Below are 57,671 nucleotides of genomic sequence, written 5' to 3' on the forward strand. Positions count from 1 at the left end.
CTCACGGCCCGCTTTCCCAAGCAGATTCACGCCGTGACAGCCGCCGGATTCGCTCTGAAAATTGCCCTCTTCATTTTCGCCCACACCCTCCACCAAGCCGGCTTATAGCCCGCAACTTGGGTTAGATACGAAATTTCCGGGGCGGATAAAGCACAAGGGGAGGCAGCTGAGGTTAATTTACCCCAACTGCCTCCCCTTGTCTCTCAGCGACCTACCGGCTTATTGCCGCGCCGCACTGCCGCCCGTGGTACGCGGTGTGGCTAAACAGTCCGCCCGACCCGGCGTCCTAATAGGAAACGCCCAGGGTGCCGTAGCTGGCATAGTAGTACTGGCTACTGCCGCCCGTGCCGCCACTCCACGTGCTTACATTGTACGTACCCGTCCCGGTGCTGGTGCCCACCACTTTGTACACGCGTACCGCCTGCTTGTTGCGGTACCAGTCCAGCGAAGAACCGCTTACGCACCGCTCGGGGGTGTAGGAGCTGCCATTCTGCTGCAGGAAGAAAGCTGTGCCCGTCCCAAACACCTTGGCCGTGCCGTTGGGCTCCACGCATACAGCCGTTTGCTCGTCTACCCCAATGCCCCGGGGCACCACGCCGTAGTCCTTGCTCATCCGGGCCAGAAAGGCCAGCAGCCGCCCACGCCGGTCGGGGTTGTTGAAGTGGGTGTCGGTGATGGTGTTGGTTAGATTCGGCTGGCTCAAAAAGTCGTTTCGGCCCAGCGTAAGCAGGGAGTTGTATGGATTTGTCAGCGCGGCGGCCGAGGTAATCGTGCCGTTGATGGCGGAGAAGTAGGTAGCCCCCATAATGGCGCAGCCGGCGGAGGTGCCGCCAATGGGCACCTGCTTGGTGTTGCGCAGGTAGTTGAGCGCCTCCTCTACCTTCGTGTCTTTCCAGTAGTTGACGTAGTTGGCCTGGTCGCCGCCGGCAATGAAGACGGCCTCCGCCCCCCGGATCTTGGCTTCCACTTCCGGGTCGTTGGCCAACGTGCGCGAGTTCAATAGCAACGTTTCCACTGAGTTTACCGACCCGAGCCCGTAGAGGTAGCTGTTGTAGGCGTCGGTGCCCGTGGCGCGCAGCACTACTACGTCGCCTCCGCCCGCCTTGGCAAGCATCCAGCGCATGGCCGCATCCACATCGGTGCCCCCACCCATTAGCAAGGTGCCGCCGGTGGTAGTGCGGGTTACGTCAGCAGCGTCGCCCACGAGCCCAAGGGAGCCAGTAGCATCCGCGGAAGCGGTAGCCGCGGTAATGGGCCGGACCAGGTCGGGCGTGTGCTGGCAGGCGGCCAGTCCCGTCGTCAGGGCCGCCAGAAACAGGGTACGCATCATGCTCATCAGCAAAGGGGGTAAGAATAAAAGAAAAAGCCCAGGCGGTTGCCTGGGCCTGTACATGCACTAGTTTAATTCGCGTAGAACTTGCCGCGGTCGACGTAAAAAAACTGGCTGGTGCCGCCGCTTCCGTTTTGCCAGGTGGTGAGGTCGAAGGTACCCGTGCCGGTGGCCGTACCAGGTACCACGTAAGCCTTCACAGCTTGCTTGTTGCGGTACCACTGCAGGCGCGTGCCACTTATGCAGGTTTCGGGAGTGTTGGTGGCGCCGTTTTGCTGCAGAAAGTATGCCTTACCCAAGCCAAACACTTTGGCCGTGCCGTTGGGCTCCACGCAGACGGCCGTCTGCTCGTCTACCCCAATGCCCCGGGCCCCGGAGGTGGCGTTGTCTTTGTTGATACGGGCCAGGAAAGTTACCAGCCGCCCGCGCCGGTCGGGGTTGTTGAAGTGGGTGTCGGTGATGGTGTTGGTCAGCCAGGGGTTGTCCACGAAATCATTGCGGCCCAGGGTGACCTTGCTCACGTAAGGGTTGCGCAGCGCTTCATCGGACGTGACGGTGCCGTTGAGCGCGGCGAAATAGTCGCGGCCCATAATGGCGCAGCCGGCGGAGGTGCCGCCAATGGGTACTTGCTTGGTGTTGCGCAGGTAGTTGAGTGCCTCCTCTACCTTCGTGTCTTTCCAGTAGTTGACGTAGTTGGCCTGGTCGCCCCCGGCAATGAAGACGGCCTCCGCCCCCCGGATCTTGGCTTCCACCTCCGGGTCGTTGGCCAACGTGCGCGAATTCAATAGCAACGTTTCACAGGAGTTGACACCGCCTAGCTCGGCAAACACATACGGATTGTAGGCATCGGTACCGGAAGCCCGGATAACCAGGAAGTCGCCCCCGCCCGCTTTGCTGATCATCCAGCGCATGGCGGCGTCTACCTCCACGCTACCGCCCATCAGCACGGTCCCGCCGGTGGTGGTAGCCGTAACATCGGCCGGGTCGCCGGCCAAGCCGAGGGAGCCGGTAGCGACGTGCGCAACGGGCGGAGCGGTAGGTGCCACCACGGCACTTTCAGTTTGGCAAGCCACCGTTGTAAGCAGCAGTGCGCCGGTTCTCAACAGCAAGGAGGGGAAGTAGATCATGGGCATAATCCTACAGGAAATGATACGAGTCCGTCAACTGCCATCCGCGGCTAGGCTGAGGCCGGCGTAGGGTGAGCGGAAAAGTAGAGAAATTTCTACGGGAAGAAGTATAGTTTTTCGGGCAATTTTTCAATTCCCGGGCAAACCAACGCTACGCTCATGCCGCCGTTTGGAAATTCATCCCAAGAAAATGGCACTTTTGCCGTCTATGGCCTCTACTCCCCGCTACGTCCGCAACGCTGCCCTGCCTACCATTCTGCCCAAGTACCCCGGCAACAAGATGATAGGCCGCCAATACTGCAACGGGGAGGAGCTATACGAGCCGGATTTCGGCACGGTCATTAAATGGCAGCTAAGCAAGAACCCCCAGAAAGAAGAAAAGAAAGCAGACACCTGGGCACCCGCCGTGGTCGACTGCTCGGCGTTTCTGGCCGGTGCGGAGGAAGGCTTGGTGTGGCTGGGCCACGCTTCGTTTCTGCTGCGCGTGGCCGGGCGCACCCTGCTCTTCGACCCGGTGCTGTTTTCCTCCTTCGGCCTGCGCCGCCGCCACCCGCTGCCCTGCCCCCCCGAGGCCCTGACCGGCATCGACTACCTGCTGCTCAGCCACGGCCACCGCGACCACCTGGATGCGCAGTCGGTGAAGCTGGTGGCCCGCCAGAACCCCCAGCTGCTGGCCCTGGGCCCTCTAAGCATGGGCGGACTGCTGCAAGGCATGGCCCCCACGCTGCGGGTACAGGAGGCCGGCTGGTGGCAGCAGTTTGATCTGGGCCCGGAAGCGCCGTTTGAGCTGTTCTACCTGCCCGCTTCGCACTGGCACCGCCGCGGCCTTACGGATATGAACCAGGTGCTTTGGGGCTCCTTCCTGCTGCGCCGGCCCGATGGCCGCACCCTCTACTTTGCCGGCGATACGGCCCTGGGCGGGCACTTCGAGCAGATTGAAAAGCACTTCGGGCCCCTGGATGTGGTGCTGATGCCTATTGGTGCCTACAAGCCCGCCTACATGATGCAGCTCAGCCACGTAAACCCGCACGAGGCCGCCAAGGCCGCCAACATCCTCCGCGCCGGCCACGTGGTGCCCATGCACTACGGCACCTTCGACCTGAGCGACGAACCGGCTTCGGAGCCGCTGCGGGAGCTGGAAATGGTGGACCACGGCGGCATGCTGCGCGGGGAACTGCACGCCCCGGCCGTGGGCGAAGTACTGCCCTGGCAGGACTGGGAGTAGCCGGGCAACAATCCGCTGTAACGTCAACGGGGCACATCTTACCAGATGCGCCCCGTTGACGTTATGGGTGAGTGCCGGCGTTACTCGCGTACTATACGCTGCGTTACGGTGCCTTCGCTCGTACGCAGACGGAGCAGGTATACCCCGCTGGTCAGCGCACTTAGGTTGAGCTCGTGCGTCGCCACCCCCTGCCGGGGTACGAGCTGCATTGTCTGTACCACTTTGCCCAGGCTGTTGATCAGCTCCCCCTGCACGGGTGCGTGTTTGGCCGACCAGGAAGCCAGACTCAGCTGCACCTTACCGCTGGTGGGGTTGGGATAAACCTGCAGGGCGCTGGTTGGCAAAGCGGCCACGCTGGCAGCGGCCGTGACGACAGCAAAGTCTTTGAAGCTGGTTTTCGTTTGGTTGACAAAGCCGCCCTGAGCGTTTTGGTAGATCTTGTACACCGACGCTTTCACGTCGGTGTTGCTGTTGTAGGCAAGGGTGTAGCTGCTGCCGGAAGTCTGCATCCAGGCATTGGCAGTCCACCGCTCATAAGTATTCCCCAGGTAGTTGTTGTATTTGTCGTAGCGCTGGGCGCTGCGCAGGCTATTCTGCCACTGGCTGTCCAGGAAGTTCTCGGTCAGGCGCTCATAGCCCAGGCTGCTCCCGGAGGCGCTGCCAAATACCGTAGTAACGCGGTTGGTGGGCGTCCAGGTGTTGTTCGCCCAGTTGGAGCCAACGGAGGAGGTCATCCGGTTACTGGCATCCCAAACGATGTTATCTATCTTGGAAGCATCAGCGTAGCTGTTTTGATTCCAGACCTGGTACAGCTGCTCGGAGTAGTTTTTGGAGGTAGCATCAGCGTAGGTGTATACGTAGCGGCTGGCCGGCACAGTAGCATCGGCGGCCATGCCGTACTGCCATTCGTCCACCGTTTTTTCCGTGATATTCCCGGCACTGTTGCAGGAATAGGCATTGCGCACGTGGTAATAGGTCTGCCAGGCATTGTTTTCCCATACCTGGTAGTGTTCATTGGTGCTATTGCCGTAGTAATCGTATTGCTGCTTATCCTGGTAGTCATTTTGCCAGGCCCCGTTCGTCCATTTCTGCTGCAGGAAGTCGGTATAGCGGTTTTTGTCGTCGTAGGCTTGCACGTACTGCACGTCGTTCTGCCAGCGGCCATTCACCCACGCTTCCCGTAGATACTTGGTCACGTACCCTTTATTGTTGCGGGTGAACTGGACCCGGGAGATGGACTGGCTCGTGGCCGAATCTACCGTCAGCATCCGGTCCAGGTACCCCTGGCTGTTGTAGGTGATGGTGGATTTGGTGGGCTGGGCAGACCAGGTCCCCGTTGAGGCATCCCAGGCATAAACGATACGGGTACGGGCCACTTGCTTTTCCGTGGCAGACCGGGCAAGCGCGCCAGGGCCGGCCGGTGGTTCCTGCCCAAGCAAATGGGCGGCGGGGCGGGTAGGCTGGGCCCAGGCAACGGCCGGCAGCAACAATACCAGAAGGGAGTAGAGGTGTTTTTTCATATGCTATAGCTGAAGATGAAGCACTACTGTATTGCTACCTTTTTCCTTAACTGAATTTGTAATAGGCGTAAATAGCAATCCAGACTAAAGGTACTCGCATGCACGCATGCTTTTTACCGCTTGATGCATTTTCCTGCAAAGAGCCTACACAATCCTGGTAATGGCATAGTTCACTTGGCTACCGGGAGTACCAGCCATGGAAGAAGTACTGTACTAACCAGACTGGGAGTGAGAAAAAAGCTGTTAGCTATTAGCTGATGGCTGTTAGCTTTGATAGTTGTTGGTGGCTTTATCCAAGCTACTCGGTGCCATCTGGCAGGCTCGAACGAAAAGCCCAATCGCCATCAGCCAAAAGCTAATAGCCCAAACATGTCTCCTACCCTCGTGCTTAGCCTGATTGCGGGCTACTTCGTTGTACTCATCATCATCTCAATTCTGACCTCGCGCAAGGCCACAAGCGAGTCGTTCTTCATTGCCAACCGCAATGCGCCTTGGTACATGGTGGCCTTTGCCATGATTGGCACCTCCCTGTCGGGCGTCACGTTTATTTCTATTCCGGGCATGGTGGCCTCGCAGAGCTGGAGCTACATGGCCGTGGTGCTGGGCTACATTGTGGGCTACCTCGTCATCGGCACCGTGCTCATGCCGCTCTACTACCGGCTGCGGCTGGTGAGCATCTATACCTACCTGGAGCAGCGGTTTGGGTTCTGGAGCTACAAGACCGGGGCGTTCTTCTTCCTGGTTTCGCGGGCCGTGGGCGCGGCCTTTCGGCTGTTTCTGGTGGCGGGTGTGCTGCAGCTGGCCGTGTTCGATGGGCTGGGCGTGCCGTTTGCCGTCACGGTCACCATCAGCATCTTGCTGATTTACCTGTACACGTTCCGCGGGGGACTCAAAACCATCCTCTGGACCGACACTTTCCAGACCATGGCCATGCTGCTGTGCGTGGGCGTGAGCATCTACCTGATGGCCGATGAGCTGAACCTGGGCTTTGCCGGCCTGGTGAAAACGGTGAAGGAAAGCACCATGTCGCAGATTTACTTCTCCGACCCCAAGGACGACAAGTTCTTCTGGAAGCAGTTTGCCTCGGGCGCCTTCATCACCATCGTCATGACGGGCCTCGACCAGGACATGATGCAGAAAAACCTGAGCTGCCGCTCCCTGCCCGACGCCCAGAAAAACATGTTCTGGTTTACGCTGGCCATTGTGGTGGTGAATGTCTTCTTCCTGTCGCTGGGCGTGCTGCTCTACCAGTTTGCCGCCGCCAAAGGCATTCAGCTGCCTACCAACCCCGATACCGGCAAGGTTATCGGCGACAATGTGTTTCCGCTGCTGGCCACCAACCACTTCTCCCTGTTTGCCGGCATCGTGTTCATCCTGGGCATCATTGCCGTCACCTACGCCTCCGCCGACTCGGCCCTTACGGCCCTCACTACCTCGTTTTGCGTGGATATGCTCGACATCCAGCAGTACGACGAGCAGCGGCAGAAGCGGCTGCGCCACCTCACGCACTTCGGCTTCAGCATCGTGCTGATCATCATCATCCTGATTTTTCGGGCCATCAACGACCAGAGCGTTATCACCTCCGTGTTTAAGGCGGCGGGCTACACCTACGGCCCCCTGCTGGGGCTGTTTTCCTTTGGCATCTTCACCCGCCGGGGCCTGCACGACCGGCTGGTGCTGCCCGTGTGCGTAGCGGCTCCGCTCCTGACGTGGTTTATCAACGAGCACTCCGAGGCGTGGTGGGGCTACAAGTTCGGCTTTGAGATTCTGATGCTTAACGGGCTGATTACCTTCCTGGGGCTGCTGGCCATTTCCCGCCCCCGCACGGCCGCCGAATTGAACCCCGCCGGGTAGCCCGCGGTTAGGGTAAGCGGTGTACCTTTGCACTCCTTCTTGCCCTGCCTGTCATGAAACATCTGTTCTTCATCTTGTTGCTCGTAGCTTCGGCCCAGGTGGGCCGGGCCCAGCAAACTACGGTGCTGAAACCCGGCCAGCGGGGCGTGCCGCGCCACTCCTCCGCCAACCGGCCCGATGTATTGCCCAAGTTCCCGGGCGGGGCCGAGGCCCTGGGCGAGTTTCTGCAGATGAACATTCAGTATCCAGAAGCTGCGCGGACCAAGGGAGTTACCGGGCAGGTGCTGCTGGGCTTCCGGGTGGAGGCCGATGGGCGCGTGACGGATCCGCACATCATTCAGGGTCTCACGCCGGAGTGCGACGCCGAGGCGCTGCGCGTGCTGAAGATGATGCCCGCCTGGCTGCCAGCCAAGCGCAAGGGCGAAACCCTGGCTATGCCAGTGCAGCTGCCCTTCACCTTCGGCTCGGCGGCCAACCTGGAAATTGAAAAGGGTAAAGTAAAATTTGAGTAAACGAGTCTTTAGAACCTAGAAGAGAGAAGCTAGAATCTAGATGTGAGACCTTAGAAGTGCGACACCCGAAGTGAGACGCTGGTGCTTAGCGGCAGTGCCCCACTCAAAAATCTCCCTTCTAAGTTCTCTGTTCTAAGTTCTCAGTTCTCCTATCTAAGCTCTAACCCAGTAGAATGGCAGCCAGAAGCGGAATGAATACCAGTGGCCAAACGGGGGCCGATGTCCCCAAGGTCAAGCTTACGAAAGAACATTTTGAGCGAGGCCTGCGGATATTCCGTTTTGTGCTGCCGTACAAGGCTCCCTTTATAGCGGGCCTGCTGCTGCTGCTGCTCAGCAGCGTTTCCACGATGGTGATGCCCAAGATGCTGGGTTACCTCGTCAATATCGCCAACCACCAAACCAGCAAGCTACCGGCCTTCGTGCCTTCCACCATCACCGGCATTGCGGCCGTGCTGTTTGGCGTGGTGCTGCTGCAGGGCATTTTTTCTTTTTTCCGGATTTACTTTTTCTCGCGGGTAAGCGAGTTTACCGTGCGCGACATTCGCCGCACGCTCTATCAGAAGCTCGTCACGCTGCCCATTCCGTTTTTTGAGCAGCGCCGGGTGGGCGAAATCACCTCCCGTCTGACTTCTGACGTGGCCAACATCCAGGACACGTTCACGCTTACCCTGGCGGAGTTTATCCGGCAGATTCTAACCCTGCTGGCCGGTGTGGGGTTCATCATGTGGCAGTCGTGGCGGTTGTCGTTGTTTATGCTGGCCACCTTTCCGCCCCTGGTATTGCTGGCCTTTTTGTTTGGGCGCAGCATCCGCAAGCTCTCCAAGCAAACCCAGGATGAGCTGGCCAAAACCAACGTCATCGTGGAGGAAACGCTGCAGGGAATTAGCTCGGTGAAGGCTTTTACCAGCGAGCTAAACGAGGTTGCCCGCTACGGCACCGGCCTGAGCCGCACCGTGCAGGCCGCCCTAAAATCGAGCTTGTACCGCGGGGGCTTCGTGTCCTTTATCATCGTGGCCATCTTTGGCGGCATCTTTCTGGTGCTCTGGCGGGGCGCTACCTACGTGGAGCTGCCCCTCACCGACCCCCGCCACCTGGATATGGGCGACCTGGTTGCGTTCATTCTCTACACCATGTTCATTGGCGCCTCGGTAGCCGGGCTGGGGGAAATGTACGGCAAGATTCAAAGCAGCCTGGGTGCTTCGGAACGCATTCTGGAAATCCTGGATGAAACCTCCGAGCCCGTGCACCAGCCGCGCTTGGCCGGCACGCCGCCCCTGCGCCTGCACGGCAACATTGCGTACGACCACGTGGAGTTCCGCTACCCCACCCGCCCCGATCTGCCGGTGCTTAAGGACATCAGCTTTAGCATCGAAGCTGGAGAGAAGGTAGCGCTGGTAGGGCCTTCGGGCGCGGGCAAAAGCACCATCGTGCAGCTGCTCATGCACATTTACGAGCTCAGTGGGGGTCGCATCAGCATCGACGGGCACGACATTAACTCCCTGGACCTGACCGAGCTGCGCCAGCACATCGGCATTGTACCCCAGGAAACCATGCTGTTCGGCGGCACCATCCGCGAAAATATTCTCTACGGCCGCCCCGGCGCCCCCGATGCCGACGTCATCGACGCGGCCCAACGGGCCAACGCCTGGCAGTTCATCAGCTCCTTCCCCGAGGGGCTGGATACGGTAGTGGGCGAGCGGGGCGTGAAGCTCTCGGGTGGGCAGCGCCAGCGCGTAGCCATTGCCCGCGCCATCCTGAAAAACCCCGCCATCCTGCTCCTCGACGAGGCCACCTCCGCCCTGGACTCGGAAAGCGAAAAGCTGGTGCAAAGCGCCATGGACGAGCTCATGCAGAATCGTACCAGCATCATCATCGCCCACCGCCTGAGCACCATCCGCAAAGTGGACAAGATCCTGGTCATTGACGGCGGCCGCATCGTGGAGCAAGGCTCCCACGAAGAGCTCAGCGACAACGAAAACGGCCTCTACGCCAACCTGCTCAAGCTCCAGTTTGAGCTGACATAGAGATGAAATCATTAGAGGCACGTATATTTAACCATTTGAAAATTAGCCAGAATGCAGACTAGAATAAGCATCAGCTTCAACACTAATTACCTGAGCGAAGATCAGGTGACTAACATATTCTATGAGTGTATGGATAGTGGGGTTAATATCGAGGATACCACCGGTAACTCTAGAAATGTCGTATCCTTCGTCATCTACGGATTCCATACTCAACTTTCCTTGACGCGCTTACAACTTAGACTTTCGCACATTGATCCGTTCGTTCGGATAAACGTAGGAGGCAAGCCTCTCTGAAGCCATTTTGAACAACGAGTTAGTTACCCTATCCGTTGAGTTTTGGCTACTTTTACCGCACGTATCAACCCCACTTCACCCGTTTCCATGTACGCTATTTCCCGTAACACTTTGCTGGCCGGCACTGCCCTGGCTGGCGCGTTCGTCCTGACTATTTCCTCGGCCCAGGCCCAGCTGAGCACGCCCGCCGCTTCGCCCAAGAGCACCGTGCAGCAGCGCGTAGGCCTCACCGACGTTACCATCACCTACTCCCGCCCCAGCGCCAAGGGCCGCGCCGTCTTCGGGGGGCTGGTGCCTTTCGACAAACGCTGGCGCACCGGCGCCAACGCCACCACCAGCATCAAATTCTCGGATGAGGTAACCATCGAGGGCAAGAAAGTGCCCGCCGGTGAATACGGCATCTACACCATTCCCAAAAAGGGCGAATGGATTGTGGTGCTCAACAAAAGCACCAAGATGGGCGCCGACGTGGATGCCTTCAAGGACGACGAGGACGTGGCCCGCTTCACGGTGAAAACCACCAAGCTGCCCGCCAAAGTTGAAACCTTCACCATCAACTTCACCGACCTCACCCCCGCCACGGCCAACGTGGCCCTGGAATGGGAGCTGACGGGCGCCAAGTTCAAAATCACCTCCGATGTAGAAACCAAGGTGATGGCGCAGATTGACGAGAAAGTAGTGAAGAACGCCTCGCCCAACGCCAATGACCTGGCCGCCGCCGCCGCTTACTACTACGACAACAACAAGGACCTGAAGCAGGCCCTGGCCTGGCTGCAGAAAGCCAACGCCACCGACCCCAAGTTCTGGAACGTGCATACGGAGGCCAAGATCCGCCTGAAAATGAAAGACTACAAAGGCGCCGTAACGGCCGCTGAGCAGTCGAAGAAGCTGGCCCTGGACGCCAAAAACAACGACTACGCCGTGATGAACGACCAGCTCATGGTGCAAGCCAAGAAAGAAGGCAAGCTGTAAGCTAGTCACTCCTTCCTCCACCAAAAAGCCCGCTACCTACTCAGGTAGCGGGCTTTTTCATGTCCAGCGCGGTAGCGGCTTCGTGGCGCCAGCCAAAGAAGCCGCGTAGGCCGGGCGGCTGGCTCCCCCTCTCCACGGGAGAGGGGGCCGGGGGGTGAGGCCATCAGGAACCGGGGGGTGAGGCCCGTTCCAGCACTTCCGCCAGCCCCATCACCAGAAAGCAGCCCAGCACGTTGTACCACAGGTAGGCAATATCCGTCAGCCAGAAGGCCAGCAGCGTGGCCACCTGCGTCATCACCGCCGCCCAGAACACGGCCCGGCCGTGCACGTGCTTCTGAAAAAAGGCCACCGCGAAAATGCCCAGGATGGTGCCGTAGAACAGGGAACCCAGGATGTTGACGGCCTGAATCAGGTTTTCCATGCGGGCCGCGAACAAGGCAAACCCAATGCCCAGCAGCCCCCACCCCACCGTGGCCCCGCGCGACACGCGCACCAGGTGCTTATCGGTACAAAGGGCCAGCGGGCGGCGCGTGAACGGGCGGTACAGGTCGATGACGGTGGTGGAGCCCAGGGAGTTGAGGCCGCTGCTGGCGCTGCCCAGGGCGGCACTCAGCACCACGGCCAGCAGCAGCCCCACCACGCCCTGGGGCAGGTAGCGCAGCACAAAGCTCAGGAACACGTAATCGGTGTCTTTCGCGTCGGCGGTGGGGGCGGTGCGCTGGACCAGGGCTTTCCAGTCGGTGCGGAGGCCGGCGGCAGCGGCCTGGGTGGTTTGCAGGCGCTGCTCGGCTTGGGCTTGCGTAGGCGCATCCTGGGCGTGGCGGGCGGCTACCAACGCTGTGGCGGCTTCCTGCTGGGCCTGCTGTACCTGGGCGTATTCCTTTTCCAGGCGGGCCATTTCGGGAGCCGCCGCGGAGCTCAGGCGCACCTGCTCGTACACCGGCCGGTTGAAGGACATCGGGGCGGGCTGAAACAGGTAGAACACGAACAGCAGCACCCCAATCAGCAGAATTCCGAACTGCATGGGCACTTTCACTAGCCCGTTCAGCAGCAAGCCCAGCCGGCTTTGCGTAACGCTCTGCCCCGACAAATACCGCTGCACCTGACTTTGGTCGGTGCCGAAGTAGGACAGGGCCAGAAACAGGCCGCCCGTCATGCCGGTCCAGAAGTTGTAGCGGTTTTCCCAGTCGAAGTTAAAATCGACGAGGTTGAGCTTGCCCATGCGGCCCGCCACGTGCAGAGCATCGGTGAAGCCCACGCCCGCCGGTAGGTAGTGCACCAGCAGGTAGCCCGCCACCACCATGCCGGTGAAGATAACCGCCATCTGCCCTTGCTGCGTGACCGTGACGGCGCGGGTGCCCCCGCTCACGGTGTAGGTAATCATGACCGCGCCCAGCAAGCACACCGTGAGCGTGGTATTCCAGCCCAGAATGGCCGACAGCACCAGCGCCGGGGCGTACAAGCTCAGGCCGTTGCTGAAGCCCCGCTGCACCAGAAACAGACTTGCCGCCAGCGTACGGGTGCGCCTATCGAAGCGGTTTTGCAGGAACTCGTAGGCGGTATATACGCCTAGCCGGCTGTAGATGGGTACCGCTACCACCGCAATGAGTACCATCGCCAGCGGCAGCCCGAAGTAAAACTGGATAAAGCGCATCCCGTCGGCGTAGGCTTGGCCGGGCAAGCTCAGAAACGTGACGGCCGAGGCCTGGGTAGCCATAATACTCAGCCCCACGCCCCACCACCGCGCCTGCCGCCCGCCCAGCAGATAGCCATCCAGAGAGTTGCCCGCCCGCCGGGTGCGCCAAGTGCCGTAGCCCACAATAAACAGCAGCGTGCCACCCAGCACCAACCAGTCGAGGAAACTCATGGGGCGAAGCTGCGGGTGAGGTACGTGAAAAAGGCCACTTCCACCGCCAGCGCCCCCAGCACCAGCCAGTACCAGGCCCGCCACGAAGGCAGTAGCGGCGGTTTATCGGAAGGTGGCAGCATTGGCGAAACGGGCATGAGTGGAGCTTTGCGGTATTCCCCTCCTTTTTGAAGGAGGGGTGCCCGAAGGGCGGGGTGGTTTGTCCGTTGTTTAGTTGTTGCTGTCGTTTGTCCTTACTAAAGAACGTCATGCTGAGCTTGTCGAAGCATCTCTCCCGCTTCGTTGTAATAGTACCCTAACAAAGCGGGAGAGATGCTTCGACAAGCTCAGCATGACGGTTACTTTGGCAATATCAGCACGCGAGATGCCTCGGCTTCGCTCGGCATGACGACATCAAAAAAACTACTTCTTCCCCAACGACACCATGTTCGTGAGGAGGCGGTAGGCACCGGGCACACCGGCGGGCAGTTCCCGGAAAAAGCTCAGGCCGGTGTAGATGTAGTGGCCCTTGCCGTAGTCGGCGACGAGGATGGCGCTTTCCTTGGCCGGCTCGCCGGGGTCATGGGCGCTGATGACGGTCTGGTACTTGGGGTCCCACTTGCTGGGATAGTAAAGGCCCTGCTCCTGCACCCAGCCCTCAAAGTCCTGGGCGGTAATCTTGTTGGGCGTGTTCAGCAACGGTTGCTTGGGATTGAGGAAGGTCACGGGCGCGTTTTCTACCGTCACCCGGTCGTTGGAGAGCGTGAGCGGGTACGGGCCAATTTCGGGCAGCACGGTGCCGCGGCTCACCACGTACTGCACCACCAGGTTGCCGCCCTGCTCCACGTAGCGCAGCAGCGTGGGCTGCAGGGAACGGAGGCGGTCCACGGTGTTGTAGGCGCGCACGCCCAGCACTACGGCATCGAAGCGGCGCAGGCGCTCCTCCGTCACGTCCTCGGGCTTGAGCAGGGTGACGGTGTAGCCCACCTGGCGTAGGGCGTCGGGCACCTCATCACCGGCGCCCATGAGGTAGCCGATTTCCTGGCCTTTGCGCTGGAGGTTGAGCTTCACGAGCGGGGCCACGGCCTCAGGAAACAGCGTTTGGGTGGGAATGTGGTTATACTGAATGGTCTGGATGCCGCGCGTGTATTGCTGCCCCTCCACGGTAGCCACGGCCCGCAGCTCGGCTTTGCCCTCGGCCGCGCCCGCGCCGGGCTGCACCTGGAAGTACACTGTCTGGTCGGCGTCTTTGGCGGCCAGCTCGAAAGGAATGCTGGCAGGCTCGGCTTTCCAGCCGGCGGGCAGGGTGAGGGCCACGCTGCCCTTCACGCCCGCTTTGCCGGCGCGCAGGGTCACGGGCACCGTTTTGGGCTGGTTATCGGCAAACACGTAGGCCCGCCCGCCGATGTTCACGGCCACCGGCGGCACCACCGTCAGCGGGCGGTACCTCTCCCCTTCTACCGGGTCGGTGCTTTTGTATTGGACTGGAACGGAAATGATCTGATACCCTCCACCTATCAAAACTGCACAGGCAATGTATATAACTGGGCTGTTTTCCGCGCTTCCAACTAACGCATAACTAGTTGGCTTAAATAGATGAAAGCCTAATTCGTATAGGCTATCTGGCACTTGGTACATGCCAACTGTTCCACGTTTGAGCAGCCAGTATGGTTGCGAAATTGGTATCCCTTTAGGAAGCGAAAATGCTATGTCAACTTTTAGCGTATTGCGGGGAGCTAGCGTCTTAGATATCTTTTTGTCGAGTATTTGTGGATACCCTAGAGCAGATATTTCTTCTACTTCAATAGATGTATTTGACCTATTTACTATTTCAACGCTTGCTCGTATTTCTCCTTCGTCAACCACACTTGGATTAACCGCTATTGCCTCCACATATATTCCTGAACAGGCCTGTATCAACTCTTCTACTGCTTCCTGTTTCTTTTTGGTCCAACTATCAGAAGAACGATTAGCTTCATGCTTTAGCTGAAATATCAATTGGTCTTGGATTTTATGCAGCCCCGCCACACTCGCACTCGGGTTGCTTGGGTCGTACTTGCGAATCACCTCATCAATCAGCTTGCCCACGGCCGCGCCGCCGGGCACCCGGTTCCAGGTCATGTCCACGCCCTCGAACAAGTCGGTTTTGGCGGGCTCTCCTTTCAGCAGCTGGAAATACTCCAGCGCCTCGCCCCGCGTGGCGGCCGAGCCGAAGCCCTGGCTTTTGTGCTGAGAGCGGCTGCGGGCCGCAATTTCGCCGTAGCTCTGGCCCAGCAGCGGGTTGTATCCTCCCGCATCGAGCTTGAGGTAACCGTCCATGTTCTCGCCGGGCTTCACGAAAAAGGAGCCCGTGTTCCAGAGCAGGCGCTTGGCCTGCCAGGGCTGCACATATTGCAACTGCTCGGGGAAGCGCTTGGGGTCGGCGGCGGCCGAAAACGCTTCAATGGCCAGCAGGGCCGAGGCCGTGTGGTGGCCGTGCCCGGCGCGGGCGTCGGGCGGAAAGCGGGTAATGAGCACGTCGGGGCGGCGCTGGCGGATAACCCAGACCATATCGGCCAGCACCTGTTCCTTGTCCCAAATGGTGAAGGTTTCCTCTGGGGTTTTGGAGAAGCCGAAGTCGTTGGCGCGGGTAAAAAACTGCCGGCCCCCATCAATGCGGCGGGCCGCCAGCAGCTCCTGGGTGCGGATGACGCCCAGCTGCTCGCGCAGCTCCGGGCCGATGAGGTTCTGGCCCCCGTCGCCGCGGGTGCAGCTCAGGTAGCCGGTTTCCACCAGGCGGCCGTTGGCGAGGTAGGCAATCAGGCGGGTGTTTTCGTCGTCGGGGTGGGCGGCCAGGTACAGGGCCGAGCCCAGCACGTTCAGCTTCTTCAGCCCCAGCAGTATCTCCGACGAGGTCCAGGTTTTGGGCGCCTGGGCCGCGGCGGAGAATGAGTAAGTAATGAAAACCGCCAGCAGGACGGCATGAAGGAAGCAAGTAAAGCGGATGCGCATACGAAAGCGGAGAGGAACGCGGGGGCGTAAAGGTATCGGGTTTCCCCTTCGGCCGTATAGAACCCGCCAAGCCCGCCGAGGTTGCGCGGGCTGCCGCTCGTCGTAGACTTTCATCCTTAAAGCCCACCGGCACTTTGCTCCTACGTTTAACCATGCTGAAGCTGGTTCCGGTAGCGGGTTCGTGGCCCCAGCCAAAGAACCCGCGTAGGCCGGGCGTATGGCTCCCCCTCTCCACGGGAGAGGGGGCCGGGGGGTGAGGCCCGGAACCACTTAGCCGCTTGGCACGGTTTCTACCCAAAGCTGGCAACCCTGCCCGGCATGGTCGCGTCGGTAGTGTCCCGTATCTTCCCGGCCCCGAATTTGCCAGGGGCTGTTTGCCTTATTGATTTCTTCGCATGCGTATTCCCTTTTTCGTTGGCTTGCTGGGCCTCACGTCCCTCCCCTTTCATTCCCAGGCTCAATCGGCGGCCCCGGTAGCCCCGGCACCCGCCGCCGCACAATGGCACTTGCTCGACCCCAAAGCCGATGGCGTGCAGGGCATCAGCGCCCAGCGGGCTTACCGCGAGTTGCTGACTACCCGGGTGGCTAACCCGGTGCTGGTGGCCGTCATTGACGGGGGCATCGACACCACCCACGCCGACCTGAAGCGGGTGCTCTGGCGTAACGCCAAGGAAATTGCCGGCAATGGCAAGGACGATGACCGCAACGGCTACGTGGACGACGTGTACGGCTGGAACTTCCTGGGCGGCAAAGACGGCCGCAACGTGAATGTGGAGTCCTATGAGGATACCCGCCTCTACGCCAAGCTCAAGCCCCTATATGAGGGCAAAGCCCGCACGGCCGTGCCCGAGGCCAAACGCACGGAGTATGACCTGTACCAGCAGGTGAAAAAGTCCTACAAAGAGCACTACGAGCAGGACCATGCCCAGTACGCCCAGATCAAGCCGATTTACGAGCAAACCCAGCAGCTGGCCGAGAAGCTGCGCCGGGAACTGGGCGTAACTCGCTTGGATACGGCCACCCTGCGCAACCCCGTGACCCAGGATGAGCAGCTGCGCGAGGTAGCCCTGATGTACTACCTCAACCTGCGCCAGTACGACCAGCCTGACCTGGAATCGGTGCTAGCGGAAATGAAGGACGCCTATGAGCAAAACAAAAACCTGGTAGAGTTTTCCCTCGACCCGGCCTTCAACCCGCGCAGCATTGTGGGCGACAACCCCGAGGACACCAAGGACCGCAGCTACGGCAACCGCGACGTGATGGGCCCCGACCCCATGCACGGCACCCACGTGGCCGGCATCATTGCCGCCGACCGCCAGAATAACCTGGGCGTGCTGGGCGTGGCCGGTGGGCCGGTGCGCATTATGGCCGTGCGGGCCGTGCCCAACGGGGATGAGCGCGACAAGGACGTGGCCAACGCCATCCGCTACGCCGTGGACAACGGGGCGCAGATCATCAACATGAGCTTTGGCAAGTATTTCTCGCCCCAGCGCCAGGCCGTAGAAGACGCCATCAAGTATGCCGAAAGCAAGGGCGTGCTGCTGGTACACTCCGCCGGCAACGAAGCCAACAACCTCGACCAAGTAGCGCAGTTCCCGGCCGCCCGCACCATTGCCGGTCAGCCTTTCGCCAACCTGCTCACCGTAGGCGCGGCGGCCCGCACCGCCGATGAGCACCTGGTAGCAGACTTTTCTAACTACAGCCCCCAGCAGGTAGATGTGTTTGCCCCGGGCGTGCAGATCTACTCCACCCTGCCGGGCAGCCAGTACGGCAACCTGAGCGGCACCAGCATGGCCGCCCCCGTAGTGGCGGGCATTGCCGCTGTTCTCAAGTCGTATTTCCCCGGCCTCACCGCCCAGGACCTCAAGCGCATTATTATGCAGTCGGCGGTGCCCACCAAGCTGCAGGTACGCCAGCCCGGCACCGATAAGCTGGTTGACTTCGGTACGCTTTCCAGTACCGGCGCCTTGGTAAACCTGTACCAGGCCGTGCTCCTGGCCCAGCAGCAAGACGCCGCCACCCCGAAGAAATAGGCCTAAGCTAGTCCGGACCGGCTATTCCTGCCAAAGCAAAACGTCATGCCTGGGCATGACGTTTTGCTTGTATGCCCGGGCCCGTTACCGGAACACGTACCAATTGAAGACAAAGTAATTAAGCAGGACATCGATGATGGCATAAAGGATACCTGTAACCAACGCGCGCCAGAATGCCCCGGCCCAGCCGAGCCCCAAGCCCTGCCGGCCTACCAGCGTGAGGTACAGCACGGTGATGATGCCCCCCAGCATAGCCATGCTGCTGCCCGGCACTCGCCAGGGCAGGTACGTGAGGACGGGCAAGAGCACTAAAAGCAGCACCTGATACGCGCTGCTGACCACTACCTGCACCAGAAAAGCCTCGGCGTAGTTGAGCCCCCGCCGTCGGTAGACCAGCCACGTGAGGAGCGCGTGCGGGGGAAGCAATGCCAGCCACCACACGTTAAAGTACTTCCCCAAAGCGTGAAAATATGTCTGTACGTGGTGGAGCTGCGCGGCCGACACCCGGCGGCTCATCTGCTGCTGCACGGCGTCGCCCACGGAATCATAGTAGTGCAGCCCATTGGCCAGCAGCGTTACGATACCAACCGTATTCAGCAGGATCTGAAACGGGTTGAAGTACCGCTTGCGCCGGCCCCGCAGGTAGTCGTGCACCAGCTGGCCGGGACGAGTCAGCACCATTCCCGCATAGCCAAAGATGCTTTTGTCGGCGTGGGTGAATACGTGCAGGAGTTCGTGCAGCACATGCCCCACGGAGAGGCGGTGCGGCCGCTGCTGCCCGCAGTGGGCGCAGTAGGGGCCCACTTCCAGGGGCTGGTCGCAGTTCAGGCAGAGTAATTCAGGAGCAGCCATATAGCATGGATAAGCGGCGCAAGTACGCCACTTTTTTCGCGCCCACAACCTGCCCCGGGTGCGGCCACAAGCGCGGGTCTGCTACCTTTACCTTATGGCCGCTCCCCTCCTGCTCTCCGACCTGTACATCTACCCCGTAAAATCCCTGGGCGGCATCCGCGTGGCGGAAGCGGAGATAGAGCCCCGTGGCTTGCGCCACGACCGGCGCTGGCTGATCGTAGACCACCGCAACCAGTTCATGACCCAGCGCCAGCACGCCGACATGGCGTTGCTGCACGTTTCGCCGGCGTACAACGGCTTCCTGCTTACCCACCAGCAGCGGCCGGAGCTGCTGCCCCTCTACGTGCCCTTCGAGGCCACGCCCGAGCGCACCTTGTTCGTGACCATCTGGGACGACATGGTGTTTGCCTGGCGCGGTACCCCTGAGGCCGACGCTTGGCTGAGCGAAGCCCTGGGCCGGGAATGCCGCCTGGTATATATGTCGGATATGGTCGTGCGCAACGTAGAGCCCGAGCTCAACCCCGCCGATGCCGTCGTCAGCTTCGCCGATGGCTATCCTTTCCTGCTGGCCGGCACCGAAGCCCTGGCGGAGCTGAACACCCGCCTGGCCGAGCCCGTGCCCATGAACCGCTTCCGGCCGAACTTGGTGTTCAGCGGCGGCGCAGCCTGGGAAGAAGATGCCTGGCATGAGTTTCAGGTGGGCGGCCTGCCCTTCCGGGCAGTGCGGCCTTGCGGCCGCTGCGTCATGACGACTATCGACCAGCAGACCGCCCAGAAAAGCGCCGAACCTCTGCGCACGCTAGCCACTTACCGCACCCAGGCAGGCAAGGTCATGTTTGGGCAGAATGTAACGGGACCCGGCCGCGGCACCCTGCGCGTGGGCGACCCCATAGCCGTAGTGAGCCGCCGCTAGCCTGGCATCCCGGCGGCCGGGCTAGCGCCGCCACTGAATCGGCCAAATGCTTGTGTAGCAAGTGCTGAAGTGTTACTTTTGAAATGCTATTTCTACGTGCTGGCCCACCAGATTCCCGAGCAGTCAGGACGGTGGGCTGCGCTGCCGGTAGCATCTGCCCTTCCACACCTGTTGCCTCCTTTTCCTGTGTTTTCACTCCCCCCGGGTTTCCGCGCTATGGGTGGCCTTTTCGGCTTTATCCTGCTGCTTTGGTTGCCACTGGCTGCCCTTGCCGGTGCCCCGCCCTCCCATGCGCAATGGAACTCGCTGCTGGCCCGCCACGTGCTGGCCGACGGGCGCGTAGACTACCGCGGCTTCCGGGCCGATGAAGACGAACTGGCCGAATACCTGGAGCTGCTGGACTCCACTGCTCCCGATGCTTCTTGGCAGCCCAACGACGTGAAGGCTTACTGGATCAATGCCTACAACGCCAGCGTAGTGGACCTGGTGCTGCAACACTACCCGCTCAACAGCCTGACCGATACGCGTATCAAATCCAAGTCCACCGGCAGCTTTTCGCCCTGGGAGGCGCCCGTGGTTTTCGTGGGAGGAAATACCTACTCGCTCAACCAGATAGAAAAGCAGTTTCTGCGCGGTTCTACCCCGGATGCGCGCATTCACTTTGCCCTGGTACAGGCCGCCGTATCCTCTCCCTCCCTGCTCAACGAGGCCTACGAAGGCAGCCGCCTGGAGCAGCAGCTGGAGGCGCAGACGCGCCGGTTCCTCAACGACCCGGTGGCCAACCAGCTAATGGGCCCCACCCCGCAGCTGTCGAGCTTGTTTGACTGGTATGCGGCAGATTTTGGCTCTACTCCGGAAGCGCTGCTGGCTTTCGTCAACCGCTATGCCCACGTGCCCCTGCCGGCCGGTACTACGTTCGGTTTCCTGCCGTTCAACTGGCAGCTCAACGACCGGCTGGCCCTGAGCGACTCGCAGGCCCTGACGCGCTAGGCACTTTTTTTGGCGGGCAGCCCAACCCGCCGCCCGCTTCCACAGTTGAAGCAGGCATGAACAATGCCCTTGTCTTGGATTTTCTCGGTCAGCTGCGCGACAACAACCACAAAGCGTGGATGGACGAGCATCGTGCCGATTACCAGCGTGCCCGCGCGGCCTACACCCAACTGGTGGCGGAGCTACTGCGCGGCGCCGCCCGCTTCGAACCCGACCTGAGTACCCTCACGCCCTCGGACGTGATGTTCCGCATCAACAAAAACGACCGTTTCCACCAAAGCGACGAGCCGTACAAGCGGCACATGGGCGCGGGCATCAAGCGGGGAGGCCGGCACAGTGCCTGGGCGGGTTACTTTATTGCCCTGGAGCCCGGCGGCGAAACTTACGTGGGTGCGGGCCGCTGGATGCCGGAACCGGCCCAGCTCGCCCGCATCCGCCAGGAAATTCACTACAACCCCACCGAGTTTCACGCCCTGCGCCAGAGTCCGGAGCTGCTGCGCTTTTTCCCCCAGGGCCTCGATACCTCTCAAACGCTGAAAACGGCCCCCAAAGGCTACGATCGGGAAGACCCCGATATTGAATGGCTGCGGCTGAAAAGCTACTTCGTGTGGCAGGCAATTCCGGATGCCCAGGTGCTTAGCCCCGACTTTCCGCAGCAGGTACTCGGCGCCTGGCAGGCAGCCCAGCCCTTCGTCCGCTTCCTCAACGAGGCTATGCGGGAGGAGTAGACTGTGCTAGGGTAAATGGCTGAATGGGTTTGCTGGTTGACTGGCTTTAAAGTGCACTACTGGCAGCTGTATGACTTGGAAACCAACCAAAGTTTTACAAGTAAAAAGGCCCGGCCGTCTGTAGACGGCCGGGCCTTTTTGGCGGAATGAGAGCTTCGGGTTATTCAGGAATACAGCAGCCATTAAACCCCAGAGCCATTCATCCATAAAGTCCTTCAAAACAGCCCAAAGAGGGTGCTGTTGATTTTATCGACGATGACGCCCAAATCCTCGGGGTTGTTCACGTAGTCGAGCTGGTTGACGTCGACGATGAGCAGCTTGCCGTAGCTGTAGCTGCTGATCCACCGCTCGTAGTGCTCGTTCAGGTTCTTGAGGTACTCGATTTTGATGTTGTTCTCGTAGTCGCGGTTGCGCTTCTCGATCTGCGAAATCAGCTTCGGCAAGTCGGCTTTCAGGTAAAGCAGCAAATCCGGCGGATTCACCATGCTGATCATGGACTGAAACAAATTCAGGTAGTTCTGGTGGTCGCGCTCCGTCATCAGGCCCGACTCGTGCAGGTTGGCCGCGAAGATGTGGGCATCCTCGTAAATGGTGCGGTCCTGAATCACACCCTTGCTGGCTTGCTGCAGCTCTTTAATGCGCTGGGTTTGCCGGAAGCGGCTGTTCAGGAAGTACACCTGCAGATGGAATGCCCACCGGGGCATATCGTCGTAGAAGTCCTTGAGGTACGGATTGTGGTCGACGTCTTCCAGAAACACTTCCCAGTTGAAGTGGTGCGCTAACTTGTTGGCTAGGGTGGTTTTGCCGGCACCAATGTTACCGACGATGGCAATATGCATGAGAAAGGCGGGCGTGAGCGGAACGTGAACCGCAAAAGTAGCAGAAACACGGGCATCATTGGGCACGTAGCTTCGGTAGAAATGCGCCCAGTCTGCATCCAGCGCGTTTATTCTCTGCTACTTCCTACTCCTGCTTTCCATCATCCTACTCCCGGCCCTGCTGCTGCCTTTGGCCCCAGGCAGCAGCACGTATTCTTATCTACTTCAATTGGAATCAAAACCAGAATAAATAGAATCCTACCGCATAAACCCTTATGTTTAATATCACTTGCTCCTAGCTCTCTGCTTTATGCTCCCACACGCTGTGCCCTTCGACGACCTGGGTATTGTGCCCGACCAGTACGGTAGCCCGGTAGCCTCCCTGCGATACTACCCAGACGAACAACTGCTGTATATTCAGTGGCAGGGCAACATCACAGCTGATGCCGTGCTGCGGGTGGCTACGCAGGAGCTGCGCATCCAGGAACAGCTGCAGATTCCCCTGATCCTGAACGACAAAACCGAATCAACGGGTGACTGGTCGGATGCCTTGTCGTGGCTGGAGTTTGAGTGGCTGCCGCAGGCCATGGAAAATGGCCTGCGGGCCTTTGCCTACGTGTTTCTGCCCGATTTACAGAATCAGTACATCAGCGCCGGGTTTATCGAGAAAATTGGGCACCAGCTGCCCGCCCGGCTTTTCTACGACGTAGCTGCGGCCCGGCACTGGCTCCATCAACAGCAGCAAACGGCCTGAAGCAACCGCTATTACTCCTTCTCGCTCAGATATTCTTTGGTAGCGCGGGCGCCTTCCAGCGTGCGAAACTCCCCCTGCAGCGTGCGGATGCGGAGCCGCTCCTCCAGCCCCAGCTGCTGACGCACCTGCTCGTACCGCCCATTGAGGCGTGAGAGGACCTCGCTGGCAGCGGCCCAGTCGCGCTGGGTCCACTGTCGGCGCTGCTCGCGCGTGGTAGCCAGCAGGCGCTCATACAGGTCGGGTAGCTCCGTGGCCCGGGCGCGGTTTATTACCACGTTTTCGTTGAGCAGCCGGTCTTGGGCCTGCTGCGCCGTTTCGGGCTCCCGGGCCTGGGCTTCGAGGCGGCGCTGTTCGGCGGCCCAGGCCTTGTAGCGGGCCTTCTCGGCCGCATACTCCCGCTTCGACTGAACCGATAAACTGTCGGTAGCGCGGTCGAGGCGCTGGCTTTGACGGTCGAAGTCGGCCATCATCTTAGGCCATTCCCGGCGGGCCCCGGCCTCAGCTTTATCCATTTTCTCACTTACCCAGTCGACAAACGTGCGCAAATCGCGCTCTACGGCCGAGGAGGTGGGCGTAGTACTGGAGGTGGACTGCTGCGCAGCAGCAGCTAATGGCGTAAGGCCAAGGGCGGCCAGCACAGCCAAGGAAAGCAGGCAACGTTTCATAGGCAGAAAATCGTGAAGATGAAGTAACGCGCCGGGCGCGGGCTACCGTATGGCAGGGCCCGGCAATTTCCGGCCCAAAACGTGGAATTAGCCTACCAAGGTTCGGTTTTAGCGGAAATAATGCCGTTTTTGCAGCGTATGACGACTTCCGCCGCCGCTGCCATTACCATTCAGCCCGCCACCCTGGCCGATATTCCCACCATCATCAGCCTGGCCGAAGCGACCTGGGAGCCTACCTACCGCTTCATTATTTCGCGGGAGCAGATTGAGTACATGTACCGCGTGATTTATACGCCGGCTTCGCTGCAGCGGCAGATGGCCGACGAAGGGCACACGTTTCTGCTGCTCTTGGCCGATGGGCATCCGGCCGGTTATGCCTCCTTTTCCCGGCTGCCTATTGCCAATGATGCTATCTTTAAGCTGCACAAGCTTTATCTGCTGCCTTCTCACCAGGGGCAAGGCCTCGGCCAGCAGCTGATTGGGGCCGTGGAACAGGCGGCCCGTCAGGCCGGTGGCCGCGCCCTGGAGCTGAACGTAAACCGGCACAACCCGGCCCTGGCCTTCTATGAAAACCGTGGCTTTCAGCGGCACCGTGAGGAAGACATTCCCATCGGACCGTACTGGATGAACGACTACGTGATGCGCAAGGAGCTGCTGGCGCAGTAGCTGAGAGGTAGCTCGTCTCTGTCTTGGTGCTATTTTCCCGAATCACTCACTCTTTTTTTCTTTTTCTGATGGCCACCAAAATCACCGTACTCAGCAATGGCTCCCTCCGGGTAGAGGGCACCGATTTCGAACTCGTCGATGCCCAGGGCACGCCCTACGGCCTGGGCGGCCGGGAGCGGATCAGCATTTGCCGCTGTGGCCTTTCCAAGAACAAGCCTTTCTGCGACGGGTCGCACAAGGGCCATTTCGAGCACAACGCCGAGGCCTTCGACCTACCAGCTCCGAAAGTATAGCCGGTATTTCTGGTTCTTGCCCCACGCAAAGCCCCCACCTTCCGCCTGGAAAGTGGGGGCTTTACGTTAATGGGCTGCGGTGTGAGCAGCCGCTAAAACAAAGAGGCCACGAAGTCGACGTACTCCTGGCGAGCCTCTTCCTGGGATTTGCCCCGCAGGCCGGCCCAGGCATCGTACTTGGCAATGGCCTTGAAGTCGAATCCGCCGGGCCGGTCACCGGAAATATCCCCCTCACTCCCCTGTTTGTAGAGAGCGTAGAGTTTGAGCAAGGTCATATTATCGGGCTTGGCGGGCAGTTCCTTGCTGCGCGCCGCGGCGGCTTCAAATTCTTCGATGGTAGCCATGAAACAGGTAATTAGGGATGATGAGAACAGGTAGGCCCTCGCTCCGCAGAGTATGGGTGGCAAAAGATACGGATTGCCATCAAAATAGGCGGCATGCAGCATTTTAATCCGCTGTATATTGTCGGGCATCCTTCCCCGTTCAACCCCTTTTCCGATGAAATTTGCACGCGTAGTAAGCAGCCTCCTGGTGGGCTATTCCCTGCTGCTGGCCCCGGCCGCCCAGGCTCAGAAAACCTATCTGCACTGCGGAAGGCTGCTGGACATGCGCACCGAGCAGGCCCAGACGGAAATGACCATAGTAACGGAAAACGGGCGAATTGTGGCCGTGGAGCGGGGGTATCGGGCGCCCACCAACGCCGCCGACAAGGTTATCGACCTGAAAAACCGCACCGTGCTGCCCGGCCTCATCGACTGCCACGTGCACCTGGAAAGCGAAACCAGCAAAAACAGCCAAGTACAGACTTTTACCCAGAACCCCGCCGACATTGCCTTCCAGGCCGCCACCTATGCCCACAAAACCCTACTGGCGGGCTTCACGACGGTGCGTGACCTAGGTGGCTCGGGTGTAAACGTGGCCCTGCGCAACGCCATCAACCAGGGTCGCGCCGTGGGGCCGCGCGTGTTTACAGCCGTGCGCGTCATCACGACGACTGGCGGGCACGGCGACCCCACCAACGGCTACCGGCTCAACCTGATGGGCAGCCCCGGCCCCGCTGATGGTTTGCTCAACGGCCCCGCCGAAGCCCGTCAGGCCGTGCGCGAGCAGTACAAACGCGGGGCCGACCTGATTAAGATTGCCAGTACCGGCGGGGTGCTGAGCGTGGCCAAAGACGGAGCGGCTCCCCAGATGACGGAAGAAGAAATTCGGGCGGTAGTGGAAACGGCCCGGGACCTTGGGCTACCCGTGGCCTGCCACGCGCACGGGCCCGAGGGCATCAAGCGGGCCATCCGGGCGGGCGTGACCAGTATTGAGCATGGCTCCCTGCTCGATGACGAAGGCATTAAGCTCATGAAAAAGTACAGCACCTGGTACGTGCCGACCATTACGGCCGGAAAATCGGTGGCTGACTCGGCTAAGATTCCCAACTACTATCCCGCTCTGGTAACGCCCAAAGCCCTAGCCATAGGCCCCAAGCTGCAGGAAACCTTTGGGCGCGCCTACAAGGCCGGCGTCAAAATTGCCTTTGGCACCGACGCAGCTGTGTTCCGGCACGGGGTAAACGCCCTGGAGTTTCAGTACATGGTGGAAGCCGGCATGCCCCCGTTGGCGGCCCTGCGCAGCGCCACGGTAAGTGCCGCCGAGCTGCTTAACCAAACCAGCAACCTGGGTACGCTGGAAGCCGGAAAGCTCGCCGACGTGGTGGCCGTGGAAGGCGACCCACTAACCGATATCAAGGTGATGCAGCGCGTGCGGTTCGTGATGAAGCAGGGCGTGGTATACCGGCAGGAGTAGCCGCTGAGCGCTGGCTGAAACTACCCGGGCCCAATAGCAAGCAACCTCCACCGTTGCAACTTTGCAGGGGCTGCTCGGCGTATGGACGGATGTTACTTCCTGCCCCACCCTGTATGAAAGCTAGTTCTGTTGATGACCTCGTGAAGCTGTTTCTGCAGCACAAACTCACTTTGGCCCTGGCCGAAAGCTGCACCTGTGGCTGGGTGGCGGCCCAGCTGGCCCCGGCTCAGGGGGTAAGCGAGGTTCTGCTGGGCTCAGTCGTAACCTACCATGCCGAAGCCAAGCAACGGCTCCTGGGAGTTAAGAAGAAAACCCTGGACACGTACTCGGCCGAAAGCCAGCAAACTACCAATGAAATGGCCCAGGGGCTGCACCAGCACCTGCCCACGGCCGATGTGTGCGTGGCCATTACCGGACTCTTCGGCCCCGGCGCCTCCGAAACCATCGACAAACCTTCGGGCACTATTTTCGTGACCATGCTGCTGGAAAACCGAGCCTTTGAGTACCGCGAGTTGCTGAAAGGCCCCACCGAAAAGCTGCGCGACCAAGCCGCAGACTTTATTTACGGCAAGCTGGCCGAGCTGCTCCAACGCCGGCAGCAGGCCCCCGCCGGCGAGCTGCACGGCAGCTAGGCTAGCCGCGGGTTCCAGCCAGAGCAGCTGGCTGCGGTTTCTTCTTTAGGCACTCCCTATTTTTTTATTGCCGGAGCCACTCAGCTATTGGGCCATAATCCCATCTTTGTGGCACCTATGAAACTATCGGTTATTCTGACTGCAGCCCTGGCTCTGGCCACGCTGCCTTTCGCGCAGGCACAAACGGAGCTGCAAACGCAACCCAACGTAGCTACCCCCCTGCCCGCTTCCCCCGCCATGCCGACGCAGGCTCCCCTGCTGAGCGAACAGCCGGTCCGCTACCACGCCTCCACGCTGAGCATCGAAGCGGGCTGGGGTGCTCCTTACGGCTGGGGCCTGTCGTACGCCTACTTAGTGGCTCCCAACCTTGATCTGAATGCGGGTCTGGGCATTGGAGTGGGCGGGAAAATTGGGGTAGGGCTACGCTATTACCTGCAGCCGCAACGTGAGTTGTCTCCGTACCTGGGGCTAAACCTGGCCCGCACTGGGCGCCTCGACAACGTGGAAATAGAGCTAAACCAGGAGCGGGCCGTGTACAGCATGGCGCCCAGCGGCGTGCTGCACCTGCGCGGCGGGTTGCGTTGGCAGCCCGGCCGCCTGGGTATGCTGGCTTCTTTTGGATACGGCGTGCGGTTTACCGGCAACCCCATTTCCTACCAGCCGGGGCCTACGCCTTCTCCTGAGCTGCAAAACGTGGTGAAGGCCATCAGCCCGGGCGGCCTGGAAATTTCCCTGGGGCTGGCCATCAACCTGGGCCCGCGCTAGCACCCTTAGCTCCTCCCTCGCCCGGGCGCTGGCGTACCACCATCAGCTTGAGGTGCAGGCGCACAATGTCGCCCATGGAGTCGCACCGGTCGAACCGGGTGGTGTGGTGGTGCTGGTTGAGTTCCTGCCGGAGCAGGGCTACTTTCTCGGGTGGGGCCAGCGTTTCAGCGCGCATGCAATCCAGCAAATCCTTCAGCCGGTAGCGCTCGGCGCGGGCGCGCCGGAGCATGAGGGTGCGCTCCTCGGTTTGGTACTGGCGGATGCTTTCCGGGGCCAGCAGCCGGGCACAGAGTTGAACCAGGGAGCGGTTGTCCTTGAAAAACTGGGGCAGATACATCGTTTTTTTGCCCTCGTAGCTTTGCTGATCGAAGTCAATGGCGCGCAGACGGTACTGCTCATCCTCGAAATCGGCCGTCACATCCACCACGTAGTTGTAGGCGCGCATGTCGCCCAGGAGGCGGGCAAAGCACCGCTCGTTGAACTTCACAAACTCCTTGGCAATGCGCACTTGGTTGAGGTGGGGCCGCTGCAGCCGGTCCCGGATAAAATCGTCGCCCGGAATGCCAGCAATATGCTCCTCAATTAGGGTGGCACCGCTGACCAGGTAGTTAATAGAATTGGGCGCCAGCAGGTGCTCCAGCTCCAGCCCGTACACGCGGGAGGCATCGGCCCGCTTCACATAAAAATAATCGTAGTTATCGTTGAACTGGTTGACAATGCGCACCCGGAACGGGTTACTGTTGCCAAAGCGGCAGTAGTCGATGCGGTCGGCCAGCAAGTGCTCAGAAAAGGAAAGGTCGCCGCCAGTTTTGAGCAGGGCGTATACTTCCGTCAGGCCCACGCTTAGCTCCTGCAGGGTTTGGGGCTCGTAGAACACCGTTTCCCAGAGTGTATCGCGCCCCTGGCGGTCCAGCAGCGGATAAGCACCCCCACTGCGCAGCAGATCGGCGTAGGTGACGGGCAGCGGGGCCTCCCGATCATAGTGCTGCAGGTAGTGGCGCAGCCGCTCACTAATCGGGTAAGAAATTTTCTTCTTGGAGATGGTAGTCACGGCAACAGAAATCAGAAACTGACAGTAACGTTACGGAGGGCCGGGGAAAACCACCGAAGGGCGCGCTTTTTGCTCTCCCGGAAAAATACCGAACTTTGAGACTTGCCCATCCTATCTGGAGTTGCTATGAAGAAAATCTTGCTTACGTTACTGGTGGTCCTGCTTTGCCCCTTGCTCTCGCCGGGCTGGGGTGGGTTTGGGCATAAAGTAATTACGCAGCTGGCGGTGTACTCGCTGCCCGGGGGCATGCAGGGGTTCTACTTTCGCAACCTGAACCAGCTGGTCCAGCTTTCCAATGCTGCCGATCAGCGCGCCGAAACTGACTCCATGGAGGCCAGCCGGCACTTCATTTACATGGACCATTACGGCGAAAACCCGTTTGGGGCGGTGCCCAAGCAGTGGGAAAAAGCCACGGCCAAGTACAAAGCCGATACCCTACGCAAGTACGGTACCCTGCCCTGGGTGATAGACGAGGTGCGCGAAAAGCTCACCCAGGCGTTCCGGGCCGGCGATACGGCCCAGATTGTGTCACTCTCGGCTGACCTGAGCCATTATGTGGCCGACGCCTACTCTCCCCTGCGCACCACGGTAAACCACAACGGGCAGCTCTCCAACCAGGAAGGCCTGCAGCCGCTGTGGGAAAATAAGCTACCCGAGCGGCACATCGGCGACTATAAGCTCCACAATAAGCCGGCGAAATACACCAAAACTCCCCTGAACGACACCTGGCAGGCTATTCAGGACTCGTACGGCTTCCTGGGCGCTACCTTCGACCTTGAGGAGAAAGTAACCCGCGGCTTTACACCTGAGCAGAAATACATTTTTTCGCACCGCTTCGGCCAAACCCGCCGCGCCTACTCCGACGCATTTGCCGATGCTTACCACAAGGAGCAGATTGGTGGCATGGTGATGTTCCGCATGCAGCTGGCGTCCTCCTTCGTGGGGTCGATGTGGCTGACTGCCTGGAAAGATGCCGGCAGCCCTAACCTGGAAAAGCTGCTTAAAAAGCCTATTCGTAAAGAAGAATCCGAAAAGCTGGATGAACAGCTGAGCGCCTGGAAAGATAACCAGTTGGTGCCCCAGAACATGCTGCTCGCGCAGCTGAAGGAAAAAGCCGTGGAGGCCCCCGACCAGATCCGCCCGGCTGCGGATATGGCCCCGCCGCCCCCCGTAGCACCGGCACCCGCGCCAGCTGCTGCCAGCAACGCAGGTCCTGCTGCCCCCGCGGCGGCTGAGGCTGAAAAAGTCAAGACCAAGGCCAAAACGGAGGACGGCACTGTGAAGCAGAAAGTCAAGGATAAAAAGCCTGAAAAGAAGGCGCCAAAGAAGGTGGATGACGGCTGGTAGGCCCGCGACTTCCGCCGAACCTGTATGTTTGTCCCCCGGAGGCATGGTTGCCTTCGGGGGACTTTTTTTGTTATCGACATGAATTGTTTGCTTTGGATTGGCAGTCTGGTGGCCTTGAGTATGGGTAGCTGCCAGCAACAAGCGCCCGTGCAGGAGCAGCCCGCGCAGGCCCCGGCCCCACCGCCCGTACCCGGCCCCAACCTCGCTACGCTCAGCGACTCCAACGCCGTGGCCGAGTTGAAAGCCTACGGTGCGCAGTACCCGGGCTCGGAGGTGCTGCTGGAAACCCGGCTGGGCAACATCCGCCTGCGCCTGTTCGATGACACGCCGATTCACAAAGCCAACTTTCTGCTGCTGGCGCGCAAAGGCGTGTTCAACGAAACGGTATTCAACCGCGTGGTGAAGGGCTTTGCCGTGCAGGGCGGGCGCACCGAAAACCGCACCATCCGCCTGGGCCGCTACCATTTGCCGCCCGAAATAACGGGCCGCCACTTTCACAAGCGGGGTGCCCTGGGCATGGCCCGCTACGACGATGACCAAAACCCGGGCAAGCTCTCGTCCAGCATTGATTTCTACATGGTGCAGGGCGAAAAGCTCACCCCCTACCAGGCCCAGGCCATGGCGGGCCGCAAGCTCACGCCCGAGCAGCTGCGCACCTACGAAACGATTGGCGGGGTACCTTCCCTGGATGGCAAATACACTGTATTCGGGGAAGTGGTGGAAGGCCTGGAGGTCCTCGATAAGATTGCCGCCGAACCCGTAGACGCCTACAAGTGGCCTAAAAAAGACGTAGGCATGAAGCTAACCGTAGTGAAGTAAAGAGTTAGTTGGCTATCCAGCCGACTAATCGGTTCTTCCAATTTGAGCTCACAAAAAAGGCCGATTCTGTGAGGAATCGGCCTTTTTTAATAGATAGCAGGTTACTGCAGTTCCTTAGCTTACCACACTTTAGCGCGCTCCTGCTGGGCGCGGACCATCTTGCCGTCTTCCTTGCAGCCGAAGGCTTCGTAGAACTCGGGCATGTTCATCAGCGGGCCGTTGGTACGGAACTGCGCCGGTGAGTGCGGGTCTGTCAGGACCTGCTGGCGCAGGTACTCGGGGCGGGCGTTGGTGCGCCACACCTGGGCCCAGCTCAGGAAAAAGCGCTGCTCGGGCGTGAGGCCGTCGTACTTGGGACGCGGGTTGTTGCCGTACTGCTGCTGGAGCTGCTTTTGCAGGGCCGAGTAGGCAATACTCAGGCCGCCGAGGTCCGCCAGGTTTTCGCCCATGGTCAGCTGCCCATTCACGAATACCGAATCGAGGGGAGAAAACGCGGAGTACTGCTTGCCCACCATATCGGCGCGCTGGGTGAAGTTGGCGGCGTCTTCCTTGGTCCACCAGTCTTTCAGGTTGCCTTCGGCGTCGTACTGCCGGCCCTGGTCGTCGAAGCCGTGGGTAATTTCGTGGCCGATAACGGCGCCCATGCCGCCGTAGTTGACGGCGTCATCGGCGTTGGGGTCGAAGAACGGGGGCTGCATGATGCCGGCCGGAAACACGATTTCGTTCATGGCTGGGTTGTAGTAGGCATTCACCGTGGGCGGGGTCATGCCCCACTCGGTGCGGTCGACGGGCTTGCCCAGCTTACTGGTCATGTCCTTGTAGCCCCACTCGCGGGCAGCCACCACATTTTTCAGGTAGGAGTCGCGCGAGATAGTGAGGGCTGAGTAGTCCTTCCACTTATCGGGGTAGCCGATTTTGACGGTGAAGGTGCTCAACTTGCGCATAGCCTCCTTTTTGGTAGCGTCGCTCATCCAGCTCAGCTGCTGGATATGCTCGCCCATGGAGGCCTTGATGTTGTTCACCATTTCCAGGGCCTTTTGCTTGGCCGCGGGCGGGAAGGTCTTGTCTACGTACAGCTGGCCGAAGGCTTCGCCCAGGGCAGCGTCAGTAGCACGCAAGGTGCGCTTCCAGCGGGGCTGTTGCTGCTTGGCGCCGCTGAGCACCTGCTGCAGGCGGAAGGACTCATCCCCGAACTGCTGGGGCAGCGCCGGCGTAAACGAGGTAGCCAGGTGCCAGCGCAGGTAGGTTTTCAGGTCAGCCAGGGGCTCACTCTTCACCATTGTATTCACCTCCTTAAAGAAGGCAGGCTGACCCACAATTACTTCTTTCACCGAGCCCATGCCGGCATCGGTGAGGATGTGCTGCAGGTTCAGGTTAGGATAAGCCTTTTGCAGCTGGCTTACCGTCATTTTGTTGTAGTTGGCGTACGGGTCGCGCAGCTCCACACGGCTCTTGCTGGCTTTGGCCAGACGCGTTTCCAGGCGCAGTATCGTAGCAGCATTTTTGCGGGCAGCGGCTTCGTCGTCGCCCAGCAGTTTGAACGTGTTTACCAGATAGGTCTGGTAAGCCGCCCGAATGCTCTTGGAGCGGGCATCTTCTTTCAGGTAGTAGTCGCGGTCGGGCAGGGAAAGACCACCCTGGTATAGGTTTACGGCGTACTGGGAGCTGATTTTATCGTCCTGCCCCACGTAGGCGCCAAAGAAAGCCCCGGTGGCAAGCACCTGCTGCCGGGCCATGGAGGTTTGCAGCTGATCGGGCGTTTTAATGCCCGCAATCTTGGCCAGCTCCGGCTGCAGGTACTTCAGCCCGGCCGCGTTGATGGCGGCCGAGTCCATTGCCGAGGCGTAGTAGTCGCCCACTTTCTGGAGGTTGGTGCCTTTAGCCGCGTTGCGGTTGGCGGCAGCCTCTTCCAGAATCTGCCGCATTACGGCGTTGTTCTTGTTGGCCAGCTCCTGGAAAGAGCCCCAGCGTACTTCGGCCGCCGGAATAGGATTGTTTTTCAGCCAGTTGCCGGAGGCGTACTGAAAGAAGTTGTCGCAGGCGGCCGCCGAAGCGTCGATGTTGGCGGTGTTCAGCCCCACGCCCTGGGGGAAGGTTTCGGGGGCGGGAGCCGGAGCAGCGGCCGGAGCCGGGGTAGTGGCAGCCGTGGGCACCGTGGTGCTGGCGGCGCAGCCCGCCAGGGCCAGTCCTGCCGCAGCCAGCAGCGTTACGCTATTGCGTTTTTTCATGTGGTGGATTTAGGTAACAGGGGTGGAAAATTGACCGGAATATACCGCGAAACTATGACTACTACCGCCCGTAGCCTAACAGCTGAACGGCCTACCCTGTTTGCCGGCGGCGTATTTCCTGGCAAGTTGTATTCTGCCCGTAGTCAAATGCGTACCTTGCGGCCTGCTTATGGCTCCGTTGTACAACCGCCGCTCAGAGGCCGGACTTCCTTCCCAGCGCCCTGCTCCTATGGGGCTGGCCGAACTACTCCGGCGCGTGCGCGACTCCCTGACGATGTCGTTTCCGGATGCCTACTGGGTGGCCGGCGAAATTGCCGAACTCACGCTGCCGCGCTTCGGCAGCGGGCACTGCTACCTCACCCTCACCGACCAAAGCCAGACCACCCGGGGAGCTCAGCTCAAGGCCCAGGCCCGCGCCACCATCTGGGCGGCACGATATGAGCAGCTGGGCCCCCAGTTTGAGCAGCAAACCGGCCAGACGCTTCGTCCCGGGCTGCGCGTGCTGGTGCGGGTGAGCGTGAAGTTCCATGAACAATACGGCCTGAGCCTGGATGTGCTGGCCATCGACCCTACCTACACGGTGGGAGATTTGGCCCGGCAGCGGCAAGAGGCTATTGCCAAGCTGGAGGCCCAAGGCTTGCTGCAGCGGCAAAAGGAACTGCCGCTGGCCCTGGCGCCGCAGCGGCTGGCGGTTATCTCCTCGCCCACGGCCGCGGGCTGGCAGGATTTTCTGGAGCAGCTCGGGGAAAGCCCCTACGACTTCAGCGTGAGCCTGTTCCCGGCTACCATGCAGGGCACCGATTCGCCGGCCAGCATCCTGGGCGCGCTCACGCAGATCCGGCGCCGCCGCGCCCAGTTTGATGCCGTGCTCCTGATTCGGGGCGGAGGCTCCAAAACCGATTTGCTAGCCTTTGACGATTATGGGCTGGCGGCCGCCATTGGCTCTTTTCCCCTGCCCGTGCTCACCGGCATTGGCCACGAGCGGGACGAAGCCGTGGTAGACCTGGCCGCCCACCTTGCCCTGAAAACGCCCACTGCCGTAGCCGTGTTTCTGACGGAGCGCCTGGCCCGCCTCGACGCGGTGCTGGACGGGTACGGGGGGCGCATCCGGGAGCTGGCCCTGGCGCAGCGGCAGGGTCACGAGTCCCGGCTCCTGACGCTGGCCCACCTGCTCCGCCACGCGGCAAAAGGCACCTCCCGGCAGCAGCAAGCGCAGCTGGACATGCTCCAGCGCCTTGTGTCTCAGGCAGCCCACCAGCAAGTACAGCAAGCCCACGCCGACCTGAGCACACACATCCGCGCCCTTCGGCGGGCGGCGCACCAAGCGGCCCGGCGCCAGCAGCAGCAACTCCGGCAGCTGGGCCGGGAACTGGCCCGCCGTTTCCGACACGTGCACCTACGGCGGCGGGAGCAGTTGCTGCGCCGCCGCTACCAGCTGCAGCTAAGCACCCAGCGCCATGTGCTGCAGCTTGGTTATCACTTGGCCCTGGCCGAGCAGCGGCAGTATCAGGCCACCGCCATGCTACGGGTACATTCACCCGCTGTGGCTCCCATTTCCTTGCACCCCGTGCCTTCTGCGGGTACCATTCTGCACCTGCATCAGGCCGGAGTGCAGGTGGCCGTCCGGGTGCTGCCCGACTCCGGTGCCAGTACCTAAGCCGCGCCGCTAGCTTCCCGCTCCGGAGTTTGTATTTTTAGCCTTGTCTTTTTGTAGTTGTATGACCACCGACGCCACTTACCGCCACGCCATTGCTGAGTTGGAAGCCATTCTGCGGGCCCTCGAAACTGATACCGTGGACGTAGATGAGCTGACGACCAAGGTACAGCGCTCCTCCGAGCTCATTCGCCTGTGCAAGCAAAAGCTGCGCGCTGCCGAAACTGCCATTGACCGGGTGTTTGACGACCTGGATGAGGAGCCCGACTGGGAGCCAACCGGGGAGCCGGTAGCCCCAGAGGCAACTTCGAAACCAACGCCTGCAGCACCCCGCGCGGGCCTGAGCCCGCGCCTATTTGAGTAGCCGGGCGCAGGGCGGCAGCAGGCAGGCCCCAGTTGAGCTTGTAATGCATGCCTCAACCTCTATATTTGAAACACTGGTCAACTGCCCAGACCGATTTTTTCACAATTTACTCTCCTAATTATGGCTTTTACAGGAGCTGAAGGTGGCCCAATTGAAGTTACTACGGCCGCCGGCTGGACCGCAAACTACCGGGCCGAACACCCCGATGAAATAACCGCGTATTTCTTTGGCAAGAACATTCTACAACGGCTTCTTAGCCAGTCGGGCTGCGTAGGCATCCGTATCTATTACGGGCAGGATTCAGCCGGAGTACCCAAACTGGTGCTGGTGGGTGCCGATGCCAACCAAAACGATATGCTAGGTGGCCGCATTGTAGCCGATTCAGGTTTACCGCAACCACCCAGTCAGGGCGTGAACTGCGTGCTGAACTGCTAATGGATATTGTACTTCCAGAATGGCTTGTTACGCTGGGTAATACCCTGTATTGGGTTTGTCAGGTAGCGCTTCTTATTCCTCTGTGGATAGCCTGGCAACGGCGCGCTTACTGGACCAAGCCGCTGCAAGTACTGTTCTGGGTGCTGGTAGTAGTGGAAACTAACTGCTTCTTGTTGGCTTTACCGACGCTTGTTCGGCTTTTCGGCTTTAAGACAAATCCAAATCTGTCTACTTGGCCGTTGTTTCACCTCCAGAGTAACTTCCACGGGTTGGGGCACTTACTGGTGTTCTACTATGCCATTCATAATAAACAGATTTGCAAAGTCATCCGGCTGTTAGTACCCGTGCTGGTAGCTTTAGCCCTACTGGATTCCTTTTATTTAAATCCATTTGCCAACTATAAACCCAACACCATTACGCAGGTTACTGAAAGCCTGATTGTTTTAGGCTTGAGCATCATCTATCTGCAACAGCTTCTGGTAGAACTGCCTGTAAGCCGGGTAGAGCACAACCCTATGTTCTGGGTAACCATCTACACTATTCTGTTCTTTGCAGGCACGCTGATAATGGATATTCTGATGAATTCACTGAATATTGATGTTCATGCCGCTAGTACCAGGAAATATCTTATGCCGGTATTTGGGCTGGTTTCTTCCAGTGTTACACTGCTTAGCTATGTCCTGCTTACGTGGGCATACCGCAACTGCGGCCGGCAGGATGAGAGAGTAAGAGTGTCCTATTAATTATCTTACCAGCTAGGCCAGTCAGCCTGGTTGCCTTTCCTCCTGCATGGATGCTCTCCGGTTAGCGGCTATTCTTATACCCATTATCCTGCTCCTGGCCCTGAGCATAGCCGCGTTTATGGTGCGCCACCAGCGGCGCCTGATGCGCCAGCAGGACCACCTGCGCTCCGTGCGCGAAACGGCCCAGCGCCAGGCCCTGGAAGCGGCTCTGCTGGCCCAGGAAGAAGAACGCCGCCGCATAGCCTCCGACCTGCACGATGAAGTAGGCACCACCCTGGCCATTGTGAAACTCCACCTCACGGCCCTGGAAATGCACGAGCAAACCCGGGACATGACGGCCCTGCTCGACCAGGCTATTGGCGAGGTACGCCGCATTTCCCGTAACCTGTTGCCCGCGGCCCTGGTGAAGTTTGGTCTAGCCTTCGCTCTACAGTCGTTGGCGCGGGCCGTGCCGGCGGGCAGCACCTGCGTAGAGCTGCAGCTGCATGGGCAGCCTACTGGCCTCAATGCCGTGCAGGAACTGGCTATTTACCGCATTGTGCAGGAACTGCTCGGCAACGGGCTGCGCCACGCCAAAGCCGCCCAGATTCACCTGCAGGTTTCATTTGCCCCCAACCGGGTACTCATTTCCTACACCGACGATGGGGTAGGCTTTGACCCTATCCAATCGGAGACGCCGCCCCCGCCCGAAACGCGCACCGGGCTTGGCCTTACCAATATGCGCAGCCGCATTGAACTGCTACAAGGCACACTCCGCCACCAGTCTACACCTGGGGCCGGCACGCAGGTCTGGATATCTTTCCCGGTCCCTTACTTTACAGCTACCTAAAGCGGCGTTTATATTAAAACAACGCTATATTGCCTGGCTTTTTTCTCTCTCCTGCGTTCCGTATATGACCTTTTCTGCTTCCCTCATCCGTTTGGCCCTGGTCGACGACCACCTGCTGTTCCGCAAAGGACTACGGGCCTTGCTAGAAGGATTTTCCAACGTGGAGGTGCTTTTTGAAGCCAGCGACGGACAAGAACTGCTCGAATGCATTGATGCCTTGCCCATTCCGCCCGATGTCGTGTTGATGGATCTGCAGATGCCGGTGCTCGACGGACTGCAGACTACCCGTCTGCTACGGGCCCAGTACCCCCAGGTACGGATTGTGATTATTTCCATGCACGACGAGCCCGAACTTATCGAGCAGCTCCGCTCGGAAGGAGCCCATGGCTACCTGCTTAAAAATGCCAACCCCGACGAAGTGCGGGGCGCCATCGAAGCCGCGCACACCGGAGAATCCTTTTGCGCGGTGGTGGGCTAACATTTCCGGCTTACCCCGTAAACGCAGCAAGGCCCGGTTCCCTTTGGAAACCGGGCCTTGCTGCGTTTAGCCTAAGGCAGCTTACAGCTCTACAAACATCCCCACCGTAAACGTGCGGCCCCGGTTGAAGAAGGCCTGCGTCAGGTTCGGGTCGATTACGTTGGCGCTGTTGCGGTTGGAGACGTCGGTGAAGTAAAACTGGTTCAGCACGTTGAGCACCGAGGCTTTGAAGCCCAGCTTCATTTTCCCCTGGCGCAGGGGCGGCAGATCGTAGCCCATATGGAAGTCCAGGTTGTAGGAAGTGGGCAGGCGGTAGGAGTCGGTACGGCTGCTCTCAATTACGATGGTTTCGGGGTTGAAGGACGCGAAATACTTGGAGAACAGCAGAAAGGAAGGGCGTACGTACAAACGCTTCACGGGCTCGTAGCGCAAGCCCAGCTGGAACTGGTTCTGGGCCGCGTCGCCCACGTGCACGCCTTCCAGGTACACGGGCTGTTCCGGCTCGCTGGGGTTGATAAAGTCGCCGGCTTCGTTGGTCTGCACCAGCACCCCTTTGCCCGTCCAGCGCCAGTCGCCTAGGGCAATGGCCGCGTTCAGCTGCAAGCTGCGGCTAATTTCCTGGGCTACGCTCATCTCAATGCCCATGTGCTGAGCATTAACGTTGCGCACCGTGTTATACACAATGCTGCCGGAGGAGTTGGTAACCGAGTTGGTGGTTTTGTTGGCCCACAGCGTGTAGTAAGCGTTCAGCGTCGCCTTCATGCTGGGGTAGCTGATGCCGTAGCCCAGCTCGATGCTGGTGATGCCCTCGGGCTTCACATTGTCGTATAGGCGGCCCTGGTTGGTATATACCAGGTTGAAGAAGGGCACCTTGCTGTTGTAGCCCACGTTGGCAAACACGTTGTTGTGCTCCGTTAGGTTGTAGTTGGCCCCGGCCTTCACACTGTAGCCCAGGTAAGAAGCCCAGTCGGTTTCGGCCGTCTTGCCGTCGGCGGCGGTATAGGTGCGGCCGTCAATAGTCTGGGTCTGGTTGAAGCCTACGTCGTACTGCTGCCCGTTCACCGTCACCTGCCGGGCCTTGAAGTAGTCGATGCGCTTGTAGCGGATGCGGGAAACCGTGCCGCTGACCACCGCCGACAACGCTGGGGTTTTGTACTCCAGCTGCGTGTATCCACCCAGCCACTGAGTTTTGCCATCGTAGTTGTAGCTGATTTTGTCGCCCTCACGCAGGCGGGTGGCCGGGTCTTCGTTGCGGTTGTTGATGCTCAGGGCATAGGTGCCACCCAGCAGGTCGCGCACCTGGCGGTAGTGCAGGCCGCGGTAGAGGCGCCCATCCACCCCCGCCGAGAGTGTGAGGTTTTCGCGCAGAGTATAGTCGCCGCCCAGCACAAAGCCGTACCAGCGGTGACTATTCACGTTGTTGACCAAGAACTGCTTGGAGCGGCTTTCGGCGTCAAACGTGGTATCCTCCCTTTGAGCGTTAGGATTATCGGGCGTTGGAGCAGGCACCTTTACAATCGACGCCACGTCGCGGTTGCGCACGTTCTCGTCGTAGATGCCCTGGAAGTCGGTCTGGTAGTCGCGTACGTCCAGGGAGCTGGAGTTGGTGCTAGTTAGGCCGCTCACCCCGCCCCCATTACCATAAGAGGCATACACCACGCCAGTCACGAACAGCCGGTCGTTTACCTGCCAGAAGTCGTTGAGGTTGATCTGGGGCTTGTGGTAATAGTTGCTACGCTCGTTCAGCACCTCTTCCTTGCCCAGGTTGCTGGCGGTGCGGGTTTCCGGGTCGCGGTCGTAGCGGCGCAACGTGCCCCAGTAGGGGTTATAATCGAAGCCCCGGTTACCCCCGACCACGGGCTTGGCGCCAATCGCGCGGGCTTTGGCATCGGAGTACAACCCTACTAGCGACTGGAAAGAGCGGGTGCCGTGCTTCTGGGGCGAGCCCAAGGCCGTGAGCGAGAGGCGGTGCCGGCCCAGGCGCTTGCTGGCATTGCCGAAGTACGTCCAGGCATCGTCGAAAGCCTGCTGCACCCAACCATCGGAGGTGCGGCGCGAGCCGTAGGCCGTGAAGGCCCAGTCGCCGGGCAGGTTACCGCTGCTCAGCATCAGCGAGGCTTTGCGGTAGTTGTTGGAGCCGGTTTCGAGGCGGGCCAAGGCACTACGCTTGTCGTCGAAGCCCTTGGTGAGTACGTTGATGGTGCCCCCCACCGAGGGTACGGCAATTTTGGCGGCCGACAGGCCCCGCTGTACCTGCAGGCTCTTGGTTACGTCGCCCAGGTCCCAGTTCGACCAGTACACCTGGCCGGTTTCCATGTCGTTTACGGGTACGCCGTTGATCATCACGGCCACGTTGCGCTGGTCGAAGCCGCGCACATTGATGCGGGAGTCGCCCGTGCCGCCGCCGCCCTGGGTAGCGTACACGCCCGGGGTTTCGTTCAGAATCATGGGCAGGTCGCGGGCGGCCAGGGTTTCGCGCAGCTTCACCTCATTCACGGCCGCGTAGGCTACGGGCGTTTCGCGCTCCACGGCCACGGAGGCAATTACCTGCACTTCATTAAGCGTAGCATTATCGGAGGCCAAACGGAACGTAGCCACGGCATTCTGGCTGCCCACCGTTACGCGCTGCTCCAGCATTTTGTAGCCGATAAAGGAGGCCCGCACCACGTACGTGCCGGGTTTGAGGCCCGGCACCTGATAGTTGCCCTCGGAGTCGGCGCCGGCGCCGGTGTTAGCCCCATTGCCCGTTACCTGCACGGTAGCCCCGGGGAGGGATTCGCCGGTGAGCTTATCGAGCACGCGGCCTTTGATGGAATACGTCTGAGCCGCGGCCGTCAGGATGGTCAGCAGGCTCAGTAATAGGGAAAGTACAGTGTGTTTCATGCAATAAGCAGAGGGGTAACGGCTATGCGCGCTGCAAAGGTAAGGGATTGAGGAGAAGCCCCTAGTACTGCCCGGCCGATGTTTTTGCACTATGCCGGCCGATCCGCCGAAAAACCATCCACCGGAGACGTATTTTTGGCTGGCCGCCAGTACTCCGTTGTGGCGGTTAACCTTCTTCTATATCTCTTATCCACTCCTGCACGGACGAAGGCCACGGTGGCAGCAGCATTCCATGAGTATGAAATTTCTTCTGGCCATAACCCTCCTTCTGGCGGCCCTGAGTGCCCCGGCCCAGACCAGTCCGTTCCTGGTGCGCCTCAATGACCAAAAACTTAGCCTGCCTGCTGCTACGTTTCACGTAGCCCGCGTGCTGGATTTGCGCCCCGACCGCAGCCGCATTGGCTGGGTGCATCAGGGGCTGATCAACCAGCCGGTACCGGCCAACCTGACGGGCGGCGTGGCCGCGGGCCTTACGCAGTGGCTCAGCACTCAACTGCCGGCCCAACCGAGCACCCGGCCGGTAATCGTGCGCGTGCATGAACTCACCATCGAAGAGGAAGTTGGGGCGGCATCCGAACACGCCCTGGCCGTGTTTGACATCGATTTTGCCGTGCAGCAGCCCGACAGCTCGTACGTGATACTGGTGCGCTACCTCGAAACCATCCGGAAAGGCGGCCTCGAAACAACCGGCCTGCACGATGATAACCTAGCCTTTGGCTTCCGCCAGGCCCTCCTGCGCTTGCAGAACCTTAACTGGCCCGACGCTATAGCCGCGGCCACTCCGCTCTCAGCCGCCGATTACCTGGCTGCCGCCGATTATCAAACCATGCTGCGCGCCTACCCCATTCTGCTCACGGCGGCTCCAGGTCAGGGCATGTTTGCCACCTTCGAGGATTTTCGCAGCAACCAGCCCGATGCCCGCGTGCCCTTCACGCTGGTGCGCCAGCCCCGCACGGGAGCCGGGTGGCAGGGGACGGAGGAGGTAAAGGCCACTTCCTCCAACCCGGCGCTGCAGAAACAGCTCAATAAAGCCTGGGGATTTTCGGATGGCCAGCAAGCGTATATCCGTTATCGAAACCACTTGTATCCGCTGGAGCGCGCCGGGCAGACGTTTCAGTTCACCGGGCCAAGCACGGCCGACGCCGAAGCGGTAGCCGTAGGAGCCGTAGTGGGCGGCCTGGCTGGTGCGGCCATTGCCGGTGCGGCCACCAGCAGCCCACCTCACCCCTACTCGTTAAGCCTGCGTACGGGTCGCGTATTAGATACCCATATTCAGCATGCCATACCACAAGGTGATACTGCCCAAGTAGTGCTTTTCCGGCGCGGCAATGGTTCCGCTGTGGCGGTGCAGCTCAACGGGCAGGCACTAACCCAGTTGCCGGGCAGCCAGTTTGTGCGTATTCCATGGACCAGCAAAACTACGGAGCTACAGCTGTGCCTACCCGAAACAGGAACAGCCTACCTCTCGTTTGTACCCGATTTCACGGCTACTACCTACGTGGAAATCAAGCAGAAAACTGCGGCCGACAAGCCAACACTGGTGATAGTACCCGCTAAGGAGGGCATCTTTTACACCAAGAAAATGCGGCCCGGCCGCTAGTCTAATCTACCCTAGCTCCGTGCTGGGGTCCCAGAACAGCGCATCGAAGTTCTGCACCTGGTCATCCACTACCCGAATGCCTTCGGCTTCGAGGGCTTCCTGCATGGCCGTGGGCGTGGCGTAGTGCTGCCGCCCCGTGAGCAGGCCCTGCCGGTTGATGACGCGGTGGGCCGGCACGTAAGCATCGGCGGTGTGGGCCGCCATCATGGCCCAGCCCACCATGCGGGCCCCGTACCGGGCACCAAGGTAGTGCGCAATGGCGCCGTAGGTGGTTACGCGGCCGGGTGGTACCAGGCGCACTACCTCGTGCACATCCTGAAAAAAGTTGCGGTGTTTGTCGGCGGCAGCGGGGCTCAGCATACAGTGGAGCTTAGGGACTTAGGCGGGAAGAAAGGCCAAAATAACGTAACAACTGTCCCTGGAGTACGGGCGTAAGTAAGGCAGCAAGCAGCCAATTCTGGCTGCAGAAGTTGTGCCATTTTATTCTTCTACCCATGTTCAATAAACTCAAAAGCCTCGACGACCTGTTCGCAGAACAACTCAAAGACCTGTATAGCGCCGAAACCCAACTGGTGAAAGCCCTGCCCGATATGGCCAGCGAAGCCCGGGATGCGCGCCTGCGCCAAGGCTTTGAAAAGCACCTACAGGAAACGATGAACCAGGTAAGCCGCCTGGAGCAGATTGGTCGGGGCCTGAACATCGACCTCTCGGGCCATACCTGCAAGGCCATGCAGGGCCTGGTAGCCGAGGGCAAAGAAACCATTTCGGAAGACGCTACCGACGAAGTAAAAGACGCCGCCCTTATTGCCGCCGCCCAGCGCGTGGAGCACTACGAAATATCGGGCTACGGCACGGCAGCGCACTACGCCGAGCGCCTGGGCCACACGGAGGCCGCTTCCCTGTTGCGCCAGACGCTCCAGGAAGAGCAGCTCACCGACACCAAGCTCAACGACCTGGCCAAGAGCTATATCAACCAGCGGGCCATGTAACTTCCCCGCCCTTTTACCAAAAAGCCTGCAACATGCAGGCTTTTTTGGTGTCTACCCATTTAGGAATCTACGTCCCGCCTAACTTTTCGAGGGCTGCCGGCGTTTTGAGAACCCGGCCCGGGTGACAGTAAGCAGGTGGCAGGGGGCACTTTACGACATTACATGCAGACGCAGCAACAAGAAGACACTATTCAGGAAGAAGAACACAAAGGCGGCGCGTGGCGCTGGTGGCTACTGGCGCTGGCGGTGGTGGCGGTGCTGGCCTTCGTGAAAATCAAGTTTTTTCCGTCGCAGACCGCTGAGGCGGGCAAAGGTGGAGGCGGCGGGGGCAAGGGTACGGCCGGTGCGCCGGGCAAAGGTGGCCCCGGCGGGGCGGGCGGCAAGGGCGGTGGCCAGAAGCTGCCGGTGCAGGTGTACGTGGTGAAGGCCACCAGCCTGGCCGATGAGGTAGCGGCCACGGGTTCTATCCTGGCGGAGGAATCGGTAGTCATCAAAAGCGAAATTTCGGGCAAGATTACCAGCCTTAACATTCGGGAAGGGCAGCCCGTGAGCAAAGGCCAGTTGCTATTCAGCATCAACGCCGACGAGATACAATCGAACCTGCGCAAGCAGGAGTACAACATCAAGCTGTTCCGCGACCAGGAAAAGCGCCAGCGCGTCCTGCTCGACAAGGAATACATCAGCGCCCAGGAATACGAGCAGGCCAACAACCAGCTGCTCACGGCCCAGGCTGACTTGCAGACGCTACGAGCTTCGCTGGCCAAAGCCTACGTGCGGGCCCCCTTTTCCGGGGTGCTGGGCCTGACGACGGCCACCGTAGGCACCTATGTGAGCCCCGGGGCTGAAATAACCACGCTTTCCCGCGTGAAACCCGTGAAAATCAACTTCACGGTGCCCAGCCGCTTCTCCAGCCTGGTGCGCACCGGCGACCCTATTACCATCACCGACGAGGCCTCCAACAAAAAATACGAAGCCAAAGTCTACGCCCTCGACCCGCAGATTGACCCAGTGAGCCGCACCCAAACCGTGCGCGCCCGCTACGCCAATACCAACAATGAGCTGCGCCCCGGCGCCTTCGTGAAAGTAAACCTGCAGCTTAGTCAGACCTCCGATGCCCTGCAGGTGCCCACCGAGGCCGTCATTCCCGAAGCCAGCGGCTATAGCGTGTACACCGTGCAGCAGGGCAAAATGGTGCCGAAGAAGGTGAAGATTGGGGTGCGCTCCGACCGGCTTATCCAGATTACCGATGGCCTAGCCGTGGGCGACTCGGTAATCCGCACCGGCATTCTGCAGGTGAAGCCGGGTGATGCGGTGAAGGTTCAGCCTAACAGCCAATAGTTGACCATGGCCTCCCCAACTCTGCCCGTTTTCTTGTCTGAGGTGAGCATTCGGCCAGCCAGTTCCGTCGATGCCGAGGCACTGGCCAACTTAGTAGCAGAGCTAGACTATCCTACCGCTCCAGCGCTGCTTCGCACCCGCCTCAATGAGCTTACTGCGGCTGGCGACCAAGTGTTGGTAGCGGAATATCAGGCCCAGGTGATTGGGATGGTCCATTTGCACCGCACGCCTTTTCTGCACCGTGCCCCCGATGGCCGCATCGTGACGCTCGGGGTATTAGCCGCTTACCGAAACCAACAAATTGGAGCTAAGCTCCTGGCCGCGGCCGAACACCAGTTCCAGCAAGAGGGCTGTGGCCGCGTTGAGGTCACTAGCGGCTTCCCCCGGGAAGCCGCCCATCGTTTTTACCAGCGGGCGGGCTACGAGCCTCAATCCCGCAGCTTTGTGAAGGTGTTGCCCCGGTAAGTTTTCTTTCGCGCAACGCCTCCCGCCCAATTTAACTGCTACACCATGAGCTTATCCTCCACCAGTATCAACCGCCCGGTTCTCGCCATTGTGATGAGCCTGGTGATTGTGATTTTCGGGGTGATTGGGTTTCGGTACCTGAGCGTACGGGAATATCCGAGCGTGGACCCGCCTATCATCACCGTATCGGCCTCCTACACCGGGGCCTCGGCCGATGTGATGCAGGGCCAGGTGACCGAACCCCTGGAAGAAGCCCTCAACGGCATCCAGGGTATCAAGAATCTGACCTCCAACTCCCGCGACGGGCGCACCCAGATTACGGTGGAGTTTGACCTCGACGCCGACCTGGAAACGGCGGCCAACGACGTGCGCGACAAAGTATCGGGGGCGCAGGGCCGCCTCCCGCGCGACATTGACCCGCCCGTGGTGAGCAAGGCCAACGCCGACTCCCAGCCCATTGTGATGACGTACCTGAGCAGCAACAAACGGACGCTGCTGGAGCTGACGGACTACGCCAACAACACCCTTAAGGAGCGCCTGCAGACCATTCCCGGCGTGTCGGAGGTGCGGGTGTACGGGGAGCGGAAATATTCCATGCGCCTGTGGCTGGACCCGGTGAAACTCTCGGCCCTAAGCGTGAGCCCCGTGGACGTGCAGCAGGCCCTCACCCGCGAAAACGTGGAGCTACCCAGCGGCTCGGTGCAGGGCCAGGCCACCCAGCTTACGCTCCGCACCATGGGCCGCCTGAGCACGGTGGAAGACTTCAACAACCTGATTATCCGCAAGGATGAATCGTCGCTAGTGCGGCTTTCGGACATCGGCTACGCCGAGCTTTACCCCGAAAACGACCAGACCATCTTCAAAGTAAACGGCGTACCGATGGTGGGTCTGGCCGTTATTCCGCAGCCGGGCTCCAACCAGATTGACATTGCCGACGAGTTCAACAAGCGCCTGGAGCAGTACGGCAAGGACCTGCCCAAAGACCTGGAGTTAAGGCCGGGCTTCGACAACTCGGTCTTTATCCGCAAGTCTATCAACGAGGTGGAACACACCATCATTGAGGCCTTCGTGCTGGTAGTGGTGATTATCTTCCTGTTTCTGCGCGACTGGCGCTCCACCATCATCCCGGTGGTGGCAATTCCGGTGTCGTTGGTAGGCATCTTCTTCGTGATGTATCTGATGGATTTCTCCATCAACGTGCTCACGCTGCTGGCCGTAGTACTGGCCATTGGCCTGGTAGTCGACGACGCCATTGTGGTGCTCGAAAATATCTACTCCCGCATTGAGGAAGGTGAGGACCCCAAAACGGCCGCCATCAAGGGCTCCGAGGAAATTCTGATGGCCGTTGTCAGTACCACGATTGTGCTGGCGGCGGTGTTTCTGCCGGTGGTGTTTCTCACGGGCATCACCGGGCGGCTGTTCCGGGAGTTTGGGATTGTGGTGGCCGGCTCGGTTTTGATTTCGGCGTTTGTGTCGCTCACGCTCACGCCCATGATGTGCTCCGTGCTGCTCAAGCGCGAGGAAAAGCACAACTGGTTTTACCGCAAAACCGAACCCTTCTTCGAGAAGATGATTGGCGGCTACAAGGAGAGCCTCGAAACCTTCCTGCGCAACCGCTGGCTGGCTTGGCTGGTGGTGGCGGGCACGGGCGTAGGCATCTGGTACTTCATGGGCGCTATTCCCTCGGAACTGGCCCCAGTGGAGGACCGCAGCCGCATCAACCTGAACGCGACTGGTCCGGAGGGAGCCTCGTTTGAGTTCATGGACACCTACATGACTCAGCTTACCCAAATGGCCATGGACTCGGCTGGTAAGCAGAATTTGAGCAGCGTGTTTGCCGTGACGTCGCCGGGCTTCGGGGGCGGCTCCAATTCGGGCATTGCCCGGGTATTGCTGCTGGAAGCCGATGCCCGCCCTCTGCCCCAGCCCGCCATCGCCGATAAGCTCAGCGCGGGCGTGAAAAAGCTCTCGGCGGCCCGCACCTCCGTGAGCCAGGACCAGAGCATCGGGGGCGGAGGAGGTGGCTTGCCGGTGCAGTTCGTTATTCAGACCCAGGATTTCGACAAGCTGCGCACGGCCGTGCCCAAGTTCCTGGATGCGGCCCGCCAGGATCCTACTTTCCAGTTCGTAGACGTGAACCTGAAGTTCAACAAGCCCGAGCTGCGCGTAAACATCGACCGGGAAAAGGCCCAGAGCTTGGGCGTATCGGTGCAGAGTATCAGCCAGACGCTGCAGTCGGGCCTGAGCGGGCAGCGCTACGGCTACTTTATCCGGGAAGGCAAGCAATACCAGATTATCGGACAGGTGGCCCGCGAAGACCGCAGCCAGCCCCTGGACGTGCGTCTGCTCTCGGTGAAGAATGCCAACGGTGAGCTGATTCAGCTGGACAACGTGATTCGGCTGGAGGAAAGCAGCACGCCACCCCAGCTTTACCGCTTCAACCGCTACAACTCGGCCACTTTCTCGGCTTCGCTGGCTCCCGGCCGCACCCTTGGCGACGGTATTGCCGCCATGCAAGCCATTGCCGACAAAAACCTCGACGACACCTTCTCAACGGAGCTGGCCGGCGCTTCCCGCGACTTCCAGGAAAGCTCCAGCAGCTTGGTGTTTGCCTTTGGGCTGGCCTTGGTCTTGATTTACCTAGTGCTGGCGGCCCAGTTTGAGAGCTTCCGCGACCCGGTCATTATTATGGTCACGGTGCCGCTGGCCCTGTCCGGCGCACTGCTCAGCCTATGGTACTTCAACCAGACGCTCAACCTGTTCTCGCAAATCGGTATCATCATGCTCGTAGGCCTCGTTACCAAGAATGGCATTCTCATCGTGGAGTTTGCCAACCAGCAGGTGGAAAATGGCAAGGACTACATGACCGGGCTGATTGAGGGGGCCACGGCCCGCTTCCGCCCTATTCTGATGACGAGCCTCTGCGCTATCCTGGGTATCCTGCCCATTGCTATTGCCACCGGTGCGGGCGCGCTCAGCCGGCGGGCCATGGGCATTGGCGTCGTGGGCGGGCTGTTTTTCGCTACGGCCCTCACTCTGTACGTAGTGCCTGTTATGTACTCTTACTTTGCCACGGCCAAAAAGCACAAACCCGCTGCGGCCGCAGAAAAAGCCGTTGCGGCCTAGTCAGGTGCAGCTTTTGTTTCCCAGCGCCGCCCCGTTTCAGCCGTTGATTTTCTCCATGCTTCGTTCTCTTCTCGTTGCTCTGCTGGTTGTGGCCGCCTTCCCGGTGCGGGCGCAGCAGCCAGCACTGCCCGCCCGGCAGCCGGCGGCCCAGCCCCAGGCTAAACCCCAGACTGAAAAACCGGAAACGGTAGCCCCCGCCCCCCGCCTCACCCTGGCCGAAGCCCTACGCATCGGCCTGGAAAACAACTACGATATCCAGCTCAGCCGGCAGGATGCCCGCATTGTCGAAAACAACGTAACCCGCGGCAATGCCGGCCAACTGCCCGTCGTCAACGGCAACCTCACCCGTTCCTTCACGCTCAACAACGTGCGCCAGGAGTCGGCCTCGCGGCCTAACCCCAGCACGGCCAGCGGGGCCCAGTCTAACCGCCTGAACGCCAACGTAGCCGCTACCTGGACGATTTTCGACGGGTTCGGGATGTTCGTTGCCTACGACCGGCTGCGGGCCGTGGCCCAGAGCCAGCAGCAGCTCACCCGCGCTACGGCTGAGGAGACTGTGGCCAGCATCACCGAGGCCTACTTTACCGTGGTGCGGGAAGCGGGCAAGATCCAAAGCTTCGAGGAGGCCCTGCGCATCGGCCAGCAGCGCATCGACCTAACCCAGGCCCGCGCCGACGTGGGCGTGGGCGCCAAGGTGGAAGTGCTGACGGCCCGCGTCGACTACAACGCCGACCGCTCGGCCCTGATTCAGCAGCAGGAGGCCCTGAAAACGGCAAAAGTCAACCTCAACAACCTGCTGGGCCGCGCCCCCGCCCTCGACTTCCTGCCTGCCGATTCTATTGTGGTTAGCCGTGAGCTGAGCCGCGAAACCGTACTGGCGGCCATTCGCGAAAACAACCCCCGCCTGCAACAAGCTAAAATCAACACCCAGGTGGCCGCGTATGACCGCAAGCTGGTGCGCGCCTCCCGCTTTCCACAAGTGGGCCTCACGGGTGGCTATGGCTTCAACCGCAACGTGAACGGAGAGGCTTTTTTCGGCACCGAGCTTACTACCAACACCGGCCGCCAGCTAGGGTTCAACTACGGAGTGGTAGCCTCTGTACCCATTTTTGACGGTTTCAACCGCAACCGCCTGGCTCAGAATGCCCGCATTGCCGAGGACCAGAGCCGCCTGCAGGTGGCCCAAACCCAGCTTCAGCTGGATGCCGAAGCCGAGCAGGCCTGGGCCCAGTACCAGAACCGCCTGCAACTGCTGCAGCTGGAGGAAGAAAACATTCAGCTAGCCCGACAGAACGTGGCAATTGCCTTGGAGCGTTACCGCCTGGGGCTGCTCACGCCCCTGGCGCTGCGCGAGGCTCAGCGTAGCCAGCTCGACGCCGAAAACCGCCTGCTCGATATCCGTTTTCAGGCTAAGCAAGCCGAAATTACCCTGCGCCGCCTCAGCAGTGGCCTCGTGCAGGAGCCGTAGCCCCGGCCGGCAATCAGCCATTATGCGCTCAACCCGCCTAGAGCTGTGAGAGGCCCCCGCAGGCAGCTGCCACCTGCCCCAAACAAAAGCCTTAGCTTCACGTTTTTCCTCCCATGCAGCTGCCCCACACCCTCTCCACCCCCGACTACCAGCTCCAGTACCGCCCCGACCTTCAGCTCCTGATTCTGCGCTGGCTGCGGCCGCTGTCTCTGCCCGATATGCAGGCCTCCTGCCGCCAGCTTCTAGCCCTGGCGCTGGAATGCCAGTGTGCGCACTGGCTGCTTGATGGTCGCCGCGAAGGGCCCCTCAACCTGCCCGTGACGCAGTGGCTTACCGAAGAGTTCTTCCCCGAAGCGGTGCGGTCCCTAGCTCCGCACCCGCTCTTCCTGGCTGCTCTCAGATCCCCGGCCCGTCTTCAGCAGCTCAGCTCCGATACTACGGTGGCCCCGGCCGTGCACCGTGCCCTGGCCCCGGAGCAGCCCTACCACACAGCCGTGTTTCTGACCGAGGCAGAGGCACTCGCCTGGCTTACGGCCCAGCCCCACTAGCCCCCGTGTGTCGCGTCGGGTGACCGGGGTATAAGGAAGCAGAGGTAAGAACAGGCTTACTGCTAGCATATCCTGCCAGGGGCTGCTACTCCCGGGCCTTGGCAAAACCAAACGCTTTTGCCTTAGTTTACAGGGCGCATTCCGTTGCGGTAGCCTCCGCCGGAAAGGGCGCTACGCGCCAGCCGCGCTGTTTCTTTGTTGTCTTCTTGTATGTATTCGTCGCCCACGCTTACCATTCAGTACCGCCCCGACCTGGACATGCTCACCGTACGCTGGCTGGATTCGCTGCAGCCCGAGCAGTACCGACAGGATTACCATACCATCCTGGCCGAGGCCCTGGCACACGGCACGACGCGCTGGCTGATTGATGTACGCCGTCGCCCCCACCCCTCTCCGGAGATGGCCGCGTGGGCTGCTAATGTATGGTTAGCCGAAGTAGTAGCGGCGTTAGCCCCGCGGCGGGCCCGCCTAGCTTACCTTATTTCGCCCAGCCGCGAGCAGGCCCTGCAGGATAGCCCCGCCCTGCAAGCCAGCGTGCAGCAGGCCTCCGACCCCAGGCGGGGCTACGACGTAGCTATTTTCAACGACGAAGGCCCCGCTACCCACTGGCTGCTGGCTGCGTAAGCCAACAACTGCCCCGGGCCCTATACCCACCCGCCGCCCCGCGGCAGAGTCCATTAGCCGCGCTATTCCGGCTGCGGTGGGGTCATTCGGCCGCAGTGACGGCTGCTTTCAGGTGAGCCAAGACTTCCTGGGTTTTGCGCTGAGTACTGGCTTCGTTTTCTTCCTTCGCAGCTTGGTTGGGTGCCGCGGCCACCGCAAAGAAAGTAAGCAGATGCTGCTTTTGAGGAGTGGTCAGCCCCTCGAACTTCTTGTCATCGAGCTTGCGCAGCCACTCTCCGTAGGTTTCGTCGGCCAGGGCATACTCCCCGGCTTTGGTTTGGTGGCCCGTGTCGAAATCGGTATTGGGCAGGGCCACCACGGGGCCGGGCCCCTGCTTTTCCAGCAGTCCGCAGTACTTGCTTATCACCACCCGGAAGGAGTTGCGAAACAGCGTTTGGGCTTCAGGCGTGGGCAGTACGAAGGCAAAGGGCTTCAGCGGGCCTATCTTGGGCAGCAGCCGCACAATGCCCGAGAGCAGGCGCGCCCCCAGGCCCGGCCGCTGGTAGCTGCCGCCAAACTCCTTGCGATACTGGCGCTGGCTGAGGTGGTACACGTAGTCGCGGCGGCGGGCTTTGGGGCTGAGCTTCTTGATGTCGTCGCGCTTGCTTTGCCAGGCGGCCCGGGTGGCCAGCGGAATCAGCTCCTTCACGGCAAAGCGGTAGGAACTGATGCTCAGATCCACGTTGGCAATGACCTGGCCCAGCTTCAGGCCGTAGGTTTTCTCGAAGCCCCGCTCCAGTACCTCCTTGCTCACCTTGAACCCGATGTAGTTGTGGTAGTCGTCGGAGCGGTAGCGGCCGGCCGCTACCTGTACTACATCGAAGGCAAACTCCAGCTGGGTGTGTTGGGCAGGCGCTTCTTCGTACGTAATGACGTTGCCGAACCTGGCCTGCAGCTCCGGATAAACCGAGGGCATGGCCTTGTTGGTGCCTTCGGGGTGGCCGCTGATGTCGGCGGCGTAGTGCGCCAGGGCCCCCAGCGCAAAGGCGTACTCATTCCGGTCGTGGGCTTCTTCGAGCAGGTGCTGCACAAAGTCGCCGGAGCGTACATAGTGGGTAAGGTTGGTGAACAGCTTCGAGCCAAAGGGGTAAAAGCCCATGTCCTGAATGATGGCGCCCCCGTAGGCGTAGGCTTTGGCATCCTGCAGTTCCGCCGAAGTGCCACCGGGAAAGCGCCGCTGTAAGGTGGGCAACAGGCACCGCTGCCAGGTGGAGTCGATGTTGGCCTGGTGGGTGAGCACAGAATAGGCGGAGGCCGAAGCCGCTGACGCCAGCAGCAACAGACCAAGCAGAAAAAACCGGAGCATAGAAAAACAGGGGAAGCGTAGGCCCGCAACGTGTAAAGAGGACTTTCTGTTGTCGGGCTTACGACTGGGGTTTGCACAAAACCGCGCTGCTTATGCTACGGATGCCGGCAGGCCGGCCTATTTTTGCGCCGCCGGGCGTGGGGCTAGGCAAGTAAAAGCACTGGGAATTGCTGTTTCGCTTTAGAGGTTTTCGTTGGATTTTTTTAGGGCTACTGCTCGTGATGGGCGGGCTGCGGGCCCAGCATACGCAGGCCCAGGCCGGGGCCCCGCTGCTGCGGGAGCTTATCCTGCGCACCGATACGGTAAGCTACCAGCTGAGCCACCACGTGTTTTCGGTGAAAGGCGAGCCGCACCTGTATTTCAGCTACCGCCGCGACGACGAAACGGTCGACCTGCTGGTGTACCCCCAGCCCGACGTGCGCAAGCCCCTGCGCCTGGTGCGCTCCGCCGATTTTCAGCTGCTCGACTCTCTTACCCTGGGCCCCGATGGCGCCTCGTACCGGGCTAAGCTGCGTTTCCGCGACCTGACGGCGGCTCAGTTTCTGCGGCTCACCTTTACGGCGCCCGCCGATACGGCGGGCCGCCCGCCCCTGTCCCAAACGGTGAATCTGCTGCCCGTCACGCGCACCACGCTGGAGTTTCGCCCCTCCGATACGGAGCTATTCGTGGGCGAGGAAAAAGTGTTCGATATCGGCAGTAACAACCCTAAGAACGTGCGCACCACCGGGGAGTGGACGCGCGGCCAGGACATCGACTACCGCCTCACCCAGGAAAAGGGCCAGTTGCGCCTGCATGTGCTACCCAATACCATCGGCAGCCGCATCCTCACCGTGCGGCCCCAGACGGAAAAGCCGTTTCTCACCGACAACAACCGCCGCCTGAGCTACGCGCTGCCACCCATCCGGCAGGATTTCACGGTGAAGGCCTCGCGTTTGCGGTTTTTGAGCGTGGATAAAAAGGAAATTACCCTGGTAGAGGCCACCCGCCGCCAGGGTGTGGAGCTGATTCTGGACAATGGCCGCACGTTTGATTTGCGCCGCACCTACCGAATTGAAGATCAGGAGGAGCCCGGCGGGGAGCTGATTGCCGAGCTTTACATCCGCCAGTACCTGACCAACGACCGGGTGCTCTGCTGGCTGCGCGTGTACAACACCCACCGCCAGACCGACAGCTACCTCTACATCAAGGAAAACGACCAGGCCAAGTACGTTACCAACTTCAACATCTCCCCCAAAACCACCATTAGCGGGCTGAGCGTGCGGCACCGGGGCGGCGACTGGACCAACAATAATGCCGTGAACCCCGGCGAAACGGTGGACGTGCGCCTGGATGGGGAGTCGTTGCAGCGGGCCCGGTTTCACTTCGAGGATGTGCAGGTGGTGCCTTCCGATTCCAGCATTCGCTCCGATGCCTCGGTGGTGTACCGCGTGCAGATTCCGATTTCGAGCGACAAGAAACGCATCAACATCTTTAACGCCGGGCAGCCCACGGGATTTGCGCTGGCGGTGCGCGAGTTTCAGCGCCCCCACCCCCTCGACTTCGTTGGTATTACCTTTGGGGAAGTGCCCCGCCCCATCACGCGCTTCAACGGCCCCATTCTCTACGACCGCACCATCAGCGACGTCGTGTTCAGCTTCAACTCCGGGGGCATCGACACCGAGCAGCAGCTCTACGGCAAGCAGTACCTCACCTTCGACATCCGCACGCAGAACAGCAAGGGCGAGCTGATTGAGATGCGCACCGTCGACAACATAGTGGTGTGCCCGGATGGCTCCTCGGTGCGGGCGGCGTTTTACCAGGACAAGCAGTGCCAGGTAGGCAATCTGAGCCTCAACAACCTGCTTTCCGCCCGTAAAACCCACGATCTGGACGACTGGAGCACCATCATCATCACGGTACGCCACACCCAGAGCCAGTACCAGGAGCCCGGCTTCTCGCAGAAGCTGGAGCTGGTGCTCAAGCGCAAAATCAAGTTCGACATTGACGTGAGCTTCCCCGGCGGCCTGCTCACGCGCAAGCCCGGCGACACTGGTTTTGGCTCTTTTGGTGGCATCTCCCTGGCCATGCTGGGCCAGCTGAGCTTCTATCACCCCGAGAAAATTAACCGCCTGCGGCCCTATAAGATTGGGGCCGGGTTTGTGGCCCTCAATGCCTTCAACCTGAACAGCAGCGACACCTCCGTAGAGCGTGACCTGGGCATCGTGCTGCTGGGTTCGGTGTACCCCACCCGGCGTGAGGCTAAACTCTCCTTTCCCCTGTACCTGGGAGGCGGGTGGCTGCTTTCCCGCGGCAAGCCTTTCTTCTTGCTTGGCCCCGGCATTGGGGTGCGCCTCTGACCAAGTCTATCCTTCCTGCCTTGCCTGCGTAAAAGCCCGAAGCCTGCTCTCCTTACTGAGTGGGCTTTGTTTTGTACTTCCGCATTGCGCATGGCTACCACTGAATCCGCACCAATTTCTCCGCACGAACAGGCCTCCTCCAGCCGGCTGCCGCTGTACGTTTCCCTAGGCATTGTAGCCGCTTTGGTAGGCTGCTATTTCCTCTGGCCCGCTTTTCACGACGGTGTGCTGGAAGCCTTCCGCACGCTTACCAGCGGCGACAAGCCCCGTATTGCGGCCTGGGTAAAGCAGTTCGGGTTTTGGGGGCCGGTGCTGGTGGTGGTGGCTATGGTGGCCCAGATGTTTCTGGTCGTCATCAACAATGTGCTGCTGATTCTGGTAGCTATTCTGGCTTACGGCCCGTGGTGGGGGTCGTTGCTGGCCTGGGTGGCGGTGCTTACGGCCTCCTCCGTGGGTTACTTCCTCGGCCGGATGCTGGGCGGGGCCTTTGTAGCCAAAATCCTGGGCCGGAAAAACGAGCAGAAGGTAGAGGAACAGGTAGGGCGCTACGGCATTGGGGCCGTGTTCATCGCCCGCCTCACCCCCGTCATTTCCAACGATGCCATCAGCTTTGTGGCTGGCCTGGGCCGCCTGGGCTACCTCAAGTTTATTTCGGCTACGGCGGTAGGCATCCTGCCGCTTATTGGGCTGCTGGCATACCTGGGCGAAGACACCGGGCGGCTGAAATCGGGGTTGTTATGGGTTTCGGGTATCAGCCTGCTGCTTTTTGGCGCCTACGTGTTCTGGGACAAGCGCCGCCACCCGGCCACGGCACAAAAGCCCGCCGATGGACGCCCGAAGGACGCCGGCCCGCTGCCGCAGCATACGCCCCTGCGCAAGTAGTCAAGCTCATCTAAAAGCCAACGAGCCGGGTAGCTTCTGCTGCCCGGCTCGTTGGCTTTGTTGTGCCCGTAGAGGCTGATCAGACTATTGCTTTACCACCATGCGCGTGGCGGTGCGCTTGCCATCGGTGGCCCGCAGCACGTAGGTACCGGCGGCCAGCCCCTGCAGGCTCACCACGGCCCGCCGCCCCGGCCCCACCGCGGTGGTGCGCACGGCGCGGCCCAGCAAATCGTAGAGGGTAGCCGTGGCCGCCGCCTCAGTTTGGATGGTCAGTTCGTCGTGGGTGGGGTTAGGGTAGGCCACGAGGCCCGGCAGCATAGCGGCTTCGTCGCGGTTGGCCAGCACCCGGGAGCCCTGCGCAAACCATACGCCCCACTTGGCTTTGTCTACTAAGCCCACCGGGGTACCGCTCACATTCACCTTGGTACTAGTCAAAGGAGCAAAGGCCAGGATTTCGTTGCCTTCCGACGACATAGCCGTGAACAGGAGCTTATCGTCGAGCTTACTAAAGCAGGGCGTGCCGGCTACTCCACTTTCGGAGTAGATGGTGCTGCCCTCACCCGTTTCCAGGTTCAGAGCCATAATGGAGAAAGGCGTACTGCCCCCGTCGGCATCCAGCATATCAAAAGCCATGATGTAGGGCGAGTTTTTCGACAGCACCGGGTTGCCAATGCTCAGGCCCTCGGGCAGGTTCTGCACCAGCTTTTCAATCTGCCCCGTGCCCCAGGTTTTCTTGCTGTTGTCCCACACGTGCAGAAAGCCAATATCCCAGAAGTCAATGTCTGTCCCGGAGGCATTCGGAATCACGTTGTAGGAGTCGTAGACCAGAAACTGGCCCGAAAAGTCCCACTCCAGGGCATCGGCGTAGCGTACACCGGTGCCCTTCACTCCGCTGGAGTTAGTGGGGTTGTACAGCATGAAGCGCGCTACCTTGCTCTTCGCCAGATCGAAGACGTAGATGGACGTATCCTGGTCGGTGGTCACGGCGGCCAGCTTGGTGCCGTCCTTGGAAATGGCCACGTTGTGCCAGATCGGGTCGTTCTGCACCACCGATTCGCTGACGGTGCTGCCCAGCTGCAGGGCCCGGAGCTTGTGGTCCCCATCCACGAACACGGCTACCGTGCCTTTGTCGTTGATGCTCGGGCGCGAAAGTACTGCCGTGTTGGACAAGCGCTGGAAAGCACTGGCGTCGGTTTTCGACAGGTACAGGGTGCCCTGCACGTTGGCGTCGGTGTTGTAGAGCAGAATGAAGTCCTGGCCGGGGTTGGTGGGCTGGTCTTTGGTGGTATTAGTGGGCTGGCCATTGGTGATGCCCACCGCGTCAAACGCGGTTTTGGCCGCCGTTACTTCGGCAGAGGAGGCCCCGTACAGGTCGGTGGCGGCCTGAATAACGCCCAGGCGCAAATCCAGGAACTGGGACGAGCGGGTGAGGTAGACGTTGAGGGCGCGGTACCACACTTTCTCGGCGTGGTCGCGGCCGATGGCCGTGGCAAACTTGTAAAAGGCCCAGTTGGGAATGCCGCTGTTGATGTGCACGCCGCCATTGTCTTCGGTGCCGGTGTACAGCTCGGCCATGGTGCGCGGCTGGTAGCCGCGGCTGTTCAGGTTGCTGCCGCCGTTGTGGGGGTCCTGCAGGGAGCGAAGCGCCCCGCTCGGGAAAGCCGTTTTCAGCACCACGTCCTCTCCTATCGTCCAGTCGTCGCGGTCCATCATGGCCCCAAATACGTCGGCCATGCTTTCGTTCAGCGCCCCGCTCTGGCCTTTGTACTCCAGGTTGGCCGTGCTTTGCACCACGCCGTGCGTCATTTCGTGCCCCGCCACATCGAGGCCGCCCGAGAGGCTTTTGAAGCCGACGTTACCTTCTCCGTAGGCAATGAGCTTACCGTTCCAGAAGGCATTGTCCATCCCGGTACCATCTTCCTCGGCCAGGCGCACGATGGACAGGATGGTGCCGCCGTTGCCATCAATGGCGTTGCGGCCGTGGGTGTTGCGGTAATAGTTGTAGGCCACGCTGGCGTTGTAGTGCGCCGATACCGCCGCCTTCAGGCTCCACGCGTTGTTGTTGTTGGCTACGTGGGTGAGGTTGAGCTTGGCCGGGGCCGAGTTGTTGGCATCCAGCGTGAGCAGGGCCCCAGCCGGGTCGTCGGGCATGGCCGACTTAGCCAGGTTAAACATCGGCTGAGCCCCATCAAGCAAGTAAAAGCCGTTGCCCCACTGGTAGGTGTTGATGGTGCGCGTCACGCCGTTCAGGTCCTGGGCTTTGGCCGTACGGGGGCCATCCGCCGCGCACGACGACTCGTACTGCTCCAGCACCCGGCCCGAGCCCGCATCCACAAAGGTCTCCCACTGCTCCCGAAACGAAGGCCGGGACGTAACGTGCCAGGCCAGCACCGGCGCGGCCGCCGGAGTAGCATGGTAGACGACCAACTCCGTAGCTGGCCCCTGGTAATCCAGCAGCTTCCGGGCCGCTTCGGAAAGGCCCGTTACCCGGGTTTTGGTGTGCAATGCGGCCAGCGCG

49 protein-coding genes and 1 pseudogene (1 of these 50 running past the window's edge) are annotated in these 57,671 nt (G+C 60.4%); 34 read left to right on the forward strand and 16 right to left on the reverse strand.

Translation table 11 applies throughout. The features are described 5' to 3' along the window. A pseudogene (locus tag FY528_RS21875) lies at positions 1-108 on the forward strand (IS982 family transposase); the annotation flags it as partial. A gap of 178 nt (positions 109-286) precedes the next feature. Here FY528_RS21875 and FY528_RS05535 read toward each other — a convergent pair. Continuing rightward, positions 287-1,330, reverse strand: a complete 1,044-nt coding sequence (locus tag FY528_RS05535) for a cyanophycinase (protein ID WP_149070170.1) — start codon at positions 1,328-1,330, stop codon at positions 287-289. 71 nt (positions 1,331-1,401) lie between these two features. Next, on the reverse strand, positions 1,402-2,463 hold the full coding sequence (locus FY528_RS05540) for a cyanophycinase (protein WP_262383917.1): 1,062 nt from the start codon (positions 2,461-2,463) through the stop codon (positions 1,402-1,404). 202 nt (positions 2,464-2,665) lie between these two features. Between FY528_RS05540 and FY528_RS05545 the strand changes: the two genes are divergently transcribed. Beyond that, entirely contained in the window at positions 2,666-3,682 is a 1,017-nt protein-coding gene (locus tag FY528_RS05545; RefSeq protein WP_149070002.1) for an MBL fold metallo-hydrolase, read from the forward strand. A gap of 80 nt (positions 3,683-3,762) precedes the next feature. On the opposite strand, the gene FY528_RS05550 is transcribed toward FY528_RS05545, so the two are convergent. Continuing rightward, positions 3,763-5,202, reverse strand: a complete 1,440-nt coding sequence (locus tag FY528_RS05550; RefSeq protein WP_149070003.1) for a T9SS type A sorting domain-containing protein — start codon at positions 5,200-5,202, stop codon at positions 3,763-3,765. A 369-nt stretch (positions 5,203-5,571) separates the two neighbouring features. Here FY528_RS05550 and FY528_RS05555 point away from each other — a divergent pair, with 369 nt between their 5' ends. From FY528_RS05555 to FY528_RS05570, 4 genes are all read left to right on the forward strand, one after another. Continuing rightward, positions 5,572-7,056 carry a sodium:solute symporter gene (locus FY528_RS05555; protein WP_149070004.1) on the forward strand — a complete coding sequence of 495 codons (1,485 nt, stop codon included), beginning with the start codon at positions 5,572-5,574 and terminating at the stop codon, positions 7,054-7,056. Positions 7,057-7,109: 53 nt separating this feature from the next. Next, on the forward strand, positions 7,110-7,568 hold the full coding sequence (locus FY528_RS05560; RefSeq protein WP_149070005.1) for an energy transducer TonB: 459 nt from the start codon (positions 7,110-7,112) through the stop codon (positions 7,566-7,568). Positions 7,569-7,759: 191 nt separating this feature from the next. Next, positions 7,760-9,592, forward strand: coding sequence for an ABC transporter ATP-binding protein (locus FY528_RS05565; RefSeq protein WP_149070006.1), 1,833 nt, complete (start codon positions 7,760-7,762; stop codon positions 9,590-9,592). Between the two features lie 336 nt (positions 9,593-9,928). Further along, positions 9,929-10,858: a DUF2911 domain-containing protein gene (locus FY528_RS05570; protein WP_262383918.1), complete on the forward strand. Its 930-nt coding sequence runs from the start codon at positions 9,929-9,931 to the stop codon at positions 10,856-10,858. 163 nt (positions 10,859-11,021) lie between these two features. Here the strand turns inward: FY528_RS05570 and FY528_RS05575 are convergent, their stop codons facing one another. The 3 genes from FY528_RS05575 to FY528_RS05580 all read right to left on the reverse strand — a co-directional run bounded on the left by FY528_RS05575 (position 11,022) and on the right by FY528_RS05580 (position 15,695). Then, entirely contained in the window at positions 11,022-12,725 is a 1,704-nt protein-coding gene (locus FY528_RS05575) for a sodium:solute symporter family protein (RefSeq protein ID WP_149070007.1), read from the reverse strand. Continuing rightward, positions 12,722-12,862 (reverse strand): hypothetical protein, encoded by a 141-nt coding sequence (locus FY528_RS21185; RefSeq protein WP_187632024.1) that lies wholly within the window; start codon positions 12,860-12,862, stop codon positions 12,722-12,724. The genes FY528_RS05575 and FY528_RS21185 overlap by 4 nt, the downstream gene beginning before the upstream one ends. Before the next feature lie 265 nt (positions 12,863-13,127). Continuing rightward, the gene (locus FY528_RS05580; RefSeq protein ID WP_149070008.1) at positions 13,128-15,695 is read right to left on the reverse strand and encodes a PIG-L family deacetylase; all 2,568 of its coding nucleotides are present in this window, start codon (positions 15,693-15,695) and stop codon (positions 13,128-13,130) included. A gap of 395 nt (positions 15,696-16,090) precedes the next feature. Here FY528_RS05580 and FY528_RS05585 point away from each other — a divergent pair, with 395 nt between their 5' ends. Then, positions 16,091-17,728, forward strand: coding sequence for a S8 family peptidase (locus tag FY528_RS05585; RefSeq protein ID WP_149070009.1), 1,638 nt, complete (start codon positions 16,091-16,093; stop codon positions 17,726-17,728). Positions 17,729-17,812: 84 nt separating this feature from the next. On the opposite strand, the gene FY528_RS05590 is transcribed toward FY528_RS05585, so the two are convergent. Beyond that, a complete protein-coding gene (locus tag FY528_RS05590; protein ID WP_149070010.1) occupies positions 17,813-18,580 on the reverse strand; it encodes a DUF3667 domain-containing protein in 768 nt (255 codons plus the stop codon). 94 nt (positions 18,581-18,674) lie between these two features. Here FY528_RS05590 and FY528_RS05595 point away from each other — a divergent pair, with 94 nt between their 5' ends. The 3 genes from FY528_RS05595 to FY528_RS05605 all read left to right on the forward strand — a co-directional run bounded on the left by FY528_RS05595 (position 18,675) and on the right by FY528_RS05605 (position 21,211). Beyond that, positions 18,675-19,493 carry an MOSC domain-containing protein gene (locus tag FY528_RS05595; protein ID WP_149070011.1) on the forward strand — a complete coding sequence of 273 codons (819 nt, stop codon included), beginning with the start codon at positions 18,675-18,677 and terminating at the stop codon, positions 19,491-19,493. A gap of 186 nt (positions 19,494-19,679) precedes the next feature. Beyond that, a complete protein-coding gene (locus tag FY528_RS05600; RefSeq protein ID WP_149070012.1) occupies positions 19,680-20,483 on the forward strand; it encodes a DUF547 domain-containing protein in 804 nt (267 codons plus the stop codon). 56 nt (positions 20,484-20,539) lie between these two features. Continuing rightward, positions 20,540-21,211: a DUF2461 domain-containing protein gene (locus tag FY528_RS05605; RefSeq protein WP_149070013.1), complete on the forward strand. Its 672-nt coding sequence runs from the start codon at positions 20,540-20,542 to the stop codon at positions 21,209-21,211. 215 nt (positions 21,212-21,426) lie between these two features. Here the strand turns inward: FY528_RS05605 and FY528_RS05610 are convergent, their stop codons facing one another. Then, positions 21,427-22,050: a deoxynucleoside kinase gene (locus FY528_RS05610; protein WP_149070014.1), complete on the reverse strand. Its 624-nt coding sequence runs from the start codon at positions 22,048-22,050 to the stop codon at positions 21,427-21,429. A 289-nt stretch (positions 22,051-22,339) separates the two neighbouring features. On the opposite strand from FY528_RS05610, the gene FY528_RS05615 reads away from it, so the two are divergent. Then, entirely contained in the window at positions 22,340-22,783 is a 444-nt protein-coding gene (locus FY528_RS05615) for a hypothetical protein (RefSeq protein WP_149070015.1), read from the forward strand. 11 nt (positions 22,784-22,794) lie between these two features. Here the strand turns inward: FY528_RS05615 and FY528_RS05620 are convergent, their stop codons facing one another. After that, positions 22,795-23,448, reverse strand: coding sequence for a hypothetical protein (locus tag FY528_RS05620; RefSeq protein WP_149070016.1), 654 nt, complete (start codon positions 23,446-23,448; stop codon positions 22,795-22,797). 138 nt (positions 23,449-23,586) lie between these two features. Between FY528_RS05620 and FY528_RS05625 the strand changes: the two genes are divergently transcribed. Beyond that, complete coding sequence (locus FY528_RS05625) at positions 23,587-24,114, forward strand: GNAT family N-acetyltransferase (protein WP_149070017.1); 528 nt, start codon at positions 23,587-23,589, stop codon at positions 24,112-24,114. Between the two features lie 65 nt (positions 24,115-24,179). Further along, positions 24,180-24,407: a CDGSH iron-sulfur domain-containing protein gene (locus FY528_RS05630; RefSeq protein WP_149070173.1), complete on the forward strand. Its 228-nt coding sequence runs from the start codon at positions 24,180-24,182 to the stop codon at positions 24,405-24,407. Between the two features lie 92 nt (positions 24,408-24,499). Here the strand turns inward: FY528_RS05630 and FY528_RS05635 are convergent, their stop codons facing one another. After that, positions 24,500-24,751, reverse strand: a complete 252-nt coding sequence (locus FY528_RS05635; RefSeq protein WP_149070018.1) for an acyl-CoA-binding protein — start codon at positions 24,749-24,751, stop codon at positions 24,500-24,502. Between the two features lie 154 nt (positions 24,752-24,905). Here FY528_RS05635 and FY528_RS05640 point away from each other — a divergent pair, with 154 nt between their 5' ends. The 3 genes from FY528_RS05640 (at position 24,906) to FY528_RS05650 (ending at position 27,601) form a co-directional block, all read left to right on the forward strand. After that, entirely contained in the window at positions 24,906-26,204 is a 1,299-nt protein-coding gene (locus FY528_RS05640; RefSeq protein ID WP_149070019.1) for an amidohydrolase family protein, read from the forward strand. 113 nt (positions 26,205-26,317) lie between these two features. Next, the gene (locus FY528_RS05645) at positions 26,318-26,836 is read left to right on the forward strand and encodes a CinA family protein (RefSeq protein ID WP_149070020.1); all 519 of its coding nucleotides are present in this window, start codon (positions 26,318-26,320) and stop codon (positions 26,834-26,836) included. 117 nt (positions 26,837-26,953) lie between these two features. Further along, positions 26,954-27,601 (forward strand): hypothetical protein, encoded by a 648-nt coding sequence (locus FY528_RS05650; RefSeq protein WP_149070021.1) that lies wholly within the window; start codon positions 26,954-26,956, stop codon positions 27,599-27,601. On the opposite strand, the gene FY528_RS05655 is transcribed toward FY528_RS05650, so the two are convergent. Continuing rightward, positions 27,582-28,652, reverse strand: a complete 1,071-nt coding sequence (locus tag FY528_RS05655) for a hypothetical protein (RefSeq protein WP_149070022.1) — start codon at positions 28,650-28,652, stop codon at positions 27,582-27,584. The genes FY528_RS05650 and FY528_RS05655 overlap by 20 nt on opposite strands. Before the next feature lie 126 nt (positions 28,653-28,778). On the opposite strand from FY528_RS05655, the gene FY528_RS05660 reads away from it, so the two are divergent. Both FY528_RS05660 and FY528_RS05665 read left to right on the forward strand, forming a co-directional pair. Then, positions 28,779-29,999, forward strand: coding sequence for a zinc dependent phospholipase C family protein (locus FY528_RS05660; protein ID WP_149070023.1), 1,221 nt, complete (start codon positions 28,779-28,781; stop codon positions 29,997-29,999). Positions 30,000-30,077: 78 nt separating this feature from the next. After that, entirely contained in the window at positions 30,078-30,818 is a 741-nt protein-coding gene (locus FY528_RS05665) for a peptidylprolyl isomerase (RefSeq protein WP_187632025.1), read from the forward strand. A 119-nt stretch (positions 30,819-30,937) separates the two neighbouring features. On the opposite strand, the gene FY528_RS05670 is transcribed toward FY528_RS05665, so the two are convergent. Further along, complete coding sequence (locus FY528_RS05670) at positions 30,938-33,046, reverse strand: M13 family metallopeptidase (protein WP_149070025.1); 2,109 nt, start codon at positions 33,044-33,046, stop codon at positions 30,938-30,940. A 169-nt stretch (positions 33,047-33,215) separates the two neighbouring features. Between FY528_RS05670 and xseA the strand changes: the two genes are divergently transcribed. The 6 genes from xseA to FY528_RS05700 all read left to right on the forward strand — a co-directional run bounded on the left by xseA (position 33,216) and on the right by FY528_RS05700 (position 37,549). Further along, positions 33,216-34,703: an exodeoxyribonuclease VII large subunit gene (gene xseA, locus FY528_RS05675; protein ID WP_149070026.1), complete on the forward strand. Its 1,488-nt coding sequence runs from the start codon at positions 33,216-33,218 to the stop codon at positions 34,701-34,703. Between the two features lie 61 nt (positions 34,704-34,764). Continuing rightward, on the forward strand, positions 34,765-35,064 hold the full coding sequence (gene xseB / locus FY528_RS05680) for an exodeoxyribonuclease VII small subunit (RefSeq protein ID WP_149070027.1): 300 nt from the start codon (positions 34,765-34,767) through the stop codon (positions 35,062-35,064). A gap of 120 nt (positions 35,065-35,184) precedes the next feature. Then, positions 35,185-35,499, forward strand: coding sequence for a hypothetical protein (locus tag FY528_RS05685; RefSeq protein WP_149070028.1), 315 nt, complete (start codon positions 35,185-35,187; stop codon positions 35,497-35,499). Beyond that, positions 35,499-36,242, forward strand: a complete 744-nt coding sequence (locus FY528_RS05690) for a hypothetical protein (protein WP_149070029.1) — start codon at positions 35,499-35,501, stop codon at positions 36,240-36,242. The genes FY528_RS05685 and FY528_RS05690 overlap by 1 nt, the downstream gene beginning before the upstream one ends. Before the next feature lie 46 nt (positions 36,243-36,288). Further along, positions 36,289-37,071: a sensor histidine kinase gene (locus tag FY528_RS05695; RefSeq protein WP_149070030.1), complete on the forward strand. Its 783-nt coding sequence runs from the start codon at positions 36,289-36,291 to the stop codon at positions 37,069-37,071. A gap of 64 nt (positions 37,072-37,135) precedes the next feature. Continuing rightward, positions 37,136-37,549, forward strand: a complete 414-nt coding sequence (locus FY528_RS05700) for a response regulator (protein WP_149070031.1) — start codon at positions 37,136-37,138, stop codon at positions 37,547-37,549. Between the two features lie 81 nt (positions 37,550-37,630). Here the strand turns inward: FY528_RS05700 and FY528_RS05705 are convergent, their stop codons facing one another. Beyond that, a complete protein-coding gene (locus tag FY528_RS05705; protein WP_149070032.1) occupies positions 37,631-40,432 on the reverse strand; it encodes a TonB-dependent receptor in 2,802 nt (933 codons plus the stop codon). Positions 40,433-40,670: 238 nt separating this feature from the next. Here FY528_RS05705 and FY528_RS05710 point away from each other — a divergent pair, with 238 nt between their 5' ends. Then, a complete protein-coding gene (locus tag FY528_RS05710; RefSeq protein WP_149070033.1) occupies positions 40,671-42,032 on the forward strand; it encodes a DUF6563 family protein in 1,362 nt (453 codons plus the stop codon). A 6-nt stretch (positions 42,033-42,038) separates the two neighbouring features. Here FY528_RS05710 and FY528_RS05715 read toward each other — a convergent pair whose 3' ends face one another. Beyond that, entirely contained in the window at positions 42,039-42,392 is a 354-nt protein-coding gene (locus tag FY528_RS05715) for an MGMT family protein (RefSeq protein ID WP_149070034.1), read from the reverse strand. 134 nt (positions 42,393-42,526) lie between these two features. Here FY528_RS05715 and FY528_RS05720 point away from each other — a divergent pair, with 134 nt between their 5' ends. From FY528_RS05720 to FY528_RS05750, 7 genes are all read left to right on the forward strand, one after another. Next, complete coding sequence (locus FY528_RS05720) at positions 42,527-43,021, forward strand: YciE/YciF ferroxidase family protein (RefSeq protein ID WP_149070035.1); 495 nt, start codon at positions 42,527-42,529, stop codon at positions 43,019-43,021. A gap of 162 nt (positions 43,022-43,183) precedes the next feature. Beyond that, positions 43,184-44,359, forward strand: a complete 1,176-nt coding sequence (locus FY528_RS05725) for an efflux RND transporter periplasmic adaptor subunit (RefSeq protein ID WP_149070036.1) — start codon at positions 43,184-43,186, stop codon at positions 44,357-44,359. 6 nt (positions 44,360-44,365) lie between these two features. Further along, positions 44,366-44,824, forward strand: a complete 459-nt coding sequence (locus FY528_RS05730; protein WP_149070037.1) for a GNAT family N-acetyltransferase — start codon at positions 44,366-44,368, stop codon at positions 44,822-44,824. A gap of 45 nt (positions 44,825-44,869) precedes the next feature. Next, positions 44,870-47,950: an efflux RND transporter permease subunit gene (locus FY528_RS05735; protein WP_149070038.1), complete on the forward strand. Its 3,081-nt coding sequence runs from the start codon at positions 44,870-44,872 to the stop codon at positions 47,948-47,950. A 55-nt stretch (positions 47,951-48,005) separates the two neighbouring features. Beyond that, a complete protein-coding gene (locus FY528_RS05740; protein WP_149070039.1) occupies positions 48,006-49,418 on the forward strand; it encodes a TolC family protein in 1,413 nt (470 codons plus the stop codon). A gap of 113 nt (positions 49,419-49,531) precedes the next feature. Continuing rightward, a complete protein-coding gene (locus FY528_RS05745) occupies positions 49,532-49,966 on the forward strand; it encodes a hypothetical protein (RefSeq protein WP_149070040.1) in 435 nt (144 codons plus the stop codon). Positions 49,967-50,176: 210 nt separating this feature from the next. Then, on the forward strand, positions 50,177-50,590 hold the full coding sequence (locus FY528_RS05750) for a hypothetical protein (RefSeq protein WP_149070041.1): 414 nt from the start codon (positions 50,177-50,179) through the stop codon (positions 50,588-50,590). 82 nt (positions 50,591-50,672) lie between these two features. On the opposite strand, the gene FY528_RS05755 is transcribed toward FY528_RS05750, so the two are convergent. Then, a complete protein-coding gene (locus FY528_RS05755) occupies positions 50,673-51,935 on the reverse strand; it encodes a zinc dependent phospholipase C family protein (protein WP_149070042.1) in 1,263 nt (420 codons plus the stop codon). 218 nt (positions 51,936-52,153) lie between these two features. On the opposite strand from FY528_RS05755, the gene FY528_RS05760 reads away from it, so the two are divergent. Together FY528_RS05760 and FY528_RS05765 are read left to right on the forward strand one after the other, a co-directional pair. Beyond that, positions 52,154-54,271 (forward strand): hypothetical protein, encoded by a 2,118-nt coding sequence (locus tag FY528_RS05760; RefSeq protein WP_149070043.1) that lies wholly within the window; start codon positions 52,154-52,156, stop codon positions 54,269-54,271. Between the two features lie 90 nt (positions 54,272-54,361). Further along, complete coding sequence (locus FY528_RS05765; RefSeq protein ID WP_149070044.1) at positions 54,362-55,153, forward strand: TVP38/TMEM64 family protein; 792 nt, start codon at positions 54,362-54,364, stop codon at positions 55,151-55,153. Between the two features lie 84 nt (positions 55,154-55,237). Here the strand turns inward: FY528_RS05765 and FY528_RS05770 are convergent, their stop codons facing one another. Beyond that, positions 55,238-57,671, reverse strand: the 3' portion of a protein-coding gene (locus tag FY528_RS05770) for a M4 family metallopeptidase (RefSeq protein WP_149070045.1). Its footprint extends 605 nt past the window's final position; only the last 2,434 of its 3,039 coding nucleotides appear in the window; the start codon falls outside the window, past its right edge; it ends in the stop codon at positions 55,238-55,240.

The sequence above is a fragment of the Hymenobacter lutimineralis genome (assembly GCF_008271285.1).
GTDB classification, from domain to species: domain Bacteria; phylum Bacteroidota; class Bacteroidia; order Cytophagales; family Hymenobacteraceae; genus Hymenobacter; species Hymenobacter lutimineralis.

Bases quoted from the DNA above. Each gene is read 5' to 3' on its own strand.
- FY528_RS05535 (WP_149070170.1), bottom strand. From the start codon at position 1,330: ATGATGCGTACCCTGTTTCTGGCGGCCCTGACGACGGGACTGGCCGCC.
- FY528_RS05540 (WP_262383917.1), bottom strand. From the start codon at position 2,463: ATGCCCATGATCTACTTCCCCTCCTTGCTGTTGAGAACCGGCGCACTG.
- FY528_RS05545 (WP_149070002.1), top strand. From the start codon at position 2,666: ATGGCCTCTACTCCCCGCTACGTCCGCAACGCTGCCCTGCCTACCATT.
- FY528_RS05550 (WP_149070003.1), bottom strand. From the start codon at position 5,202: ATGAAAAAACACCTCTACTCCCTTCTGGTATTGTTGCTGCCGGCCGTT.
- FY528_RS05555 (WP_149070004.1), top strand. From the start codon at position 5,572: ATGTCTCCTACCCTCGTGCTTAGCCTGATTGCGGGCTACTTCGTTGTA.
- FY528_RS05560 (WP_149070005.1), top strand. From the start codon at position 7,110: ATGAAACATCTGTTCTTCATCTTGTTGCTCGTAGCTTCGGCCCAGGTG.
- FY528_RS05565 (WP_149070006.1), top strand. From the start codon at position 7,760: ATGAATACCAGTGGCCAAACGGGGGCCGATGTCCCCAAGGTCAAGCTT.
- FY528_RS05575 (WP_149070007.1), bottom strand. From the start codon at position 12,725: ATGAGTTTCCTCGACTGGTTGGTGCTGGGTGGCACGCTGCTGTTTATT.
- FY528_RS21185 (WP_187632024.1), bottom strand. From the start codon at position 12,862: ATGCCCGTTTCGCCAATGCTGCCACCTTCCGATAAACCGCCGCTACTG.
- FY528_RS05580 (WP_149070008.1), bottom strand. From the start codon at position 15,695: ATGCGCATCCGCTTTACTTGCTTCCTTCATGCCGTCCTGCTGGCGGTT.
- FY528_RS05585 (WP_149070009.1), top strand. From the start codon at position 16,091: ATGCGTATTCCCTTTTTCGTTGGCTTGCTGGGCCTCACGTCCCTCCCC.
- FY528_RS05590 (WP_149070010.1), bottom strand. From the start codon at position 18,580: ATGGCTGCTCCTGAATTACTCTGCCTGAACTGCGACCAGCCCCTGGAA.
- FY528_RS05595 (WP_149070011.1), top strand. From the start codon at position 18,675: ATGGCCGCTCCCCTCCTGCTCTCCGACCTGTACATCTACCCCGTAAAA.
- FY528_RS05605 (WP_149070013.1), top strand. From the start codon at position 20,540: ATGAACAATGCCCTTGTCTTGGATTTTCTCGGTCAGCTGCGCGACAAC.
- FY528_RS05610 (WP_149070014.1), bottom strand. From the start codon at position 22,050: ATGCATATTGCCATCGTCGGTAACATTGGTGCCGGCAAAACCACCCTA.
- FY528_RS05615 (WP_149070015.1), top strand. From the start codon at position 22,340: ATGCTCCCACACGCTGTGCCCTTCGACGACCTGGGTATTGTGCCCGAC.
- FY528_RS05620 (WP_149070016.1), bottom strand. From the start codon at position 23,448: ATGAAACGTTGCCTGCTTTCCTTGGCTGTGCTGGCCGCCCTTGGCCTT.
- FY528_RS05625 (WP_149070017.1), top strand. From the start codon at position 23,587: ATGACGACTTCCGCCGCCGCTGCCATTACCATTCAGCCCGCCACCCTG.
- FY528_RS05635 (WP_149070018.1), bottom strand. From the start codon at position 24,751: ATGGCTACCATCGAAGAATTTGAAGCCGCCGCGGCGCGCAGCAAGGAA.
- FY528_RS05640 (WP_149070019.1), top strand. From the start codon at position 24,906: ATGAAATTTGCACGCGTAGTAAGCAGCCTCCTGGTGGGCTATTCCCTG.
- FY528_RS05645 (WP_149070020.1), top strand. From the start codon at position 26,318: ATGAAAGCTAGTTCTGTTGATGACCTCGTGAAGCTGTTTCTGCAGCAC.
- FY528_RS05650 (WP_149070021.1), top strand. From the start codon at position 26,954: ATGAAACTATCGGTTATTCTGACTGCAGCCCTGGCTCTGGCCACGCTG.
- FY528_RS05660 (WP_149070023.1), top strand. From the start codon at position 28,779: ATGAAGAAAATCTTGCTTACGTTACTGGTGGTCCTGCTTTGCCCCTTG.
- FY528_RS05665 (WP_187632025.1), top strand. From the start codon at position 30,078: ATGAATTGTTTGCTTTGGATTGGCAGTCTGGTGGCCTTGAGTATGGGT.
- FY528_RS05670 (WP_149070025.1), bottom strand. From the start codon at position 33,046: ATGAAAAAACGCAATAGCGTAACGCTGCTGGCTGCGGCAGGACTGGCC.
- xseA (WP_149070026.1), top strand. From the start codon at position 33,216: ATGGCTCCGTTGTACAACCGCCGCTCAGAGGCCGGACTTCCTTCCCAG.
- xseB (WP_149070027.1), top strand. From the start codon at position 34,765: ATGACCACCGACGCCACTTACCGCCACGCCATTGCTGAGTTGGAAGCC.
- FY528_RS05685 (WP_149070028.1), top strand. From the start codon at position 35,185: ATGGCTTTTACAGGAGCTGAAGGTGGCCCAATTGAAGTTACTACGGCC.
- FY528_RS05690 (WP_149070029.1), top strand. From the start codon at position 35,499: ATGGATATTGTACTTCCAGAATGGCTTGTTACGCTGGGTAATACCCTG.
- FY528_RS05695 (WP_149070030.1), top strand. From the start codon at position 36,289: ATGGATGCTCTCCGGTTAGCGGCTATTCTTATACCCATTATCCTGCTC.
- FY528_RS05700 (WP_149070031.1), top strand. From the start codon at position 37,136: ATGACCTTTTCTGCTTCCCTCATCCGTTTGGCCCTGGTCGACGACCAC.
- FY528_RS05705 (WP_149070032.1), bottom strand. From the start codon at position 40,432: ATGAAACACACTGTACTTTCCCTATTACTGAGCCTGCTGACCATCCTG.
- FY528_RS05710 (WP_149070033.1), top strand. From the start codon at position 40,671: ATGAAATTTCTTCTGGCCATAACCCTCCTTCTGGCGGCCCTGAGTGCC.
- FY528_RS05715 (WP_149070034.1), bottom strand. From the start codon at position 42,392: ATGCTGAGCCCCGCTGCCGCCGACAAACACCGCAACTTTTTTCAGGAT.
- FY528_RS05720 (WP_149070035.1), top strand. From the start codon at position 42,527: ATGTTCAATAAACTCAAAAGCCTCGACGACCTGTTCGCAGAACAACTC.
- FY528_RS05725 (WP_149070036.1), top strand. From the start codon at position 43,184: ATGCAGACGCAGCAACAAGAAGACACTATTCAGGAAGAAGAACACAAA.
- FY528_RS05730 (WP_149070037.1), top strand. From the start codon at position 44,366: ATGGCCTCCCCAACTCTGCCCGTTTTCTTGTCTGAGGTGAGCATTCGG.
- FY528_RS05735 (WP_149070038.1), top strand. From the start codon at position 44,870: ATGAGCTTATCCTCCACCAGTATCAACCGCCCGGTTCTCGCCATTGTG.
- FY528_RS05740 (WP_149070039.1), top strand. From the start codon at position 48,006: ATGCTTCGTTCTCTTCTCGTTGCTCTGCTGGTTGTGGCCGCCTTCCCG.
- FY528_RS05745 (WP_149070040.1), top strand. From the start codon at position 49,532: ATGCAGCTGCCCCACACCCTCTCCACCCCCGACTACCAGCTCCAGTAC.
- FY528_RS05750 (WP_149070041.1), top strand. From the start codon at position 50,177: ATGTATTCGTCGCCCACGCTTACCATTCAGTACCGCCCCGACCTGGAC.
- FY528_RS05755 (WP_149070042.1), bottom strand. From the start codon at position 51,935: ATGCTCCGGTTTTTTCTGCTTGGTCTGTTGCTGCTGGCGTCAGCGGCT.
- FY528_RS05765 (WP_149070044.1), top strand. From the start codon at position 54,362: ATGGCTACCACTGAATCCGCACCAATTTCTCCGCACGAACAGGCCTCC.